This window comes from Achromobacter anxifer (assembly GCF_903652925.1).
Lineage (GTDB): Bacteria > Pseudomonadota > Gammaproteobacteria > Burkholderiales > Burkholderiaceae_B > Achromobacter > Achromobacter anxifer.
Window position 1 is genome coordinate 165132 of record NZ_CAHLAR010000001.1, and the last position, 56503, is coordinate 221634.

Sequence of the window (56503 nt, forward strand, 5' to 3'; positions counted from 1 at the left end):
ATGATTTCCAGGTCCGTCACGCCGCGTTGTTCCAGCAAGGCCTTGGCGCGGGCGCAATAAGGACAATAGTCCTTGCTGTACATGACGACTTTATTCATGGGCGCTCCTGTGGGTACAAGAATAGGTAGATGGGGGCGCGGCCCCTGGCTTCAACCCTTCTGGGTCACCGGCAGGCTGGCGGCCGACCAGGCGCGCATGCCGCCATCCAGCGGCACCACGTCGGCAAAGCCCTGGGTGCGCAGCTTGGCGGCGGCGCGGGCCGAATCGCGGCCATTGTCGCAAACCACGATCAGCGGCTTGTTCTTGGGCAGCGAGGCGGCCTTCTGTTCGAGGTCGGCGGCCGGCACGTTGCGGGCCTGGGCGATGTGGCCGGCCTGGAACTGCTCGGCGGCACGCACGTCGACCCATACGGCCTGGCGCTGGTTGACCATCTGGATGGCCTCGGTCGTGCTCACGGCCGAGCCGGTGCGGCCTTTGCGCAGGGCGGGGATGGCCAGCATGACGCCGGAGATGACGGCAACGGCGACGATGAAGACGTTGTTTTTATCGATCAAGAATTGCAAAAGGTCCACGGGGCATCCTGAAGTGCGGCGACTAGCCTGGTATAGGCGAACCCTGAAGCGCCGCGCCACGGAAATGGGCGGGTGCGCCGGGGCAAAATCAAGGGCAAAATCGCTCAATTATAAAATGAGCGCATTCCTTCACTTTAACCCGCGTTACAAGCGTCCCAAATCATGCACAAACTCGTTCTGATGCGCCACGGCGAAAGCCAGTGGAACCTGGAAAACCGCTTCACCGGTTGGACCGACGTCGACCTCACCGACACCGGCCGCGAACAGGCCCGCAAGGCCGGCGAGCTGCTCAAGAAAGAAGGCTTTACCTTCGACCTGGCCTACTCCTCGCTGCTCAAGCGCGCCATCCGCACCCTGTGGATCGCCCTGGACGCCATGGACGCCATGTATACGCCGGTGGGCGTGACCTGGCGCCTGAACGAACGCCACTACGGCGCGCTGCAAGGCCTGAACAAGGCCGAAACCGCCGCCAAGTACGGCGACGAGCAGGTGCTGATCTGGCGTCGCGCCTACGCCATTGCCCCGGAGCCGCTGGCCCTGGACGACGAACGCCATCCCCGTTTCGACAAGCGCTACGCCAAGGTGCCTGCCGACCAGCTGCCCGCCACCGAATGCCTGAAGGACACCGTGGCCCGCGTGCTGCCGTTCTGGAACGAATCCATCGCCCCGGCCATCCGCTCGGGTCGCAATGTGCTGATCGCCGCCCACGGCAACAGCCTGCGCGCCCTGATCAAGCACCTGGACAACGTCTCGGACGAAGACATCGTCAACCTGAACATTCCTACCGGCCAGCCCCTGGTCTACGAATTGGATGATGACCTGCGCCCGATCCGCCACTATTATCTGGGCGATGCCGCCGAGATCGAGGCGGCCATGGCTGCGGTGGCAGCCCAGGGCAAGGCTAAGAAGGACTGATATTCCTATGCGTCGCGCGGCAGGGTTGTTGTTGGCGGTCATGTTGACCGGTGGGGCGCTGTCGGCTCGCGCCGCGCCCAACGACCTCGCCGGCCGCCAGTCCGACGCGGAAAAGCAGCAGGCCGCCTTGCGGGACCGCATCGAGAACCTGCAAAAGGACATCGATGACCGCGAGGCCGCCCGCAAGGAAGCGGCCGACGCCCTCAAGCAGTCGGAATCGGCCATTTCCAAGATCAACCTGCGCCTGCGGGAGTTGGCCGAGGCCAACCGCCAGGCGCAGACCGACCTGACCAGCCTGGAAAAGCAGATCGGCGCCCAACAGCTGGTGCTGGCCAAGCGCCGCACGGAATTGGCCGAACAGCTGCGCACCCAGTACACCAGCGGCCTGTCACCCTGGACGGCCTTGCTGTCTGGGGACGACCCCCAGGTGCTGGGCCGCAACCTGGGCTATCTGGATTACGTCTCGCAGGCCCGCGCCAAGGCCGTGCAGGCCCTGCGCGAGGACATCGACCGCCTGGCCGCCCTGCAGGGGCGCGCCGACGCCCGCCGCGCCGAGATCGAAAAGGTCGTGGCCGAAACCTCCGAACAGAAGACCGCGCTGGTCGGTCAGCAGAAGGAGCGTTCCACGCTGCTGGCGCAGCTGGAAGGGCAGATCGCCGCCCAGCGCGCAGAAGCCAACAAGCTGGGACGCGACGATCAGCGCCTGTCGCGGCTGATCACCGATCTGGACGCGGCCATCGCCAAGCAGATCGAGGACGCCCGCCGCGCCGAGGAAGCGCGCAAGCGGGCCGAGGAAGTCCGCCGAGCGGAAGAGGCGCGCCGCGCCGCCGAGGAAGCCAAGAAGCGCGCCGACGCCGAGCGCCGCGCCACGGAGGACGCCCGCAAGAAGGCCGAGGCCGACCGCAAGCAGGCCGATGCCGATCGCAAACTGGCCGCCGACAACGCCAAGCGCGACCGCGACGCCCGTGAAGCGCGCGAGGCGGCCCAGGCGCGCGAGCAGGTCGAAGCCGCTTCGCGCCAGGGGCGCGGTCCCGTCGCGGTGGCCGATCCGGACGCCGCCGGATTGCGCCCGGTCGACCAGAAACCGTCCCGGGTGGCCACGGCCGAGCCGCCGCCTCAGGTTAAACCCCCGGAACCGCCCAAAAAGGCGGAACCTGTCCAGGAAAATCCCGCTCCAACACGTATCGAGCCTGCCCAGCAGACGCAGACCCAGACCGCGCGCGCCGCGCCGGTCGGCGGCGGCAACGGCCTGCGCCACGGACTGACCATGCCGGTGCGCGGCCAGGTGCAGGGTCGTTTCGGGGTCGACCGCCCGGACGGCGGCGTCTGGCGCGGCGTGGTGCTGCGCGCGCCCGAAGGCACGCCGGTCAAGGTGGTGGCCCCCGGTACGGTGGTCTACGCCGATTGGCTGCGTGGTTTTGGCAACCTCATCATTGTGGATCATGGGCAGCAATACCTGACCGTCTATGCTTACAACCAAAGTCTGCTCAAACGGGTGGGAGATTCGGTGACGGGTGGCGATACTATTGCCACCGTAGGGGCAACCGGCGGCCAAGTGGAATCCGGCCTATACTTTGAAATTCGCCATCGTGGCGCTCCTGTGGATCCGGCACAATGGCTGGCGCAGTAGATTGATGTCGTTGGTAATTACCAAACCCATCGGCGAAAACAAAATTCGGGAAGTGTGCATGGGCACTCGTAAGTTTCGCGGTTTCGGTCTGATTGCCATCGGTGCGGTGGCTGGTGTGTTGCTCAGCGTAGGCGTGACCGCGGTCGCGCAGCGCGGCAGTCCCTTGCCACTGGACGAGCTCAGGCAGCTGAGCAACGTGTTCGCCGCCATCAAGAACAACTACGTCGAAGCCGTCGACGACAAGACCCTGATCGACAATGCCATCTCCGGCATGGTGTCGAACCTGGATCCCCACTCCGCCTACCTGGACGCCGACGCCTTCCGCGAAATGCAGACGGCCACGCAGGGCGAGTTCGGCGGCCTGGGCATCGAGGTCGGCGCGGAAGACGGCTTCGTGAAGGTGATCTCGCCGATCGAAGACACGCCCGCCGCGCGCGCTGGGGTGATGGCCGGCGACCTCATCATCAAGATCGACGACACGCCCACCAAGGGCATGACGCTCAACGACGCGGTCAAGCTCATGCGCGGCGCGCCCAAGTCGCCGATCACGCTGACCATCATGCGCGCTGATCGCCCGCAGCCCATCGTGCTGAAGATCGTGCGCGACATCATCAAGGTGCGCAGTGTGCGCAGCAAGATGCTGGACAACGGCATCGGCTACGTGCGCGTCGCCCAGTTCCAGGAAAAGACCGGTTCGGACCTGGCCAAGCAACTGAAGGACCTGGGCGCCAAGGAAGCTCCCAAGGGCCTGGTGCTGGACCTGCGCAATGACCCGGGCGGCCTGCTGACCAGCGCCATCGGCGTGTCCGGCGCGTTCCTGCCTGCCGACTCCGTGGTGGTGACCACCGACGGCCGCACGCCCGACGCCCGCCACAAGTACCTGGCCACGCCGTCGGAATACGCCCGCGGCGAAAGCAACTACCTGGCCGGCCTGCCTGCCTGGACCAAGACGGTGCCGATGGTCGTGCTGGTGAACGTCGGTTCCGCTTCGGCTTCCGAGATCGTGGCCGGCGCGCTGCAGGACCACAAGCGCGCCAAGGTCCTGGGTAACCGCACCTTCGGCAAGGGCTCGGTGCAGGTGATCCTGCCGCTGTCCGAAACCACCGCGGTCAAGCTCACCACGTCGCGCTACTTCACGCCCAGCGGCCGCTCCATCCAGGCCACCGGCATCGAACCTGACTACGTCGTTGCCGACACGGCCGACGGCGACCTGTTCCGCCTGCCGCGCGAAGCCGATCTGCAGCGTCACCTGTCCAACCAGCAGACCGCCAACGAAGTGAAGTCCAGCGCCGGCGACGATAACGCCGAGCTGCCGGCCAAGGTCTTCGAGTTCGGCGGCAAGGACGACTTCCAGCTGCAACAGGCCCTGAACGTGCTGGCCGGCAAGCCGGTGCAGAAGGGCTCGGCCCGCGCCCAGGCCAAGGCTGACTCCAAGGCCGGCGGCGGCACGCCCCAGCGCATGAAGATCACGCCGACCGGAGTCGAGCCCAGCAAGGACAAATGAACGACGAGCAACTGCTGCGCTACGCCCGCCACATCCTGCTCGACGAGCTTGGAATAGAAGGGCAGGAAAAACTGCTGGCGGCGCGTGTGCTCATCGTGGGGGCGGGCGGACTGGGTTCCCCCGCCGCGCTCTACCTGGCCACCGCCGGCGTGGGCGACATCACCCTGGCCGACGACGACGTCGTCGAGCTGAGTAACCTCCAACGCCAGATCTTGCACACCACCGCCAGCGTCGGCCGCCACAAGGCCGAGTCTGGACGCGACATGCTGGCGGCCTTCAATCCGCAGACCCGGGTCCATGCCCGCGTCGAACGGCTGGAAGGCCAGGCCCTGTCCGACGCGGTCGTGCAGGCGGACCTGGTGCTGGACTGCACCGACAACTTTGCCACCCGCCATGCCATCAACCGCGCTTGCGTGCAGCACCGCAAGCCGCTGGTGTCGGGCGCCGCGATCCGCTTCGATGGCCAGGTCAGCGTCTACGACCTGCGCGACGACAACGCGCCCTGCTACCACTGCCTGTTTCCGGAAGCCGACGACGTGGAGCAAGCCAATTGCGCCACGATGGGCGTGTTCGCGCCGGTCGTCGGCATCATCGGCAGCATGCAGGCCGCCGAAGCGCTCAAGCTGCTTTCCGGCGTGGGCGAAAGCCTGTCAGGTCGCCTGTTGTGGCTGGACGTGCGCACCATGCAATGGCGCAGCGTCAACGTCCAGCGCGACCCCGAATGCGCGGTTTGCGGCCACCGCGGCCACTGATCCGGCCCGTCCGATTGGCCCCGCGGCCAATATATAAGGCCTGAAATACCTGCTATAACGCCAGCCAGCCTACCTGAAATCAGGTAGATGGCCTGGGACGTGACCGCGTGGATACAGCACTAAAGTTCAGCTTACCCAAATGGCGCCTCACGCGCTGGCTGACGCATTCCGGGCACGATACACCGGCGGACATCCGTTCGGCCCTGATCGCCAGCCTGTTCGGCACGCTCCCCATTTTTGCCGGCGGGGTCATCAATACCCTCATGATCGCCGGCGTGGTGGCCTGGCGCCGGCCGGAACCGCTGTATCTGTCGTGGCTGGCGATGGAAGTGCTGCTGGCGGTCGTGCGCGTCCTGATCCTGCGGTCCGCGTTGCGCGCCGCGCCCAAGGGCGGCAACACCCATACCGACATCTATATCCTGCTGGCGCTGCTGTGGGCGTTCAGCGTGGGCTACGGTGTCTTCGTCACCTTCATCAACGGCGACTGGCTGGCGGCGACGCTGGCCGGCGTGTCCTGCGGCGCCATGGCGGGCGGCATCTGCTTCCGCAACTACGGCGCGCCGCGGCTGGTTGGCGCCATGATCTTCCTGAGCCTGGGGCCCATGTGCCTGGGCGCGGCCTTCACCGGCGAATACGTCACGGCCATCGTATTCATCCAGATCCCGTTCTACCTGGTCAGCATGAGCATCGCCTCGCACCGGCTCAACCGCATCCTGGTGTCCACCATGCTGGCGGAGCGCGACAGCGAACGCCGTGCCAGCGAAGACGCGCTGACTGGCCTGGCCAATCGGGCCGGCCTGCAAGCCGCGCTGGAGCGCGTGTGCGCCAGCGCGCGCGGCCAGGACAGTTCCGCCGCGCTGCTATACATGGACATGGATGGCTTCAAGCTCATCAACGACACCTACGGCCACGCTGCGGGCGACAAAGTGCTCATCACCACCGCCCAGCGCATGCGCTCCATGCTGCGGGTGGACGACGTGGCGGCGCGCATCGGCGGCGACGAATTCATCGTCCTGGTTACGGGTATCGACGCCACGGCCGCCTTGCGGCTGGGTGAGCATCTGCTGCACGACGCCTCGCAACCGATCACGCTGGCCGACGGCACGCGCGTCAGCGTCGGCCTGTCCATCGGCATCTCCATCGTGTCGGGCGCCAATCGCAGCCCGGATGCGGCGCTGCATTCCGCCGACGCCGCCCTGTACCGCGCCAAGGCGCAAGGCGGCCGCTGCTGCGCCGTGGCGGGGATGGAGAGCATCGAGAAAGAAGTGCCTGACGGCGAGCCCGCGGTGGCTTGAGGCGGGCAGGTGGCTGGCGCGCGGGTGGAGTGAAATCCGCTGCGCTTAACTGAAGCTGATTGAAGCGGATCAGGGCAGACCGAGGCCACCTGAGCAGGTAGACCGATTTTGAGGATTCCCTCCTAAAAAGTTATCAGATAACCTGAGAAGTCTGTCTATAATCGCGCCATGCTGACCAAGAGCCTCACCCTGACCGAACAGGTCGCCCGCCAGATCGCCGCCGACATCGCTGGCGGCGCCTATCCCGTGGGCGCCAAACTGCCCGCAGGCCGCGTCCTGGCCGAGCAGTACGGCGTCAGCGCCGCGGTCATCCGCGAAGCCACCGAGCGCCTGCGGGCCCAGGGCCTGATTCAGAGCCGCCAGGGTTCCGGCAGCACCGTGCTGTCGCGCACGGGCGCGCAGGGCTTCCAGCTGTCGGCCGGCATCGCCGTGGACCGCAAGCAGTTGGCCGGCGTGTATGAATTGCGCATGGAACTGGAAGGCGGCGCGGCGGCGCTGGCCGCGCAACGGCGCGACGAGGCTGACCTGGCCGCCATGGCCCGCGCGCTGGCCGAACTGGAATCGCACCTGGAAGACCCGGAGCAGGGCGTCGAGCACGACATCGCGTTCCATCGCGCCATTGCCGCAGCCACGCACAACAGCTGCTACCAGGACCTGCTGCAGTACCTGAACCTGCAACTCAGGCTGGCCGTCAGCACCGCGCGCAGCAACAGCCGCCTCCAGGAAGGCCTGACGGCAGTCGTGCACCAGGAACACGTAGCCGTGTTCGAGGCCATCCGCGCGCGCGATCCCGCCGCGGCCAGGCTGGCCGCCACCCGCCATTTGCAGCAGGCGGCCAGCCGCCTGCAACTCGATCTACTCTCCACCGCCGCAAGGCAGACATCATGAGCGCATCCGACTTCACGCAACGCCTGGTCCAGGCCCTGGGCCCCGACACCGTCATCACCGCCGAGGCGGACATCGCGCCCTGGCTCTCCGACTGGCGCGGCCTGTACAAGGGCAACGCGCAAGCCGTGGTGCGCCCGCGCACGACCGCCGAGGTCGCCACCTGCCTGGCGCTATGCCAGGAGGCTGGCGTGCCGGTGGTGCCGCGAGGCGGCAATACCGGCCTGTGCGGCGGCGCCACGCCTGACGGCGCCGCTGGCAACGTGGTGCTGAGCCTGGACCGCATGAACGCCGTGCGCTCCATCGACACCATCGCCAACACCATGGTGGCCGAAGCGGGCGCGATCCTGGGCAATCTGCGCCGCGCCGCGCAGGACGCCGGCCGTCTGCTGCCGCTGAGCCTGGCGGCGGAAGATTCCAGCCAGATCGGCGGCAACGTCGCCACCAACGCCGGCGGCGTGAACGTGGTGCGCTACGGCATGGCGCGCGAGCTGGTGCTGGGCCTGGAGGCGGTGCTGCCCACGGGCGAGATCTTCCACGGCCTGCGCACCCTGCGCAAAGACAACACCGGCTACGACCTCAAGCAATTGCTGATTGGCTCCGAAGGCACGCTCGGCGTCATCACCGCTGTCGCGCTGCGCCTGTTCCCCCGCACCGACGTGCGTTCGGTGGTGCTGGCCGCGGTCGAGTCGCCGGCGCAGGCCCTGCAACTGTTCGAGATCCTGTTCGAACAGTGCGGCGCGCGCCTGCAGGCCTTCGAATACTTCTCGGGCGATTGCCTGGACCTGGTGCTGGCGCACGCCGCGGGCGTGCAGGAACCCTTCGACCAGCGCTATCCGGCCTATGTGCTGGTGGAACTGGCGGACACCGCAGACGAGGCCGCGCTGAACGGCCTGGTGGAAAACGTGATCGGCGCGGCGCTGGAACGCGGCCTGTGCCTGGACGCGGCAGTGTCGGCGTCGCTGGCGCAGTTGCAGGCGCTGTGGAAACTGCGCGAGGAAATCTCCGAAGCGCAGCGCGCCGACGGCCCGCACCTGAAGCACGACGTGTCGCTGCCGATCGAACGCATCCCCGACTTCATGGAATCGGCCGAGGCCCGCGTGCGCGCGCTGTACCCGGACATCCGCCCCTTCATCTTCGGCCACTTCGGCGACGGCAACCTGCACTACAACCTGTCCCGCCCGGCCGGCGCGGACCGCGACTGGGTGGCGGTGCATGGGGCGGCGATCACGGATGCGGTGCTGGACGAGGTGAACCGTTATGGCGGAAGCATTTCTGCCGAGCATGGGATCGGGCAGCTGAAGCGGGATCATTTCCTGCATAGCAAGGATGCGCTGGAGTTGCGGTTGATGCGGGAAATCAAGGGTGTGTTGGATCCGGCGGGGATTATGAATCCTGGGAAGTTGCTGTAGTTTCTTTTGGGCGGCTTTGAGCGGAGCGTCGTGGTTTGCTCTTCGGTGTATGAGCGAAGCTTCGTAGGCCGCACGTCGGCGCAGGCGGCATGGCGGCGAGCGCCCACGATTGCGGTCCGGAGCCTTCGCTCCGGACTCCCCCGTCGTCATCTTCGTCACCGCCTTCGGCGGTTCCTTCAGATTCCCTCGGGCGCATCGAGGTTGCTCGCCGCCATGCCGCCTGCGCCGACGTGCTACTTGCGTCTTGGTCTGTTGCGTTGCTAGGACCGTGTTCAGTGGCGAGTCTTGCGGGGCCCGCTCATTGCGGCCGCCCGGGCGGCCGTAATGAGCATACGTCGTTGCGTGCGTCGTGACGCGTGCGCTTGCGCGAATGCGGCGGGTGGTTTGCTAGTGGTTGTCGCCTCGTTTTTTGGGGGGCGGTGATGGGCGGCGCGCGATGGACAGACGCTTGCGCGTGCTGATCCTCTCGCGCGCGCCGCCCATCCGGCAGCGGAGTTGAAATGACAAATTTTCAGCTTCCCATCATGGTGCGAACGCTTTGATGGTGGGTCGCGTGCGATATGCGCCGTAGCTTAGGGGCAGCACTGTACGCACTTAACCCATCCGACGCGTTCGTCACCAGCGCGCAGCGGCATCGGTCGACGCCAGACACCGCGTAAGCCCCCAAAGGCCGCCCGCGCGGCCGGCCGGGGGCGGGCCCCGCAAGATCCTCGCCCACCCCCACCGGTGGCAAGAACGCCAAGCACACAGTTCGTCCCGGCATCCGCGAAGATTCAATCAACCGAGTCCGTCGCGTCGGGGGCCCGCGAGGCGCGGGGAGTCGATAAGCCCGAGGGAATCCGAAGGAACCGCCGAAGGCGGTGACGAGGATGACGAAGGGGAAGCCCGGAGCGAAGGCTCCGGGCCGCAATCGTTGACCCGCGCCTCGCGGGCCCCCGACGTGACGGGCGTCTTAAGAACTCAAACCCGTCACAAGCAAGAAAAAAAATCACTGCCGATGATAAACCTCGGCCCCTTTCTTAACGAACTCCACAGACTTCTCCTCCATCCCCTTCTGCAACGCATCCTTCTCGCTAACCCCCTGCGCCGCCGCATAATCCCGCACGTCCTGCGTGATCTTCATCGAGCAGAAATGCGGCCCGCACATCGAGCAGAAGTGCGCCACCTTCATCGAATCCTTCGGCAGCGTCTCGTCGTGGAATTCCTTGGCGGTATCGGGATCCAGCCCCAGGTTGAACTGATCATCCCAGCGGAACTCGAAGCGTGCCTTCGACAGCGCGTTGTCGCGGATCGCCGCGCCCGGGTGGCCCTTGGCCAGGTCCGCCGCGTGGGCCGCGATCTTGTACGTGATGATGCCGTCCTTCACGTCCTTCTTGTTCGGCAGTCCCAGGTGTTCCTTGGGCGTCACATAACAGAGCATCGCCGTGCCGTACCAGCCGATCAGCGCGGCGCCGATGCCCGAGGTGATGTGGTCGTAGCCGGGGGCGATGTCGGTGGTCAGGGGGCCCAGCGTGTAGAACGGCGCCTCGTGGCAGTGTTCCAGCTGCAGCTCCATGTTTTCCTTGATCATCTGCATCGGCACATGGCCCGGGCCTTCGATCATCACCTGCACGTCATGCTTCCACGCCACTTGCGTCAGTTCGCCCAGCGTCTTCAGTTCGGCGAATTGCGCCTCGTCGTTGGCGTCATAGCCCGAACCCGGGCGCAGGCCGTCGCCCAGCGAGAAGCTGACGTCGTAGGCCTTCATGATTTCGCAGATTTCCTCGAAGCGCTCGTACAGGAAGCTCTCCTTGTGATGCGCCAGACACCACTTCGCCATGATCGAGCCGCCGCGCGAGACGATGCCGGTCATGCGGTCGGCCGTCATCGGGATGAACGGCAGGCGCACGCCCGCGTGGATCGTGAAGTAGTCCACGCCTTGTTCGGCCTGCTCGATCAGCGTGTCGCGGAAGATCTCCCAGGTCAGTTCCTCGGCCTTGCCGTCTACCTTCTCCAGGGCCTGGTAGATCGGCACGGTGCCGATGGGCACGGGCGAATTGCGGATGATCCATTCGCGCGTTTCGTGGATGTGCTTGCCGGTGGACAGGTCCATGACCGTGTCGCCGCCCCAGCGGATCGCCCAGGTCATCTTTTCCACTTCCTCGCCGATGCCGGAGCTGACCGCCGAGTTGCCGATATTGGCGTTGATCTTCACCAGGAAATTGCGGCCGATGGCCATCGGTTCCACTTCCGGGTGGTTGATGTTGGCGGGGATGATGGCGCGGCCGCGGGCGATCTCGTCGCGCACGAATTCCGGCGTGATGGAAGAGGGGATGGCGGCGCCGAAGGACTGGCCCGGATGCTGGCGCAGCAGGCGCTTGACCATTTTTTCGCCGTCGGGTCCGCTGGCGCGCAGCGTCTCCAGGTACTGCTCGCGGCGCAGGTTTTCGCGGATCGCCACGAATTCCATTTCCGGCGTGATGATGCCGCGGCGGGCGTAGTGCATCTGGGACACGTTGGCGCCCGACTTGGCGCGGCGCGGCGGCCGCTGCAGGTCGAAGCGCATGGCCGTCAGCTTGGGATCAGTCAGGCGTTCCTTGCCGTAGTCGCTGGTCGGGCCGGCCAGCAGTTCGGTGTCGCCGCGCTCTTCGATCCAGGCGCGGCGCAGTTCGGGCAGGCCGCGGCGGATGTCGATCCTGGCGTCGGGATCGGTGTAGGGGCCGCTGCAGTCGTAGACCGTGAGCGGCGGGTTCTTCTCGCCGCCGAACATGGTGGGCGTGTCGGCCTGCTCGATTTCGCGGAACGGCACGCGGATGTCGGGCCGCGAGCCGGTCTGGTACACCTTGCGCGATTTGGGCAACGGCGCGACGGCGGCCGAGTCCACTTCTGCGGTGGCGGCCAGGAATTTGGGATTTGCGTTCATGGAAAGCTCCAAGCGAGTGGTTGGAGCCGATCGGGAAGGAATCTCCGCCGCGCGCGCGAACGCACCTGGCGGAAATACGGCTCCCAGCATCGGCATTATCCGTACTGGTACGAAGGGACTCTCTCAACACGTCCGGCCGGAAAGGCGGGACGAGTACCCCTGCGCGAAAGCGAAGTATAGAGGCTGGCGCGCGTTCCGACGAATCGCCCGGCTGCTGCGCCGCGTCAGCCGGTGCAGACGCAAGCTGGTATTACTGGATTACATTTGGATTCAGACTGGGGCGACACCGTCATTCAGCTTCGGTACACTTTTCCCAGTGCCGGGCATGGAGACACATGGCCTGGTCTTAGTCCACTTGAGAAGGAATCGAGCATGCAACTGACCATACGCAAATTGGCGCCCGCCCTGGTTGTTGTGACGTTGGCGCTAGCGGGTTGCAAGACCGCCCCGACCAAGACGTCCGGCGACACCACCACGCCGCAGACCGGCCAGCCGGCCGCCACGACGCCCGCCGCTGCCGCGTCGGTGGACTTCTACCTGGCGCAAAAGCAGCCCGCTCCTGGCCTGCGCGAAATCGGCCTGCCTGACGGCAAGCTCTACATGCAGACCATGCCGGTCCTGACCCGCGCCGACCTGACCGACGCCGCCGCGCTGGTGGACCGCCAGGGCAAAAACTTCGTGGGCCTGCGTTTCTCGGAAGCCGGCGCCCGCAAGCTGAATGACGTCAGCACCAAGAACGTCGGCAACATGCTGGCGCTGGTGATCGACCAGGAACTGGTTGCCGCTCCGCTCATCGCCGAACCGCTGAACCGCGGCGTGCTGGCCTTCGGCGTGCAGTCGGCCCAGGCCGCCTCGGAGATCGCCGCCAAGATCCGCGGCGACGCCGGCGTGCCGCCCGCGGGCGGAGCTGCTCCGGCTCCTGCTGCCAAGCCCTGATCCGCTCAGGCAATCAAAAAGCCCGGCGATGCCGGGCTTTTTTTCTTGGGCGAGCGGACCGTAACCTCGACTCGCAACAGGCCTAGCGATGCAGTGCACGCAGCGCCATTTCAGGCGCATTGGCGACGACTTTCAGCAAAGCGGCAGCGGGCCCCGTAGGTACCCGTCGTTTCTGTTCCCAGTTTTGCAGCGTGCGGACGCTGACGTGCAAGGCAGCTGCGAACTCCGCCTGGGACAGCTTGGTCTGCTCTCGCACCCGCTTCACGTCCAAGGGATCAAGCGTCGTCACTCGTGATGGAGACGCCCGGCCTTTGCGAATTGCCGCTGCCTCCTTGAGGCTCGTCTTCAGATCGGCAAACAATTGCTCGTCCATGTCATAGATCCTTTACCAACGCCCGCAACTGCGCAAGTTCTGCCTGAGTCAAATCGTCTCGCACGCTCTTGGCATAGGCCAACAGCATCAAGAGCTGGTCGTCATCCGTGATCTAGTAGTAGATCACCCGCAGCCCGCCACTTTTGCCTGTTCCTGGACGTGCGTAGCGCACCTTCCGTATTCCTCCGCCACCAGGGATCACATTGCCGCACGCTGGATCTTCCAGCAGCATTTGCTGCAAGTCTCGATAGCCGTCATCCGTCAGCAGGGAAGTGATTTGCCTGGTAAAGACGCTGGTTTCTACGAAAACCATGATCGGATTATACGCCAGTGGCGTAGTCATAATTAACATGAAGCAGCCGCTGAGAGTAGCGCTGCGAGGGCGTTGATGAATGTACGCGCCCTGCTGGGGGCGATGTGGCCCACCGTGCGGTTTTCGTCACAGACTGGCGCGTCGGGACAGGGTTGCGAGGGAGGCGCGCGGATTGCAGCCACGACGACTTGGCGTCGCGAAATGCCGGAAGTGTCGGGCCAGGACAGGTAGAAGCGCAGGCCTGTGGCTGCGCTTCTTCAGCGAGACGTTGCGCCTACGCGAAAAGTGCCACGCTCAGCCCGGCTTGCGGCCGCGCGTCTTGGCGCCGCGGCGGACCTGGACGGTTTTTTCGATGTAGGCCAGGGTGATCGATTCGAGTACCAGGCGGTCGTCGGCCGTGAGCGATTCGAACTGCGAAGGCGAGATATTGGGGAAGGGCCAGGGCGCCAGCGGGCGCGGCCGGGCGCCGGGGCGCGGCACGGGTTCCGCCACGCCGGGGGTAGGCAAGGTGTTGCTGAGGTCGTAGCCTTCCACGGGCAGTTCCATGGGGCCTTTGCCGGTCTCCAGCCATTCGACCTCGACCTTCAGGACCTGCGCCAGCTTGCGGGCCGAGCGGCTGGAGTGCCGCAGCCCGCTTTCATAGCTGCCGATGGCGCTTTGCGAGATGCGCCCCAGACGGGCGAGCGCTTTCTGCGTGTGGCCACGCAAGAGGCGCGCATGCTTCAGTCGGTCTGAGAATGTTTTCACACGGCGATTGAAGCTTGCTGATCATGCTCTTTGGTAGTTATAAATATTACTTAAGTGATATTTATCAAGGATGACAATATGGAGCAACGGGGCAGCGTCTTCGTCGTACAGCTTGCCGAAGCGGCGGGCGAGGATTTCGCCGGCGCCTTGCGCCTGTTGCGTTGGCAAGTCCGTCTATTCGATTCGTCCGCGCAGTTGCTGGAACACCTGCAGACCGAGCGCGCGGATGTCCTGGCGCTGTGTGGCGCCAGCCGGGGCGTGCCGGACCTCATCGCCATGCTGCGCCGCTTGGCGCCGGCCGCGACGGTGGTCTGGCAGTCGCCTGGCGTCGGCGCGTCCGAACGCATAGCCGCGCTGGACGCTGGCGCGGATGTCTGCATGCCTGACGGCATGGAGGCGCTGGAATGGGATGCCTTGCTGCGCAATCTGTGCCGGCGCGCGCCCGCCGCCGCCTTGCCCTGGCGAGTCGATCCGCATGCCGGCGCGTTGGCGGGGCCGGCGGGGGAATATTTGCCACTGACGGCGACGGAGCGCGCTTTTTTTGTCCGCTTATTGAACGCGCCGGGCTACTGCCTGCGGCGCGAGAGCTTTTTCCCTGCCGGCGGGCACGACTCGCGCGAGGGAGCGCGGCGCGTGGATGTGCTGTTGTCGCGGCTGCGCAGCAAGGCGCGCCGCCTCAACATCGAATTGCCCGTGCTCGCGGTGCGCGGCTGGGGCTACATCCTGATGACCGAGGGCGGGCAGGGGTTCAGAGAACGACCAGATTATCCCGATGCATGAGCTCGGGTTCGGTCATGCTGCCCAGGATGCGCGCGATCTGCGACGAAGGTTGGCGCAGGATGCGGCGGGTGTCGGCCGATGAGTAGTTGATCAGGCCGCGGGCGCACTCGCGCCCTTGGCCGTCGACGCAAGCGACCACGTCGCCGCGGCCGAACTCGCCCTCGACCTCGGTCACCCCGATGGGCAGCAGGCTCTTGCCTTCGCGCAGCAGCGCCTGCACGGCGCCGTCGTCCAGCATTACGCGTCCGCGCAGCCGCAGGTGATCGGCCAGCCACTGCTTGCGCGCGGACCAGACCGGCAGCACGGCGCGCAATTCGCTGCCTATGCATTCGCCCTGGGCCAGGCGCGTGAGCACGTTGCGTTCGCGGCCAGAGGCGATGACGGTGTGCGCGCCGCTATGCGCCGCGCGCTTGGCCGCCAGCACTTTGGTCAGCATGCCGCCGGTGCCGATGCCGCTGCCGGCGCCGCCAGCCATGGCTTCCAGCGCGGGGTCGCCGGCCTGGGCGTGCGACATGAACTTGGCGTCGGGATTCTTGCGGGGATCCGAGTCGTACAGGCCGCGCTGGTCCGTCAGGATGATCAGCGTGTCGGCTTCGATCAGGTTGGTGACCAGCGCACCCAGCGTGTCGTTGTCGCCCAGCCGGATTTCGTCGGTCACGACCGTGTCGTTTTCATTCACGATGGGCACCACGCCCAGGCGCAGCAGCGCGAACAGCGTGCTGCGCGCGTTCAGGTAGCGGTGCCGGTCCGCCAGGTCTTCGTGCGTCAGCAGGATCTGGGCGGTGCGCAGGCCGTACTCGGCGAACGCGGCTTCATAGGCCTGGCACAGGCCCATCTGGCCCACGGCCGCGGCGGCCTGCAATTCGTGCATCACGGACGGGCGCTTGCGCCAGCCCAGGCGCGCCATGCCTTCCGCGATGGCGCCGCTGGAAACCAGCACGACCTGCTTGCCCTGCTTGTGCAGGGCGGCGATCTGCGCGGCCCAGTGCGCCACGGCGGCGCGGTCCAGGCCTCGGCCTTCGTTGGTGACCAGCGACGAGCCGACTTTGGCGACGAGGCGCTGGGCGTTGGTGACGACGGAAACGGCGGGTGTTTCAGCGGACATGATGGCGGCCGGCTGCGGCGAGAAAAAAGACGTAATCGAGAGGACTGCGATTATGGCTTATTCGTCACCGCCGCGCGGCGCGGAGGGCTGGTCGGCGTCGGAGCGCTTGTCGTCGAAGCGCGGGTCCGGCGCGACGTAGGTATCGTTCGCCTTGTCTTGCGACAGGTATTCCTTGTCGCGTTCGGCGTCCAGGTAGTCCTGCAGCGCGTAGATCAGGTCCTGCGTGCCTTCGCCCGACAGGCCGGAGATGCCGAACACCGGACCCTTCCAGTCGTAGAGCTCAAGGAAGCGGCGCTGGGTGTCCTCGGGATCGGGCACCATGTCCAGCTTGTTCAGGACCAGCCAGCGCGGCTTGGCGGCCAGTTCCGGATCGTAGCGGCGCAGTTCCTCGACGATGGCGCGCGCGTCAGCCACGGCCTGCTCGACGGGATCGGCGTCCGGGTCGGGCGTGGACACGTCCACCAGGTGCAGCAGCACGCGGGTGCGCGCCAGGTGGCGCAGGAACAGGTGGCCCAGGCCGGCACCTTCGGAGGCGCCTTCGATCAGGCCGGGAATGTCGGCCACGACGAAGCTGCGCGACGGCGAGGTGCGCACCACGCCCAGGTTGGGGTGCAGCGTGGTGAAGGGGTAGTCCGCGATCTTCGGCTTGGCATTGGAAATGCGCGTGATCAGCGTGGACTTGCCGGCGTTGGGCAGGCCCAGCAGGCCCACGTCCGCCAGCACCTTCAGTTCCATGCGCAGGTAGCGGTGTTCGCCTTCCTTGCCGGGCGTCCACTGGCGGGGCGCGCGGTTGACGCTGGATTTGAAATGGATGTTGCCCATGCCGCCCTGGCCGCCGGCGGCCAGCACCACCTTCTGGTCGTGCTGGTTCAGGTCGAACAGGACTTCGCCGGTGTCGGCGTCATGGATGATGGTGCCGACCGGCACGCGCAGCGTGATGTCCGGCGCGGCCGCGCCGTACTGGTCCGAGCCGCGGCCGTTTTCGCCGTTCTTGGCGCGGTGCAGGCGCGCGTAGCGGTAGTCGATCAGCGTGTTGATGTTGCGGTCGGCCACCGCGAAGATGGTGCCGCCGCGGCCGCCGTCGCCGCCGTCCGGGCCGCCCTTGGGGATGAATTTTTCGCGGCGAAAGCTCGCCACGCCATTGCCGCCTTTGCCGGCGACGACTTCGATGGTGGCTTCGTCTACGAATTTCATGATGTCCGGGCGTGTAGTGGGTAGTGGGGCGGGGCCCGTCATCGGACGCCGCCGGGAGGCAGGGGCCGGAATCGTCCGGCGGCTGCGTGAAAACAGGAAAAGCTTAAAACAAAAAAGCCCTGCCGCATGCGACAGGGCTTTTGCCGTTCTGGAACGCGGCGAACCGCGTTGCTGACCGTGCTAGTCGATTACTCGGCAGCGACGATCGAAACGGTCTGCTTGTTCAACGCGCCCTTGAAGCCGAATTGAACCTTGCCGTCGATCAGCGCGAACAGGGTGTGGTCCTTGCCCATGCCGACGTTCACGCCAGCGTGGAAGCGAGTACCGCGCTGACGCACGATGATCGAACCAGCGGGAATCAATTCGCCGCCGAATGCCTTGACGCCCAGACGCTTCGATTCTGAGTCGCGTCCGTTCCGCGTAGAGCCGCCGCCCTTTTTCTGTGCCATGTTTAGCTCCTGCTAAGTGGTACCGAGTCGCTTCTTAAGCCGTGATGGCTTCGATGCGGATTTCGGTGTAGTTCTGACGGTGGCCCTGACGCTTCTGGTAGTGCTTGCGACGGCGCATCTTGAAGATCTTGACCTTGTCGTGGCGGCCTTGCGCAAGAACCGTTGCCTTGACCACGGCGCCGGAGACGAGGGGCGTGCCAACTTTCAGTTGGTCGCCTTCGCCCACGGACAGCACTTGGTCCAGGGTGATTTCTTGCCCAATGTCAGCCGGTATCTGTTCTATCTTGAGTTTTTCGCCAGCGGCAACGCGATACTGCTTGCCACCGGTTTTTACGACCGCGTACATGGGGTGTTCCTTAAATAGGTAAATGGGTTCATCCGCGCTGCCTGCCCTGCTGGGCGGGTTGCCGCTCTGGCGGGACGCTTTCTTTTCCTGGCGCCAGGGTCTGGCAAGAGGGGAAAGGCCTTGATGCCTGGAAGGTTCAAAACCGGATTTAGAACCGGGTCTAAGCCTGCTCCGGCACCCAGAGTGGGTGGCGCAAATGCAACCGACGTAATTCGGGCATTGCTGACCGAATCTGGAATATTAGCCCGGGACTTTCGGAAAGTCAAAAAGCGCTTGCAGGCTAAGGGCTTAGGTGTCGCGTGCAGGCTTCAGGCGCCGGGGATCACGCGCAGGGCCACGTCCCGGGCCACGATGCGTATTCCTTCCATGACGTCGCGGCGGTGCTCGGGGTCGAGGCGGTCGGTGGGGATGGAAGTGCTGACGGCCACCCGCTTGCCCAGCGGCGTCACGCCTACGTAGGCGGCATAGCAGACCAGGCCGGTGGCTACTTCCTCCAGATCCTGCGCCAGGCCGCTGCGGCGCACCTGTTCCAGCTCCTGGTCCAGCGCGGCGCGGGTCGCGAGGCTGCGCTCGGTGACGCGCGGCAGCGCGTCGGGCACGCGGGCGGCCAGGTCCTCTGGCGGCAGGCTCGCCAGCAAGGCCTTGCCCAGCGCGCAGGCGTGCGCGGGCAGGCGCAGGCCCAGGTCCGACACCAGCCGCACCGGGCGGCGGGCGTCCTCGCGGGCCAGGTAGACCACGTCGAAGCCGTCCAGCGTCGCCAGTTGCACCACTTCGTTGTGCCGCGCCACGAAGGCGCCGGCCGCCGCCTGGAAGGCCGTCTGCAGGCCATCTTGGCGCAGATAGGCATAGCCCAGCGCCATCAGCTCAATGCCGATGACGTAGCCGCCGTCGCGGCGCTCGATCCAGCGGCGCTGTTCCAGGCAATCCAGCAGCAGGTAGAGCGTGCTGCGGGCGAGCTGGCAGGCTTCGGCCAGTTCCGAAGCCTTGACGGGTGCGTTGCGGCTGGCGAGCAGACGCAGGATGTCGTGCGTGCGCCGGATGGCGGGGACGTCGTATTCGGAGGTCATACGCTATTGTCCAACATATTGGACAATAATTCAGGATATTGGACATGATAATGCAGCTCTCCTAGACTTTCCCGCACATCAAACAAAGAAAGCGAGGAGTCACATGAACGAGGCCAAGGCGCTGCCAGCCGATCTGGAACAAGCGCTGCTGGTGGGGCGGCTATGGCGGCCGGGGCCGGTGGACGGCCCCAGCGTGGTGGCGGTCCGCAAGGGCGAGGTGATCGACATCACCGCGGTTGCGCCCACCATGGCGGACCTGCTGGACCGGCCTGACCGCGTGGCGTTGGCCGCCAGCGCCGCAGGGGAATCGCTGGGCGACGTGCGCGCCCTGATGGCCGCGAACCTGGCGGGAGAGGACGGCCCCAGGCTGCTGGCGCCCTGCGACCTGCAGCCGGTCAAGGCGGCGGGCGTCACTTTCGCCATCAGTCTGCTGGAGCGGATGATCGAGGAAGAGGCGGGCGGCGATGCCAGCCGCGCCGAGGAAATCCGCGTCCGCATGCAGGCGTTGATCGGCTCCGACCTGTCGCGCCTGCGTCCGGGGTCGCCCGAGGCCGCCAGGCTGAAGGCCGAACTGACCGAGCGCGGCCAGTGGTCGCAATACCTGGAGGTGGGCATAGGCCCGGACGCCGAGGTCTTTTCCAAGGCGCCGCCCATGGCCTCGGTGGGGACGGGCGCGCAGATCGGCGTGCTGCCCGAATCCCGCTGGAACAACCCCGAACCCGAGATCGTGCTGGCGGTGGACAGCCGCGGCGAGGTCGTGGGCGCCGCCCTGGGCAACGACGTCAACCTGCGCGACATCGAAGGCCGCAGCGCCTTGCTGCTGACCAAGGCCAAGGACAACAACGGGTCCTGCGCCATCGGCCCCTTCATTCGTCTGTTCGACGGCAATTTCTCCATGAACAGCGTGCGCCAGGCCGACGTGTCCCTGCGCATCGAGGGCCTGGACGGCTTCGAGCTGGACGGCGTGAGCCACATGCGCGAGATCAGCCGCGACCCGCTGGACCTGGTGCGCCAGGCCTGCGGCAGGCACCACCAGTATCCGGACGGCTTCATGCTGTTCCTGGGCACCATGTTCTCGCCCACCCAGGACCGCATGGGGCCTGGCACCGGTTTCACCCACAAGATGGGCGACCGCGTCGTGATCGCGTCCGAGCGCCTGGGCGCGCTGATCAACGAAGTGCGGCTGGCCACCGAGATCGAACCCTGGACCTTCGGCGTGCGCGCGCTCTACGCCAATCTGGCCGGGCGCGGCCTGTTGCGGCAAGGGGCCTGACCCGCTGCTGGATGACGCCGGGCAAGGAAGGCGCGCCGGGCGCCGCCCCTGCCCGGCGATTCTGCCAGGATGACGGCTCAGGTTCGTCACTCCCCGTATAATCCTTGGTCGAATCCTCCCGCCGCCTCCGGCGGGCCCAGCGGTAAGAGCCGGTCCGCGTCCGCGCCACGGCTCGTTTCACTCTCCCGGATACGTCTTGAATCTCCCCGAGCTTGTTGCCCCCATTGCTGACGATATGAAAGCCGTCGACGCGGTCATCCGCGAGCGGCTGAATTCCGACGTGGTCCTGATCCGCACGATCGGCGACTACATCATTGGCGCGGGCGGCAAGCGCATGCGCCCGGCCATGGTGCTGATGGTGGCGCGCGCCCTGGGCTATGAAGGCACGCATCATCAGCTGCTGGCCGCCGTGGTGGAATTCATCCACACGGCCACGCTGCTGCACGACGACGTGGTGGACGAGTCCGACCTGCGCCGCGGCCGCGAAACCGCCAACGCGGTCTTCGGCAACGCCGCCAGCGTGCTGGTGGGCGACTACCTGTATTCGCGCTCGTTCGAGATGATGGTCGAAGCCGATTCGATGCGCGTCATGAGCATCCTGTCCGAGGCCACCACGGTGATCGCCGAAGGCGAGGTGCTGCAGCTGCTGAACGTGCACGACCCCGACGTCTCGCAGGAACGCTACCTGCAGGTCGTGCGCTACAAGACCGCCAAGCTGTTCGAGGCCGCCGCCCAGGTGGGCGCCGTGCTGGCGGGCGCCACGCCCGAGCAGGAAGCCGCCGCGGCCGCCTACGGCCGCCACGTGGGCACCGCCTTCCAGCTGGTGGACGACGTGCTGGACTACAGCGGCGACGCCGCCGCCCTGGGCAAGAACGTGGGTGACGACCTGCGCGAGGGCAAGCCCACGCTGCCGCTGATCCGCGTGATGGAAGTGGGCACCCCGGAACAGCAGCAACTGATCCGCGATGCCATCAAGACGGGCGACGCAGACTTCGCCGCCGTGGCCGCCGCCATTCAGGCTACGGATGCCCTGGAGCATGCCCGCCAGGCCGCCGTGGCCGAAGCCGATCTGGCCCGAAAAGCACTTTCTGCTTATCCCATTTCCCCTTTTCAAAAATCTCTGTTAGAATTCTGCGCTTTCGCGGTGAACAGAGATCGCTAAGCGAATTAGGCGAAAAAGCTGGGGTAACCCAGCAGCCTGAAACGTGGCGGTTGATAGTGGAAGCGAAAGACGATTTGGTTGCACTGAGCGCAGCGAAGTCAGTAGTAGTGTAGTAAGACTCGGGGCGTAGCTCAGCCTGGTAGAGTACTGCGTTCGGGACGCAGGAGTCGGAGGTTCGAATCCTCTCGCCCCGACCACTCATGTGGTCGAATTCATGAAGGTGTTTCCCGACACCTTTGGCTGAAAGCCGGTATCGCGCAAGCGTTGCCGGCTTTTTTGCATTTGCGTGTCTGACATCGTCATTCCACCGTCATTCCGCGTCTCTAGACTCCCGCCTTTTTCGAACAGGCAGCAGAGATGACGAAGGACAGCAAGTACGGCCAGGGTGATACGCAGATCGTGGAGCAGGCGGCGGACGGATTGCCGCTGGCGCCGGACAGCCGGCGGCGCAGCCTGTTGCGCGCCGGCTTGGGCGTGACGTTGTTGCCCATGGGCGGCAGTTTCCTGCTCAGCGGCTGCAACGGCGGCGGCGGTGATGACGACGAGGACGATGGCGGCACGGGCAAGCCCCAGCCGGCCCTGGTGTCGAGCTTTGCGCTCGCGGTGTTGCCGGATACGCAGTTCTATTCGCGCTATGCCACCGACGCCGAGAACCAGCAGTTCATGCGCAAGTACGGCAGCGAGCCCTATCAGGCGCAGACGCGCTGGGTGGCCGAGCACGCGAAGGCGCTCAACATTCCGTTCCTGATGCACCTGGGCGACGTGGTCGACCAGCAAGGCAAGCCCGACCAATGGAAGGTGGCCAGCGCCGCGATGAAGGTGCTGGAGGACGCCAAGGTGCCGTATTCGATCCTGGCGGGCAACCACGACGTGATCGTCGACCGCGACTATGTGGACGAGAGCAGCCAGTCGGCCAACACGGACGCGCAGCGCGACCTGGCCAAGGAACCCTATCTGCAGCACTTCGGCGTCACGCGCGCGAAGCAGCAGGCCACCTTCGGCGGCCGCGACGCCAGCGGCTTCCACGAGTACCACGTGTTCGAGGCCGAAGGGCAGAAGTTCCTGGTGCTGTCGCTGTCCTGGCGCGCGTCGAACGACGCGCTGGCCTGGGCCAACCAGGTCCTGCGCGCCAATCCCACGCTGCCCGCCATCCTCGTCAACCACCAGTTGCTGAACATCGACAAGGACGGCGTCAGCCCGCTGGAAGTGCCCTACGGCAAGATGCTGTGGGAGAAGCTGATCCGCGACAACGATCAGATCTTCATGACGCTCAACGGCCACTATCACGGCGCCACCCGCCTGACCAAGACCAATGCCTACGGCCACGCGGTCGAGGAAATGGTGGTGGATTATCAAATGGCCTACCAGGGCGGCAACGGCCTGATGCGCCTGTACGAATTCGATCTCGGCAACAACGAGATCCGGGTGATCTCGTTCTCGCCGTGGGTGCCGCAGAAGCCCAAGGACACGCTCAATGCGTTCGACCAGGCCGTGCTGACCGCGCCCAACGAGCAGTTCACGATCAAGATGGATTTCGCGAGCCGGTTCTCGGGCTTCAACAAGACCTTCAAGGCCGCGACGCCCTCGCATACCTCGCTGGTGGAGCAGGCCACGGCGCTGATCCTGGCCAACTATACGGATCCCGCGACCGTGGAGCAGAAGCCGGCGGCCAATGCCGACGACTATCCGCTGGTGGCCGGGACGCTGGCGCACTGGCGCTTCTTCGGCGGCAAGGCCGGGCAGCCCGTCAAGGTGGGCGAGACCGTCGCGGACCTGGCCGGCCTGAACCCGATCCGCCGCGCGGCGCTCAACATCGACGGCGTGGCCGGCGCCCAGGAAGGCGATCTGCTCTGGTCGGACGATCACCACTACCTGTCCGCCGCGCCCGGCTCGGTGCGCTTCCTGAACACGGACAAGAACACGGCGCGCATGAGCTACTTCACCACCGATGCCGCCGCGGCGATCAATGGCGCCACCGTGCCCAAGGGCTATACGGTCGAGGCGTTCCTCAAGATCGACAAGGACTGGAGCGCGCAGAAGCACGCCTGGATGAACGTAATGACGCGCGACGGCAAGCGCGGCGACCTGGCGGGATTCAAGGGCGGCGATCCCGAATCCCCGCCCCTGATCTTCGCGGTGTCCAGCCTGCGCGAGATCCAGTGGGAAATCGTGCCGGCCGTGACGGGCGAGCGCGGCGGCAAGACCAACTGGTCGGGCGAGATCATCGCGGACAAATGGTTCCACGTCGCGGTGGTCAACGACCCGGACACGCACGAGACCATTTTGTACATCGAGGGCGCGCCGGTCTTGCGCAACGTCAGCAACGCGCCGGGCCTGGCGACGCTGGCCGCCGACATGCCCTGGGTCATCGGTGCGGGCTCGTGGGACGGTGAACGGGCCGACGGCTTCTTCGGCAGCATCGGTGAGATCCGCATCGTCGACAAGGCGCTCAAGCCTGCGCAGTGGCTGACCGCGCGCCGCGGCGCATAAACGGGCATGCGGGACGCGCGCGGCGCGTCCCGCGTCAGTCCAGCGCCGCTGCTTCGGCAGCCTCGGCGCGCAGGCATTCGATCAGCCGCTGCATGCGCGGCGACAGGTCCAGGCTATGGTGCCGTACGATGCCCAGCGGGCCGAACACGGGCGGCAATTCGATATCCAGGATGGCAATCTCGCGGCCGCTGGCGGGATTGCGGGCGACGCAGCGGGGCAGCAGCGACAGCAGGTCGCTGCTGGCCATCAGCATCATGTTGTTCAGGGCCGAGGCCGATTCGATGCGCGAGGCCGGATACAGGCCATGACGTTGCAGCAGCATGTCCAGGCCGATGCGCGCCGGACTGCCGCGCGGCGGCATGATCCAGGGGTAGGCGGCCAGCTGCTGCCAGGAAACCCGGGCCTGGCCCGCCAGCGGATGTTCGCTGCGCGCGCAGATGCACATCGGCTCCTCGTACAGCACTTGCGCCACGGTATCGGGCGCGCGCACGGCTTCGCCCATTCTGGCGACCAGCAGATCCAGCTTGCGGGTGTGCAGGTCCGGCACCAGCGCTTCGAGCGAACCCTCGCGCACCAGCACATTGACGTTCGCGGCCTGCTGCTCGAAGCGCAGCAGCGCGCGCGGCACCAGGTAGGCGGCCGCCGCGGAGTTGACGCCGAGATGGATGGTTTCCACGTCCAGGTCGGGCGCGCCGGACCATTCGCCGCTCATGCGTTCCAGATCGCCCAGCACCCAGCGCGCATGGCGGATCAGGGAGTCGCCGTGCGGCGTTGGAAAGGTGCCCTTGGCGGTGCGCTCGAACAGCCGCGCGCCCAGCATGTCCTCCAGCTCCGCAAGCATGCGCGACACGGCGGGCTGGGTGGTGGCCATGCGTTGCGCCGCCACGCCGACGTTGTGGACTTCGTCCAGCAGCAGCATGAGCTGGAGGTGGCGCAGGCGCAGCCGGCCGCGCAGGTACTAGCCGGGCTGCAGGGGCGGGACGGAAGCGGTCATGCTACATATCAACTCTGATATGGAAAGTGAAAAATATATCATTGGACTGGAATGTGGCGGTGTCCGATGATCCTTCCATAGCGAGCAGCCCACCGACGAGGCGAGCCGCAGGAAGGAGACAATCATGCTGAAACTGATATGCGGCGCGCTGGCCGCATGGAGTCTGGCCGTTCCCCTGGCGGCCGCCGCGGCCTATCCGGACCATCCCGTCACGCTCGTCGTGCCCTCGGTCCCGGGCGGCGCGGCCGACGTGGTGGGCCGCCTGGTCGCCACGGAACTGGCCAAGCGCTGGAATGTGCCCGTCATCGTGGAGAACCGCGCTGGCGGCGCCAGCATCATCGGCACCCAGGCGGTGGCCCGGGCCAAGCCCGACGGCTATACCTTGCTGCTGGGGCCGGATGCTTCCTTTACTGCGGTGCCCTACCTGCTGCCGGACGTCCAGTACCAGTCCAAGGACTTCGCGCCCATCGCCACCTTGGCCACCTTGCAATATGTGCTGGTGGGGGCGCCCGGCGCGCCATTCAAATCGCTGCGGGAATTGCTGGACCAGGCGCGCGCCCGGCCGGACGCCTTTACCTACGCCAGCGGCGGCCCCGGCTCGACCCATCATCTGGCGATGGCGCTGTTCGAGCGCGCCGCCGGCATTTCGCTCAAGCACGTGCCCTACAAGGCCGCGCCCCAGGGCTTCGTCGGCGTCATGGGTGATCAGGTCGATCTGATGTTCATCGTCGCCAGCACCGCCGTGCCGCAGATCAAGGCGGGCAAGGTGCAAGGCCTGGCCAACGCCGGCGCCGCGCCCATCGCCGGCGCGCCCGAGCTGCCCATGGTGAAGGACACGGTGAAGGACTTCACCTTCTACAGCTGGTTCGGCCTGTTCGCGCCGGCGCGGACGCCGGCGCCGGTGCTGGCCGAATTGCAGAACTCCGTGGCCGCGGTCCTGCAAAGCCCGGAGGTCCGCGACAAGATGCAGGCCCAGGGCATGATCGTGGGCGACCAGGACGGACTGGGCTTGAGCGAGCGCATCGCCCGCGACGTCCAGGTCCTGGCGCCCGTCATCGCCGACATCAAGACCGCCACCAGCAAGCAGCAATGAAACGTCCCAACATCCTCCTCATCACGACCGACCAGCATCGCGGCGATTGCCTGGGCTTTGCCGGGCGGCGCGTCAAGACGCCGCACATCGACCACCTGGCGCGCACCGGCACGCACTTCACGGCCTGCATCACGCCCAACGTCGTCTGCCAGCCCTCGCGCGCGTCCATGCTCACCGGCCTGCTGCCTTTGACGCACGGCGTCCGCGACAACGGCATAGACCTGGACCTGCGCGCGGGCGAGGCGGGCTTCGCCGGCAGCCTGGCCGCCGCGGGCTACGACACGGGCTTTATCGGCAAGGCGCACTTCTCCACGCACCATACGTTCCAGGCCACCGGCCGGCCCGAATGCCAATACAGCGAGGCCGGCATGGGGCCGGCCTGGGCCGGGCCCTACATGGGTTTCGAGCACGTGGAGCTGGTGGTGGAGGGTCACAACTACTGGCTGCCCACGCCCTTGCCCGGCGGCCTGAACCATTCGCGCTGGCACTACGGCGACGGGCTGGGAGAGCTGCGCAACCAGCTGTACCAGACCGACCTGGGCCCGGCCAGCAGCGCGCCGCAGACCTTCAATTCGGCCTTGCCGGCGGCCTGGCACAACTCGGCCTGGATCGGCGACCGCAGCGTCGATTACCTGCGTGAGCATCGCGACCGGCCGTTCTGCCTGTGGGCCTCATTCCCCGATCCGCACCATCCCTTCGACTGCCCCGAGCCCTGGTCGCGCCTGCATCATCCCGACGAGGTCGACCTGCCGCGCCACCGCGTCACCGACTACGAGCGCCGGCCCTGGTGGCACCGGGCCAGCATGGAAAGCAAGCCCATGGGCAACGCCGAGGTGCAGGCGGTGCGCCAGAACTTCTCGCGCATGCCGACCCAGTCCGACGAGGCGCTGCGCCGGATCATCGCCAACTACTACGGCATGATCTCGCTGGTGGACCATCAGGTGGGGCGCATCATGAAGGCGCTGAGCGAGTACGGCCTGGATCAGGACACCATCGTGATCTTCACGTCCGACCATGGGGAATGGCTGGGCGACCATGGACTGATGCTGAAAGGCCCCATGCCGTACGAGGGCCTGCTGCGCGTGGCCATGGTGGCCAGCGGTCCCGGCATCGTCGCGGGACAGCGGGTGGAAGACCCGGTTTCGACGCTGGATCTGGCCGCGACCTTTTACGATTACGGCGGCGCCTCGGGCCTCGCGCCCGTGCACGGCCGCAGCCTGCGTCCGCTGCTCGAAGGCCGCGACGCCAGCCGCGAGTTCGCGCTCAGCGAATGGGACGTGGCGGCATCGCGTTGCGGTGTGGAGCTGAAGCTGCGCACGGTGCGCACGCGCGACTGGAAGCTGACCCTGGAACTGGGCAGCGGCGCGGGCGAGATGTATTGCCTGGCCGACGATCCAGACGAGATGGACAATCTTTTCGACGACCCCGGCCATGCCGCCAAACGGCGGGAGCTGACCGACATGCTTGCAAGCCGGCCGGCCGATCAGTTGTCGGCGCGCGTCGCGGCATCCGGCATAGCTTGAACGCAGACTGAGCCAGGGCCCTGCTCGCCAGAGGAAACTGCTAGTTGGCGTTGCTGATGGGATGAACGAAGGTATAGCCCTGGCCGTAGCTCGTGCGCAGCGGAAGCTCGATTCCGGCCATCCGCGCGCGGCGCCGCAGGCGGCCGACGACGCTGGAAACTATGGCGCGCTGCAAGTGCACGGGGCGGCTGGCGGCATCCGGCCAGACTTCCTTGTGCAGGTCGGCGATGCTGCAGTACTGGAAGTCATGGCCGCTCAAGCACGATAGCAGCGCGTACTCCTTGTTGCTCAACACCAGCTTGCCGGCGCTGTCGGGCGCGCGCAGCGTCTTCTCGGCCTCGATCAGCGCCCACTCGCGGACCGGCGTGACGCGGACGGTCGCGACGGTCGCCGTCAGGGCTCGCCGCTGCCGCGCCAGCGCTTGCCTGGCAGGCGTCGCTTCGCGCTGCAGGCGGCTGAGCAACGCCGAGGAAAGGCGTTCCAGGCTGCCCAGAGCCGCCAGCAATTCGTCGATACCCGCGTCCGAGGACAGGCAGGCATCCGCGCCGGCGCATATCAGTTCGGCCCTGGCATGGGAGGAGTCGTTGGCGGTGATCATCAGCACCAGTCCCGCGACATAGGGGCCGCGCCGCGCCGACATGGCGGCGGTCAGCCAATCCGCGCTGCCCTGCATGACGACGTAGTGCAGGCCTGGCTCGGAAAGCTGGTCCTGCAATCTGGCGGCAGAGTGGGTCAGGCATATCATCTGGGTACGATCGCCCAGCCCTTGCACCAGCGCTGCCGCCGGTTCTATGGCTTCGACGCAGACATGGACGGTGTGATTGAACGCGGTCTTTTTCATGGTCGGTGGTCGGTGGGTCGTGGAATCAAAAGGGCTCATTTGTATTCAAGCGTGAATGTGGCCGTGCCGTTCGCCACGCCAGCAGTCACCTGGTTCGCCGTCTGGTAGTAGCGGGCGTGGAACGGCACGGTGTAGACGCCGTCCCTGGACATGCCCACCAGGGCGCCCTGGCCATAGACGACCGGCTGACGGTCCTTGTCCAGGATCTGGATGCCGACGCCCGTTGCGGCGTTGGCGTCCGGGCTCAAGGCGATCACGCCCGGGGTGCCCGACGTGTCGGGCTTGGCGTCCATCCGCAGGTACACGGCGTTCAGCTCCGGCTTGGCCTCGCGGCAGTTCAGCTTGATGTCGAAGCGTTGTTCGGCGGCAGTGCTGCCGACTGAGCTGAACAGGTTCTTCCAGACCTTGCCAAGTTGCACGGGCGGCGTGGGGGCGGCGGTGCAGGAAGGGGTGACGATGGTCGTGGCGCGTCCGCTGATCTGTACTTGCAGGGCTTTTTGTGGTTCGTTCGACGCATACATGGTGGCGTACAGCCCGTCCTGCAGGGAGCCATTACCCGTGTCTCTGTCGATCTTGAAGAGTTCGACTGTGATGTTCCAGTTTTTGCTGGTGCTGGTCCTGGAAGTGGTGGTCGGTAGTGAAAACGGAAAATGAACGGGTGGAACGCTATCCCAGTCCCGGAAGCCGATTCGAATTCCGATGCCGGGAATGTTGGTCCGGTAGATCCGGTTGGTGTTGCCCGAGAGTTCTCCCATGTGGATGGAGCCGACCCACGAGCCGCCGCCGTTCTTATCGCACTGAATAATCACGATGCCCTTATGGGAGATGGGGAATCTTCGTTCAACGAGCAGGGTGTTGACGGGAGCATTCGTTGGCACGAGTACGGAGCCGAGCGCGATATTGATCACGTTCTTGTCCAGCCCCTCTCCCAGCGCGCATGCTGCAAGACTTTGCGGCGCATACCCGCACAGCATCAGCGCCAGGCATGCCCATGCCAGCATGCCGCCCGTTCGTTTTCCCTTGATGCCGTGATGTACTTTCATCTCATGTCCGTTCATATGTCTTGCGATCTTCAATATGCGCATCACTGGCACACGTAGCTGACTTCGCGTATGGGCGCTGGGCGGTCCTCTTGCGGCAGGCTGTAGGACACGCCGCAGCTGTCGCCGGCGCCGCGGCCCCAGACGATGCGCATCGTTCCGGATTGCTGAGCCCCCGTCACGAAGGCCTGGCCGTCCGGCCCCACGATGCCGATCTCCTGGCCCGCCTCGTTGTCGATGCGTGCGCCGAACGGCACCACGCTGTGATCCTCGCGGGTCAGCGTCATCATCAGGCGGTAGCCCACCACCGTCTCGAATCCCGCCTGTATCACCGCGCCGCGGGTGGGCACCAGGTTCAGCGCCGCGTTCCTGACTTCGACGGTGTCGCCCAGGTCGGCGGTGCGCATGGCCAGGCGATTGGAGCGGTATGGGCTCAGGCTGGGGACGATGGCGTAGCCGGCGCCGTCCGTGCTGATGCCGGGATGCGATTCGAACCTGACGTCCTCGGCCGCCGGCGCTTGCACCAGGGCCACGGTTTCACCCAGCGGCTGGCCCAGCGTCACGCCGCCGGCATGGACCACGATGCCGCCCGACAGCCCCGCGCTGACCTGGTTGTAGCCGCGCCCCTGGGACGCGCCCAGGTCGACGCGCCCGATCCGGGACAGGTAGCTGGCGTTGCCCGTGCTGCTGACGCCGTTCTGATTGGAGGTTGCGGCGGTCAGGTTGTAGGTCAGCCGGTCATCTTCGAGCGCGGAGCCGAAGACGCTGGCCTGGTGGCTGGTCTGGCCGTTGTTGCCGGTGACCATGGAGTACTGGGCGCTGCTGCGCGAGGCGCCCAGCGGAATCGACAGCGACAGCATGACCTGGCGGTCGGTCGGACCAGTGCGGCCGGTGTTCATGTTGACGAAGACGTTGTAGCTGACCTGCCGGTAGAAGCCTGAATAGCCGACCTGGATCAGCCGCTCCTTCCCGTTCGTCTGCCAGTACGTCTGTTGGCGCGCAGACGCGTAGACCGATCCCCAGGCGCCAAGCGACTGGGCCACGTCGAGCCGCAGTTCGTTGCGGCGGTTGGGCATCCTGTAGCCCAGTTCGAAATCGTCGACGCCGGTCGCTTCCTGAAAGGTCCGGTAGCCGCTGGTGGAGTAGCGGTAGCCGGCGATGCGGAAGTTGGTGCCCGCGTCATCGAAGGACTTGGCATACAGGAAGCGCACGGATTGCCCCTGGGATTTCAAGCGCTCGGTGGAGGTGCGCGCATGCGACAGGTCCAGCGAGATCGCGCCGAAATTGCGCAGGTTCTTGCCCACGCCCACCAGGCCGGACTGATAGATGCTGGCGGCGGTGACGCCACCATATAGCGAGAATTCCTGGCCCAGGCCGCGCGCGACCGTCCCTTGCACAAAGGTGGGTTCGCGTTCGTTGGAACCATAGGCGCTGCGATAGCGGCCGGCGGTGGCGCTGTAGCGCCAGGTGCCTTCGCGCAGCAGCGTGGGCACGGAGGCATAGGCCTGCACGTAGCGGTTCTGCCGGCCATCCGATTCCATGATTGTGACTTCCAGGTCGCCGCCGGAGGAAGACGGGTACAGATCGTCCAACACGAAGGCGCCGGGCGCGACATAGGTGCTGTACACGATGTAGCCGTTCTGCCTGACGGTGACGAGCGCATTGGTCCGGGCGATGCCGCGTATGGTCGGCGCGTAGCCTTGCATGCTGTCCGGCAGCATGGAGTCGTCCGAGGAGACTTGCACGCCGCGGAACGGCACGCTGTCGAAGAAGTTGCCTGGCGTATTGCCGTCGCCGATCAGCAGTTGGCCATTGATGGAACGCAGGTCGCGCTGCAGATTGGTTTCCACCGCCTGCCAGCTGCCGCGTCCGTCGGAGCCGCGGTTGTAGTTGGAACTGTGGCGCACGCGCCAGTCGCCGAAGTTGAAGCCGCCGCGCAGGCCCGCGAACCCCATGTAGGGCGATTCCGCGCCGCGGCTGGAGGATTCTCCTCCGCCCTGGCGCGACATGTTCAGTTGATAGTCCAGCAGGGCCGCGGTGATGCCTTTGTCCCAGCGCGACGGGTCGACCGAATCCCGCGCGGCGCGCTTGATCGCGGCCTGCGGAATGCTCAGCAGCAGACGCTGCTTGCCGCCATCGAATGTGACGGAGGCGTCCTGCACCAGGGCCGCCAGGTCCACGCAAGCGCCGTCGGCGCCGGCCGATTCGGGCAGCGCGGCCATGTTGACGCCCCAGGCCTCCAGCTGGCCGCGGGTCAGGCAGACCGAGGGCTGCTTCTGGCCTTCCCGGGCCTCGATGATGATCCTGCTCTTGCCCGCCGACTGGTCGTTGACGATCACGTCGGCCAGGTACTCTCCTGGCAGGACGCTATTGCCGAAACTGAAGATGGACAGGTCGGCCTGCGGCTGGTCTCCGCCGGTGCCCAGGAAGTCCTGGTTGAAGACGGCTCCCTGCGGCTCGGCCGCCTGGGCCGCCAAGGAAACCAAGCCCAGCGCCAGCGACGCCAAGGCCGTGTATGCAGGAATGCGGACCTGCTGCGATACGCCATTCATTCGATGCACTCCGGGCGTCAGCGGCCTGCGGCGGGGACGACGGGCTCGGCCTTGACGTGAACCGGGGTGTTCGCGCTGGGCACCCTGACTTTCTCTTCGGGGGTCTCGGCGCCGTAGTCATTGATGGTGGTGAACACTACGTCCATGTCTTTGGGCGCGGACTGCCCGGACAGTGGGTACTCCAGTGCGCCGCCCGGAGGCACCATCCCGCCATTGATTTGCTGCTGGCCCTGGTTGATGTTCAGCGTCGCAAAGGTGACGTGATAGGCCGACGGATTGGCGATCTTCAGCACCGCGCCCTTGTCTCCGGCGGCAACGGCCCATTGCAGCTGCTGGCGCTGTTCGCCCGGCTTGCCTGCCAGGCCCGACGGCCGATAGAACAACTTGATGCGGGTACGCACCGCGATCTGCAGCACGTTCTCGTCCTGGCTCTTCTCCGGAATCTCTTTGACGTTCAGCCAGAACACCGATTCGCGGTCCTGCGGCAGGCTGCCGGACAGGCGCAGTATGCGCAGCACGTTTTCCTGGCCCGGATCCAACCGCGACAGCGGCGGGCTGGCCACGAACGGCGTCTTGGTATTGCCTTCGCCGGCATCGATCCAGGCTTGCACGACATAGGGGGCCGCACCCGTGTTCTTGACCGGGATGGAGGACTCGCGTTCCTTTTCGTTGAAAATGACGCGGGTGCCGCCGACCAGCACGCCTGCTTCGGCGTCGGCAGCGCAGGCGAGCGCGGCCGCCAGGGCGAAAATCATGAAGGGCCGTGCCTTGAGCACGAACCGTTGCGCGATGTCTTTCAGCATGAGGATCTCGATGTTCTGCCACGCAGGCCAGCGTGGAGGGCGATGGCGGCGATTCAGGCCGCGGTTCCGTTGGAACCGCCCGTGGCGTGGAGGCTTGCGGCCAGCCCCGCTGCTGCGGGACCGGCTGTCCGGCAAAGCGGCGTCAGTTGTAGTTCACCGTGAACTGCGCGGTGGCGTTGGCCGGGCCGGGGGTAACGGTGGCGCCGGTCGAAACGTAGGCGGCTTCGAACTTCAGGTTGTTGGTGCCGACGCCCAGGACGTATTTCGGGGAGGGCGAACCCAGCGCGATCTTGGCGCGCGTCGCATCGCGCAGTTCGACGGCTACGCCGGAGGCGCTGGCGGTCAGGCCGCCCGAGTTTGCAATGGCCAGCACATCGGAGCTGACGCTGTCCGGCGTGCCGCTGAACGTAATGCTTGCGCCCTTGGCCGAGGCGCTGCAATCGGTCAGCTGGATCTCGAACTGGGCGGGAGTCGAATGCTTGCCCGCGGCGCCGTCCATGCTGGCGCGCGACACTTTGCCGAGCGGGACGACCAGATTGGTCGCGCCAGGGGAGACGGAGCACGGCGCGTCGACGATTTCGCCGTTGAACTGGACACGCCCGTCTTCGGCCAGTGCGGCTTGGGAAACCGCGGCGGCCGTGGCGAGCAGGGCAAACTTGGCAAGAGTGTTCTTGTTCATGGAAATAAATATCCTGATAGTCGATTAATAATCAAAAACGCCGTCTGGGACTACTGAAAACTGATGGCGACCGACTTTGAAGTGCTTTCGATGGATTTTCAGGAATTAACTTCCACGCGACTCTGGTGTTATCGAAATTCAATCCGAATAATGCTGAAGAGGCACGGCAAGATAATCAATCCGTCTGCTTCCCAGAATCCCGAATCCTGCATTTCGTCGGTGGCTGAAAATTAAAGGAGCCGGGATTTCCACAATGTAGGAATCCTCTCTTCTTGTTGTATGAAATTTCGTATGAAAAAGATGATTGGCAATTCTTGCTAATAATTGCCAATGTTGTCGCAATAAAGCGATTTGTTTGATGGTTTTGGCGCTCCTTTTCTCCGTGATTTGAAAGCAACGTTTCGCTGAATTTGCCGGGGTGCAGGTGCGCATATCAGGCTGGCGCCATGCCTTCTGCGATAAAATCGACGCTGCGCAGCGCATACCGAATCCAGCCACAGGCACGACCACCATAATTTCCAGAATGAAGCCGGAAGCTCTTGCGAGCGCTATGCAGCGCAGCGGCGTCGGCCGCAGCCGGATGGCGGTTGGGGCGGCCGCGATTTTGATAGTCCTTTGCGCGCTGGCCGCGCCGATGGCTGCCGCGTTCGTGCAGCGGCAGGCTGCCTCGGCGGAAGCGCTGTCCTGGATATTGAACGGCGTTTTGTTCATGGCCCTGTTGCCGACGGCGCTGGTATTGCGAAACGCCACAATTAAAGATCGCGATCCGTTGCGTCGCCTGAAGCAGGTCGCCCGCTTGATCGCTGCGGCGCCTGTGGACATGGGAGTGCGGGAAAAGTCGCTGCGCCTGGTCGGGCCCAGCGTGGGCTTGCAGCGTTTTGCCGACATCGTCATAAGAAATGGGTGGATCGAGCAGGGCCACTACGATATGGCGTCCCTGCCCGGTAACGAGAAAGACCGGAGATCGCTGATACCGGAAATTGCCGCCACGATCCGCGAGTTCGAGGCCGCAATGGCCAGCGGCGAACCGCGAGTCTATGACTTCAGCCATGAACTGACGACCGTCGGCATCAAGGTGCAACATCAGGCATCGGCTTTCCCCTTGCGAGGCGCAGGCGATCAAGTCATCGGCATGTTGTCCGTCGGCATGTATTTCACGGGCCATGGCCAGACGCTGGACGATTCGGCCAGCGCGCATAGCAAGGCGGAACGCATCAACAACATGAAGACCCGATTCCTCGCTGCGGTCAGCCGCGACGTGCGCAATCCCTTGAACGCCATGGCCGGGTTGCTGGAGATGGCTGCGTTCGATTCCACGATGCCCCGCCATTCGAAGGAATTGCTGCAGACCCTGCGATCTTCCGCAAGGTCGCTGCTTCAGTTGCTGCCCGCCATCGTCGATACCCGCCGGATGGAGACGGGCGATCTCCTGTGCGCGCGCGCATCGGTTTCGTTGCGTGACGTCGCGGGGGACGTGGTCGCGCTGTTCGCACCCAGCGCTTACGAGAAGGGTATAAGCTTGACGCTGGAGGTTGCACCAGGGGTTGCCGTCAACCACTTGATTGACGCCCAGGGGGTGAACCAGCTGCTCAACAATTTCCTGTCCAACGCCATACGCCATACGGAGCGCGGCGGGGTTCGCATACATCTGGATGGCGCCCCGGTGGCGGATGGCCGGCAATGGGTCACGCTATCCATCGTCGATACCGGCAGCGGCATCGAACCCTACATACAGCAGAAGCTGTCGGAATCCCGCTACGAAGCGGGGCTGAGCGCCTCTCCCGATGGCGCCGGCCTGGGTTTGCACTATTGCCAGCAAATGGTGCTGCGCATGGGGGGAACCATCCACATCTCCAGCACTGTCGGCCAGGGCACGCATGTCCATGTCCGCGTGCCATTGACGCTAGGCCCCGCCGAATTGCGCGACGCGGCGCAGCAGGCAGCGCCCGATGCCGCGCCCCGGCCCGCCACCGGATTCCAGACGCTCGTCGTCGAAGGCCAGCCAGACAACCGCCTGCTGTTGAAGAGCCAGTTGCAGTTCCTCGGCCACGAGGTCCAGATGGCGGAAGACGGCGCGCAGGGCTTGGAGCTGGCCAGGGCACGCCGGTTCGACCTGATCGTCTGCGACGACGCCTTGCCGGACATGGATGGGGCCGGATTTGTGCGCGCGCTGCGCGAGGATGCGGGAGGGCATGGCGCCGTTCCCGTGCTGGGGTACACGCCCGAAGCGCGGGCGGAAGATCGCGAGGCGGGCCTGCCGGCCGGCATGAATGGAGTATTGGTGAAACCCGCCAGCCTGCGGGAACTGGAATTGGCGGTTGCCTCCTGTATTCCGGCCGCAAGCGGGCTCGCGCGGGACGGAGCGGCATAGTGGTGCATCGCGATGCTGGCGCCATGTTTACGTTTTCCGTGTTCCTGAACATGGCGCTGGCGGCGGCCTTGGTCGTCGCGTTGACCTGGATCGCGCTGCGTGTCCGCGCCGCCCGGTCGCCGCGCGCCGAGCTGGCCGAGCTGGCTCGCCTGGCGGATACCTTGCCCGCCGGGCTATTCATTCGGGATCTGGATTTGAACCTGGTGACGCGCAACGATTCGCTCAAGGAGTATGCCGCCACGTGCCGCCGCGAGGGCTGGAACCGTCCCTTGCATGTTGCGCTGCCGTCCCTTTCCGCGCCTGCCGCGGGCAGCGAGCAGCAGGCCGATCTGGACGAAATCATCCGCAATTACCGCCAGGTGCTGGCCAGCGGCGAAACGCTGGTCCGCGAGCATCCTTTCGAACATGATTCCAACTCCGGCGTGGCGGCATGGGCCGCGCCGTTGCGGGGGGCGGATGGCGCCCTTATCGGCTTGATCGGCGGCAGCGCGCGCTTTCGCGGATTTCCCGCCATGCTGCGGGAAGTGTCCGACACCCGGCTGGCCAAGGAACGGGCCAATCTGATGAAGTCGACGTATCTTGCGTTCATCAGCCATGAAATCCGTACCCCTCTCAATGCGATCATCGGCATGCTTGAACTGATGCTGGAGCGTGGCGGCCTGTCCGGCGATACGCGCGAAAAACTCTCCGTGTCGCGCCAGTCGGCTCAATCGCTGCTGTCCCTGATCAGCGGCCTGATCGACATCTCCAAGCTGGAAGTCGGCCATTTCCAGCTGCGGCGCAAGAGCGTCGACCTGCGCGCGCTGGCGGCCGAGACGCTGGCGCCGTTCCGGGCGGCTGCGCAGGCGAAGGGATTGCAGCTGTCGCTGGACGTCGCGAACGGCCTCGCGGAACGCCACTTTTCGGATCCCATCCGGCTCAAGCAACTGCTGGACAACCTGGTCTCCAATGCGGTCCGCTACACGGACCATGGCCGCATCGAGGTCGCATTGAGCGCCTCGCGCGCCACGGAAGAGATGCAGTGGATCACGCTATGCGTGGCGGACACCGGCCCGGGGATTGCAGGGGATGTTCAGGCCCGGCTGGCTGCGCGGTATTTCGAACCTGAGCTCACGGCGCAGGGCGCGGGCATCGGATTAGGATTGTCCATTTGCAGTGAGCTGACACGCCTGATGGGCGGTTCCCTGGAGATTTCCAGCAAGCCGGGGCAGGGCGCCAGGATCTCGGTGCAATTGCCGCTGGCGCTGCCGCCCTCGGAACAAGCGGCCGTGGCGGCGCCAGCGCCCGCGGCGGCGGATGCCGGCGGCCTGCGCATCCTGGTGATCGACGACCATGAGGCCAACCGCCTGCTGCTCAAGCATCAATTGCGGATGTTGAAGCATTCCGCCCAATTTGCGCAGAATGGCGCGGCGGGCCTGGCGTTGGCGGACAGGCTCGAGTTCGATCTGATCATCTGCGATTGCGTCATGCCCGTCATGGACGGAGCCGCGTTTACCGCCGCCCTGAGAACTGGCGGCGGGGTGAATGCGGCGACGCCGGTATTGGGCTATACCGCGAGCGAACTCGAACTCGATCTGGCCTCCGGCGCGCGAGCCAGCATGAACGCCGTGCTGATCAAGCCTGTGGATTTGCAGACGCTGCAATCCTTCATCCTCGCGCATGGCAGGCGGCCGCCTGCTGGCGGGACTACCTTCCATTGAAGGAGGACGACATGCCAACTGTCCTGATTGTTGATGATCATCCGGCGTTTCGTCTGGTACTGAGGACGCAGATTGCCTTGTTGCCCAGCGCAAGCCGGATACTCGAGGCGGACAATGGGGTCGACACGCTGGCGCTGGCAAAGAGCGAGCGCCCGGATTTGATCGTGCTGGATCTGGACATGCCCAAAATGGGCGGCCTGGAGGCCATTTCCAGGATTCTTGCCGTTAACCCGGGCTTGCGCATCTTGGTGGTGTCGGCGCATGATCCTTCGGTTTTCGCCGCGCGGGTGGCCGAACTGGGCGCCTGCGGCTATGCCAGCAAGCGCCTGGAAATCAAGGAGCTGGTCCGCTGTATCGAGTCGGTGCTGGCGGGCTATAGCGTGTTTCCGAATGCAGCCAAGACGGCCAGCCACACGGATGTGGCGGACGCTTATCAGAAGAAGCTGGACCTGCTTTCCAACAAGGAGATGGTCGTGACCCAGATGCTGGCACAAGGCTTGAGCAACAAGGAAATCGGCGAGGCCCTGTTCATCAGCAATAAAACGGTCAGTACGCACAAGACCAGGATCATGAACAAGTTGCAGATTGGTTCGCTGGTTGAATTGGTCGACTTCGCCAGAAAATCAAAAATATCGATGTGACGGACTTGATGCGGCATATCTCCGCCAGAGGAACCCTGTGACTTTGTCCCTTCATTCCGAACAGGAAAGCCCGCAGGAGCAGGTGGTGGCGGCACTGCGCGGCGAACTGCTTTTCAAGGTCGGCAACGACCTGGATATCGCGGCGGAGCTTGCCCATAGTCTGCATACCCATCACAAGGAAGACGTCGATGCCTTGAGGCTGGCGATGCAGCAGGAATGTTGGCCGGGGGTCGGGCGCTATGCGCACAGGATCCTGAACACCGCGCAATTGCTGGGCTGCGGCGCATTGGTCGAGCTTAGCCTGCGCGTTGAGGAGAAACTTGTCAGGGACGGTGGTCCGGCGTGCGCGGAACTGTTGGCCGGCTATGTCCCGGTCGTCGAAAACTTGAGCGCAGTTCTGGCGCGAGTGAGCCGCACATTCTGAATCGTCCTACATTTTGCTTTCCCAAAGCGCCATAGAGTGGCGGATCGAGAATTTCGTCCCCAGCCTATCAGGAATGAAGTATGAAACGCGCGACAGCGCAATACCCGCCGCTAGGCGACGATGAAGTCATGTCGATGGCGCGGCAAGGCGAAGGCCTGAGCGTCGCGCTGCAGCCGCAGTTCAATCTGCAGAGTGGCGAGATGGTCGCGGCGGAATGCCTGGCCCGCTGGAGACATCCCATGCTGGGCGAGATCGGCCCGGCCGATTTCATACCCGCCGTTCATCGCCTGGGCATGGATCTTCCCTTTTTTGAGCAGATCTGCCGCCTGGCGGTCGCCGCCGCAGAAGCGTCGGCCCAAAAGGGTATCTACGTGCCCTTGGCGATCAACGCGTCGGCCTCGACCCTCTCCAGCCATGATGCGATCGGCATCCTGGCGCGCCACGCCGGCGCGGCGAATATCCCGCTTACGCGATTCCGGATCGAACTGACCGAAGACCAGCCCGTCACACGCCTGGAATCACTGCGCAGGTCGCTGAAGAAATTCGCCAACGCGGGCTGCCAGGTCAGCATGGACGATTTCGGCACCGGCTACGCGTCCTTGCAGCTGCTGAACGCGTTGCCCATTTCCGAACTGAAAATAGACGGACGCTTCGTGCGCCGCATTCGCCGCGACCGGAAAGCCCGGGAAATCACGCGCCTGTCGGTGCTGTTGGGGGAACGGCTGGGCTTGCGCGTGATCGCCGAGGGCATTGAAAGCGCGCCGGACATCGCACTGCTTCAATCCCTGGGCTGCAACCATGGGCAGGGCTATGTGCTGTCCCCGCCCATCATGCTGTCCGAGTTCATCACAAGCCGGATGGGTCGGCCGGGCATGGGCGTCATTGGCCTGGCCGGCATCTAGCGGCTGGGCAGGCCCAGCACGGCCTTGGCCACGATATTGCGCTGGATCTCGTTGGAGCCGCCATAAATGGTAGTGACCAGCGATTGCAGGAAGGGCGCGCAGGGCACTAGCGCGGTGCCGTCCGTCATGGGAATCCCGCTCCAGGTGCCGCCCGCCTCATCGGCCCAGCGCACGATTTCGCGCGCGATGCGCACATACGTTTCCGTCGCCAGGATCTTCAGACCGGACACCGAGGGCGGCAGCAGGTCTCCGCGCCGTACGATGTCGGCGTACAGCCCGTAGAAGGCTTCCAGTTCACGCACCGCGCCCAGCAGCTGCGCGTAGGTCTGGCAGAACTCCGGCTGTTCGAACAGCGACTGGCTTTCAGCCAGTTGCTCCAGATGGTGCAGCGCCTGGCGCGATTGCTGCGGACTGCCGGCGAAGATGCGTTCGTAGCCCAGCAGGTCCTTGGCGATGGTCCAGCCCATGTTCAGCTCGCCGACCAGGTTGCCGGCCGGCACGCTGACATCCTCGAAGAAGACTTCGCAGAACTCCTGTTCGTCGACGATATTGGTTATGGGGCGGATGGTCACGCCCGGGGTCTTCAGGTCGATTAGCAGGAAACTGATGCCAGCTTGCGGCTTGACGGTTTTGTCGGTGCGCACCAGCGCGAAGATGTGGTTGGCGTCATGCGCCAGCGTGGTCCATATCTTCTGGCCGTTGACGATGTAGCGGTCGCCTTCCAGGCGGGCCTCGGTGCGCAGCGAGGCGAGGTCCGAACCGGCGTTGGGTTCGGAGTAGCCCTGGCACCAGATGTCCTCGCCCGAGAGGATGCGCGGCAGGTAGAGCGCCTTCTGTTGTGGCGTGCCGTGCTGGATCAGCACGGGACCCAGGTTGATGATGCCCTGGTCGGGCAGGCGGGCCGCGCCCCAGCCTTCCATCTCCTCGAAGAACACCAGCAGCTTGGAAGGAGACAGGGCCATTCCGCCATGCTCGCGCGGCCAGGCGGGCGCGAGCCAGCCTTTGCGTGACAGGATCTGGTACCACTCGCGCACTTCATGCAACCGTAGCCGCCGCGGCACGTGGCGCAGGTGTTGCGGGTAGTGGGCGCGCAGGAAGCCGCGCACCATCATGCGGAAGCCTTCGTCGCTCATGGCGTTGTAGTCATCGCCCGTGGCGGCCTGGCCGTCGGCCTGGGCTGCCAGGCTGCTCTGCTGGCGCAGGGTCAGGTAGCGGGCCTGCAGATTGCGGGGGCTGCCCAGCCAGGCGGCCAGATGCAGGGCGCGCTTCAGGTACAGGCCGACGTCGTACTCGTCGGTATAGCCGATGGCGCCGTGCAGCTGCACGGCCTCGCGGCATAGCGCGATGACGCGTTCCGCGATCCTGGCCTTGGCCAGCGCGGCCACGCGAGCCAGCGAGCGGGGTTCGTCGCGCACTTCGCGGTAGCTGTCGGCCAGCAACGCGCCGCAGACCATGACGCCAACGTAGGCGTCCACCATGCGGTGCTGCAGGGCCTGGTTTGCGCCTATGGGGCGGCCGAATTGCACGCGGGTCTTGAGGTAATCGAGTGTCAGGCTGTAGACGCGCCGGGCGATGCCATAAAGTTCGCTGCATTGAAGCAGCCGCGTGAGTTCCAGGGCCTGCTGGCAGACCTCGTCCACTTCATTGCCTTGCGCGATCATGCGCGAGACCGGCAGGAGCGCGTCAAGCTGCAGGGAGCACAGCATGCTGCCGTCGACTCGCGCTTCCGTTTCCACGGCGACGCCGGGATCACCGGGCTGCACCCAGACCAGGGTGGGCGATTCGCCCAGGCGCGCATGCACCAGCCAGCCGGTGGCGCCGGCGGGCGACACCCAGCGCTTGACGCCCACCAAGCGGATGCGGTCGCCTTCCAGGTCGACCGACGTGGAGACCGACGTCGGAATCAGTTCACCGGGGTTTTCCTGCCACGCCAGGCCCAGCGCTGTCGTTCCGGCGATGGCGCCGCGCAGCAGTTCGGCCGCCAGCGGATGCGCGGAGAAGGCGGGCAATACTAGTGCGGCCATGGCGCCCGCGCCCAGATAGGGTTCCGGCAACGGCGATTCGCCGGCCGCGGTGGCGATGGCGCCCAGCACCTCGATATCCAGGCCGAGGCCGCCCTGGGCTTCAGGGATCGTCACCGAAGTCCAGCCGGCTTCGGCCAGCGTGCGCCAGACTGCATCTTCCCAGCCGGGGCTGGCACCGCGCAGCGCGCGCAAACGCGCCAAAGGCGAAACCTGGGCCAGGATGCCGGAGGCCGCCTCCATGAATTCGGCGTGCCGGGGCAAGGGGCCGAAGAGCGAAAAAGAATCGAGTGCCGTCATCATGGTCCTTCTGTATGGCGTCGTGGCCCGGAATGGGAATGCCAGATTCTAGGTTCGGGATACGGACTGATTCATAAGGCAGCGTTGAGAGCAGCTATTACAAAAGCCGTGTGATGGTGCAGCGCGATCCTTCCTAGAATTCCGTATCAAAGCAGACAAGCCTGAACGGCGAGGAGACAGGAAATGCGTGCAGTAATAGCCCAGGTGGCGCTGTGCATGGCAGCCGCAAGCGCGGCCGCCACGGCTGTGGCGGCAGGTGCAGTGGTGGAGCGCATCGTCGTGCCCTATGCGGTGGGCGGCGTGACGGATCTGTATGGACGCGTGCTGGCCGAGAGACTGGCGGGGACACAGGCCGCGCCCATCCTCGTCGACAACCGTCCGGGCGGCGGCGCCGCCATCGGCACTTCCTATGTGGCCAAGAGTCCGCCCGACGGCCGCACGCTGCTTCTGGGCAGCGTGGGCACGGCCACCAATCCCGCGATGATCAAGTCCTTGCCCTATGATCCGCGCGACATCGTGCCGGTGGCACAGGTGGCGGTCAGTCCGCTCATTCTTTACGTGCGCGCCGACCTGGCGACGGACGTGCGGCAATTGATCGACTACGCGCGAAAATCACCGCGCGGGCTGTCCTTCGCGAACTCGGGGGTAGGGTCCAGTCCCAATCTGGCCGCGGCGCTGTTTGCGCGCGAGTTGGGCCTGCAGGTGACCCACGTCAGCTATCGCGGCACCTCGGCCGCGATCAACGATCTGCTGGGCGGGCAGGTCGATGCCTACTTCGACACGCTGCAGGCGATGACGCACGTCAAGGCGGGCCGCATCCGCGCGCTGGCGGTGGCCGCGCCGGAGCGCCTGGAGCTGGCGCCCGATCTTCCCACGCTGGACGAGCTGGGCGTGCGTGACGTGTACGCGTCGAGCTGGTGGGGCATTTTCGTGCCGTCCGGCACGCCGCCGGAGAGCGTGCAGGCGCTGCAGGCGCGGCTGCGCACGGTAGTCGAGGAGCCGATCGTGCAGCAGCGCGCGCGGGAAATGGGCGCCATCGCCGTGTTCCGCGACCAGCCGGCTTTCCAGCGCTTCTTCGACAGCGAAGTGACGCGCTGGAGCGCCATCATCGCGGCCGAAAAACTCTCTGCGCAGTAGACCCATGGCAAAACCGAACGACGTCCCGGACTGGGACCTGCGCGCCCTGAGGATCTTCTCCCTGGTGGCGCGCAGCGGCAGCATTACGAAGGTGGCCATCGATCTGGGCGTGAGCCAGCCGGCCATAAGCCGCTACCTGTCGATGCTGGAAAAGCAGTGCGGCGGTTATCTCTTCACGCGCAACGGCCGCGGCGTCGGCCTGACCGAGCTGGGCAAGCAGGTGCAGCCTGTGGCCGAACAGGTGCTGGCCAGCGCCAATGACCTGAACGATGTCATCGCGGCCGCCCATGGCCGGGTGACGGGCACCGTGCGCATCGGCACGCTGCCTTCGTTGAGCAATGCGCTGATCGTGCCTTTGCTGCTGCGGCTGCAGCGCGAGTATCCGGGCATCCATGTGCAGATCGTCGAAAGCGCGGCCGGCCAGATAGAAAGCTGGCTCCAGCGCCGCGAGATCGATATCGGCCTGCCTTACCGCAGCCACGATGCGTTGGGCAGCGATGAGGATGTGCTGCTGCGGCTGCCGTCTTACCTGATCGGACCGCCCGGCGACCGTATCACCGCGGCGCGCCAGGTGCCCTTCGCCAAGCTGGACGGACTGCCGCTGGTGCTGTCGCGCAAGCCTTCTTCGGTACGCATGATGCTGGACGAAATGGGCCGGCGCAACGGTGTCGACATCCGCGTGACGGTCGAGGCCGATTCCGGCTTCATCCAGAAGCAGATGGTGGTCAAGCGCTCCGGCTACACCTTGCTGCCTTGGCATTTCGTGGCCGCGGAAGTGGAACGCGGCGAACTGCAGGCGGCCGAGATCGTCGAGCCGTCCGTCGTGCGCATTGTGTCGCTGATGCTGACCGACCGGCCTACGCAGGCGGTGAAGGTGGTGACCGCGCTGCTGCGGGAGATCGTCAGCGAATCGCTGGCACAGCTGGACGCGTTGCCCCCCGAGGCGACGTGACAACAACAGACGCGCCCACCGCCATCGGCGGGCCACTAGGAGACCAACCATGATCCGATTCCTCAAACGCGCTTGCGCGCTCGCGCTGCTGGCCTGCTCGGCGCAGGCGGCATATCCCGACAAGCCTATCCGCATGGTCGTGCCTTTTGCGCCGGGCGGAGGGGCGGACCTGACCGCGCGCGTGATCGCCGACAGCCTGTCCAAGCGCCTGAAGCAGCAGGTCATCGTCGAGAACAAGGCCGGCGCGGGCGGCCTCATTGGCGCGGCAATGGTGGCCCGCGCAGATCCGGACGGCTATACGCTGCTATACACCACGCCGGGCCAGCAGATGACGCTGCCGTATCTGGTCAAGAACATGCCTTACGATCCCGATGAATTGCGTCCTGTGTCGCAGGTGTCGCTGGCACCCAGCGTGCTGGTGGTCAATACCAAGCTCGGCGTGAAGACCATGGAGGAGCTCATCGCGCTGGCCAAGAAGCGGCCGGGCGAACTGAATTACGTCAGCGCCGGCATCGGGGCCAGCAGCCATCTGAATGGCGAGCTGTTGCAGATCCTGGCCGGCATCCGCCTGCAGCACGTGCCCTACAAGGGCACCGGCGAGGCGGTCAGGGACCTGGTCGGCGGCAATGGCGACTTGGCCATCGACACCGTGGGCATCTATACCGGCTTCATCAAGGACAAGCGCTTGATACCGCTGGGCGTTACCACACCCGAGGAGGTTTCGATCCTGCCTGGCGTGCCGCCGCTGTCCCGGACGCTGCCCGGCTACGACGCGTCGCCGGTGAACTACATCTCGGTGCCCAAGGCGACGCCCGAGGCCATCGTGCAGCAGCTGGCCGTGGCGCTGCGCGACACCATCGCCGAACCCGGGGTCAAGGAAAAGATGCTGGAGCAGGGCATCCTGGCGATCTCCAACACACCCGAGGAAATGGCGGAGCTGCTGCGCAAGGAGCAGGCGCGGTGGCGTGAGGTCATCAACAAAGCCGGCATCGCAGAAAAATAGTCTCTGGAGTCTTCAGCATCATGGCATCGCAGCAGTCTCATCCGCTTTCCCACATCCGCGTGCTCGATTTGAGCCGTGTACTGGCTGGTCCGTGGGCCAGCCAGACCCTGGCCGACCTGGGGGCATCCGTCGTCAAGATCGAGCAGCCCGGCATCGGTGACGATACCCGCGCCTGGGGACCACCGTTCCTCGAGCGCGAGGACGGTTCGCGTTCCGGCGAGTCTGGCTATTACCTGATCTGCAACCGCGGCAAGCGCTCGGTCACGGTCAATCTGAAATCGGCGCGCGGGCAGGCATTGATCCGAAGGATGGCGCGCGACGCCGATGTGGTGCTGGAGAACTTCAAGGTCGGTACGCTGGACCGGCTGGGCCTGGGCTATGAGCAGTTGCGCGCGGAGAATCCGCGGCTGGTCTATTGCTCCGTTACAGGATTCGGCCAGACCGGGCCGCGCGCGCAGCAGCCGGCCTACGACTTCATGATTCAGGCCATGAGCGGCCTGATGAGCATCACCGGAGAGTCGGACGACCGCCCTGGCGGCGGTCCGATGAAAATCGGCGTGCCCATGGTCGATCTCATTACCGGCCTGTACGCCAGCAACGCCATTCTGGCGGCGCTGGCGCGCCGCGAAGTGAGCGGCGAGGGTGAACATATCGACATGGCCATGCTCGATGTCGGCGTGACCCTGCTGGCCAATCAGGCCATGAATTATCTGTTGACCAACAAGGTGCCGCCGCGCCGCGGCAATCGCCATCCCAACATCCAGCCGCAGCGCGTCTATGAGTGCCGCGACGGGCGCATCATCATGGCGGTCGGTTCGGATTCGCAGTTCGCCAAGCTCTGCCGCGTGCTTGGACACCCGGACATGGCTGTCGACGAGCGCTTCCGCACCAATGCGGCGCGCGTGGTCAACCTGCCGGTGCTGGATCCCTGGCTGGACGAGCAGTTGATCCGGCATGACAAGGCGACGCTGCTGGCCGCGCTGGAACGCGAGGGTGTGCCGTCCGCACCGATCAATACGATTGGAGAGGCGCTGGAGGACCCGCAAGTCGTGCATCGCGGCATGTGTTTCTCGGTGCCTCACCCGGACGGCATGGAGATGCCGCAGGTGCGCAGTCCGTTCCGATTCCGCAATACCGCGCTGCGCCTGCAGGACGGGCCGCCGACCCTGGGCCAGCACACGGAAGAGGTCCTGGCCGAGCTGGGGTTCACGCCTGCGGACATCGCCGAACTCCGTAATGAGCAAGCCATCTGAAATCAACCGAGGAACATCATGTCCCGCTACCAATTCGAAAGCCTGCGCGTCGAGCTTGAAGACCACGTCGCCACCGTTTGGCTTGATCATCCCCCGGTCAATGCCGTCCATACCCAGTTGCTGCAAGAACTGACGCTGGCCATGGACATGCTTGGCGAGGATCCGGAAGTGCGCTGCGTCATCCTGACCGGCCAGGGGCGGGTCTTCTGCGCTGGCGCCGACCTGAAGGGCCGCGCGGAAATGCTGGGCCACCCCGCCGGCCTGCCGCAGCACTCGCGCCGCACTCGCGAGCTGTTCCACGCGATCCGCGAGTGTCCCAAACCGGTCATCGGCGCGCTGAACGGGCCCGCGCTGGGCGCGGGCCTGGGCATTGCGGCTTCCTGCGATATCCTGCTGGCGGCCGAAGGAGCGTGCCTGGGCCTGCCGGAGGTGGATGTCGGCCTGTTGGGCGGGGTCAAGCATGCGCAGCGCCTGTTTGGCCATTCGCGTCTGCGGCGCATGATGCTGACAGGCTTGAGGGTGCCCGCCGAAGAACTCTACCGCCTGGGCGTGGTGGAAGCCTGCGTGCCAGGGGACCAGTTGCTGGGCGAGGCTGGCGCGATCGCGCGCCAGATCGCCGCCAAGAGCCCGACCTCGGTGCAATTGATGATCCAGACCGCCAATGCGATCGAGGATATGAGTCTGCGCGACGGCTACCGCTACGAGCAGGACATGACGGCGCAGGTGGCCAAGAGCGAGGATGCGAAGGAAGCGCGGCAGGCCTTTCTGGAAAAACGGGCGCCGGTGTTCAAGGGCTGCTAGGCGGTTTTCCGGCAGCGCCGGGGGATTCTGGTCGAAATCCTCCAATTCCTGTGAAAATACCAACTTCCAGGGATATGCGGTTTTGCCCGGCTGAGACACAGTGCAGCCTGGGCAATTCCGCCCGCTCTCTTCCGATGACCGCCAACATGCTTGCTCCCGAGTCGACCCTGCCAGCCCCGGTACTGCTGGTGGAGGACGAGCCCCTGATCTGCCGCCGGCTGGAAAGCCTGCTGCTGCAGCTCGGGTATGCGCCCGAGGCGCTGGTATTCGCCGCCACGCTGGCGCAGGCGCGGGAGCGGCTGGCCAGCCACCCGTTCGCGCTGGCGCTGGTCGACCTGGGCCTGCCCGACGGCAACGGCACGGACCTGATCGCCGAGATGCATGCCGAGGATCCCGGCCTGGCGATCCTGGTGATTTCGGCCTGGAGCACCGAGGACGCGATTCTCGCCGCGTTGCGCGCTGGCGCCACGGGCTATGTGCTGAAGGAGCGCGACGACCTGGAAGTGTCCCTGTCCATCCGCAGCGTGCTGCGGGGCGGGGCGCCCATCGATCCCTTCGTGGCGCGGCGCATCATCGAAGAGCTGCGTCCCAGGCGGACCGAAGCGGCCGGAGCCGCTGCTGCCGGCGAGACCGCCGATCCCGGCGAATCCCTGAGCCCGCGTGAAAGCCAGATCCTGCGCCTGGTCTCCGAGGGGCTGGGCAATCGCGAGATCGCCGAGGAGCTGCACCTGTCGCGCTACACCGTCGAATGCCACGTCAAGCACATCTACCGCAAGCTCGCCGTTTCCTCGCGGACGCGGGCGATACACGCGGCGCGCACGCGCGGCTTGCTCGATTGAGGTGGCTGGCCTTCCTGTGGTTGGCGCTGTGGCTGGCGCCGACATGGGCCCAGGAGCCCGCCGCCGCGTGCACGGCGCAGGTGTTGTCCATACAGGTGGCCAAGGGCGGCGAGGACGGCCGGCGGCCTGAGTCGGCGCAATGGCAAACGGTCGAACTGCCCGACGACTGGAGCGCCCGCTGGTCCGGGTACAGCGGCACGGCCTGGTACCGGATCGGCTGGAAGCGCGATTGCGCCGATGGGGCGGCCGGGCAGGTGGCGCTGGCGCTCGAGTCGGTCATCATGGCGGGCGAGGTGTATCTCAACGATCAGCGCATCTGGCGCGACCCGCAACTGACCGAACCGCTGTCGCGCAGCTGGAACATGCCGCGCTACTGGCTGATTCCCGAGGCTCTGGTGCGTCCGGGCGAGAACACGCTGTGGATCCGAGTAGTTGGCGTGGCGGGGCAGTCGCCCGGCCTGGGGCCGGTCCACCTTGGCGCACAGGCCGCGGTATTGGAGCAGTATGAAGACCTGTGGTGGCGCCACCGCACCCTGTTCACGCTCAACCTGATCGTCTCGGCGGTCCTGGGCGGGTTGTGCTTCTTCATCTGGCTGATGCGCCGTGAGCAGCGCGCCTTCGGCTGGTATGCGCTGACGGCGCTGTTCTGGGTGCTGTTCATCGCCAACGTGCTGATGACCAGTCCCTGGCCGTTTCCGGACAGCCTGACGGCGGCCCGCGCCAACATCATGGCGCTGGTGCTGTACGTGGCCTGCTTCTGCATGTTCACGTGGCGTTTCGGCGGGCAATCCCTGCCGCGCACCGAAAAGGCGCTGTGGCTGCTTGCGGCCGCGCTGCTGGCGGCGATGGCGCTCGTGCCGCCGATCCATCTGGCGCAGGTGCAGCTGGGCGTGGTGCTGATCGTGTCCGCGATCTTCTTCGTCAATTGCCTGCAGTTTCCGCTGCATGCGCTGCGCACCCGCCAGCCCGAACACGGCATGCTGGCGGTTTGCCTGCTGGTCTTTGTTGCCGCCTGCGCCCACGACCTGCTGCGGGTGCTGAAGCTCATCCCCGGCGAGACCACCTACACGCCCTTCACCAGCGTCGTGGTCACGCTATGCATGTCTGCCGTGCTGGGGCTGCGCCATGCGCGCAATGTGCGCCGCATCGAGCGCTTCAACCAGGAATTGGCCGATGGCATCGAGCAGGCGCGCACCGAACTGGCCACGACCCTGGAACGCGAACATGCGCTGGCGCTGACGAACGCGCGGCTGCAGGACCGGTTGCAGATTTCGCATGACCTGCACGATGGGCTGGGCGGTTCGCTGGTGCGCATGATGGCCATGGTTGAGCAGGCCAGCGCGCCGCTGCAAAGCCAGCAGTTTCTGTCCATGCTCAAGCTGTTGCGCGACGACCTGCGCCAGACCATAGACAGCGGCTCCAGCGCCGGCATCACGGTGCCGGCCACGCCGCGCGAATGGATCGCGCCCTTGCGCCACCGCTTCATGCAGCTGTTCGACGAGCTGGACATCAGCGCCAGCTGGCGGGTTCCCGAGCAGTGGCGCACGCCGCCCAGCGCCCTGCAGTGCATGGCGTTGACGCGGCTGGTGGAGGAGTCGCTGGTCAACGTGCTCAAGCACAGCCGCGCCCGGCGCGTGGAGCTGGAGCTGCGCCAACCCGAGGCCGACAGCCTGGAACTGCGCATCGAGGACGATGGCGTCGGCTTCGACGTGGCGGCGGTGCTGCGGGCGGGGATCAGCGTGGGCATGCGCAGCATGCATACGCGCATTGCCCGGGTTGGCGGGGCGCTGGAGGTGGCGTCGCGGCCCGGGCAGACCGTGCTGACGGCCACGCTGGTATTGCGTCAGCCGCAGCAGGCCTGAGGTCCGGCTACTTCGCCTTGTTCTCGTCGTCCACGGTCAAGCCGCCATTCTTCATGATGCTCTGGGCGATTTCTTCGGCGGACTTGCCGCCGAAGCCGTGTTCGCCCGCGGTGATGGTGAAGCTGTCGCCTTCCAGCGGGCTTCTGAGCGTGGCGGAAGACAGCAGCACGCCGCCCGAACGCAGCTGGATGCGCTTGCCGACCCGGTCGCGGGTGAAGTCGGCCAGGGCCTGGCGGCTTTCCGGCTTCAGCACCACGTCCACCGTTCTTGCGGCGGTCTGGGGGTCGGCGCCAGCGGTGGCGCTCTGCGCGTGCAGCACGACGGTTTCGGCGTAGGCCGCGCAAGGCAGCAGGGCGGCGAGGACGGCCGCGCGGGCGAGTTGTCTCATGGACGGCATGGCAAGCTCCTTCTGATGGACAGCCCCTCCATCCTAGCCCATGTCGCGTCAGCGCCCGGCCGCGCGGTCCTCGGTCTACTATTGCGCCTTGGCTCCAGAGGGGAGCCCACCAAGGAGAGCTTCATGGCAGTGCGCGGAACCTGGTTGTTATCTGGCTTGTTGCTGACTGGCGTCGCCCATGCGGGATCGGCGCCGGCGGAACTGCGCTGCGTGTCGGACAGCGGCAAGGTCGCGGTGGAAGGCGCGATTCCGTCGCCGTCCTCGGAGGAGCTGGAGCTGAAGCTGCGGTACGCCGACGGCAGCCTGTCGTTCAATTCGAACAAGAACGACAGCTACGTGGTGGAGGACTTCCCGAAGTCGGTGTTCACCCTGGTGGTGGCGGTCCGGGATGCGGTGCCGCTGACGATGTATGCCCTGCCGTCCAGTATCACCGTGCAAAAGCGCGAGAACGGCGACGTCGCCGGCAAGTTCCAGGCCAAACTGACCTCCGCGCGGCCGCGCTCGGCAACCGGCGTGCAGGCGGACACCCCGCTGAAGGCCACGCTTAACTGCGAATATCGGTACTCGCTGTAGCCAGACTTCCCGTCTGGCCGCCCGGCCCCTTGTTCCGATGGGCAGCCATCGGAACAAGGGGCTTTTTGCCGTCTGAAGCCAGCGGATGCGCGGCGATGACTGCGCACTGAAAGCAGTTTGTGGGAGCGGAGTGTTGTTATTACGCTGCTTCGGCGGCTGTCTCGGCTGGCAAATTCTCTGAAATTGACAGAATTCTGAATAAAAGCTGACTATTTGTTGAATGTAAAAATAGGAATGAATATCATTGGCACTCTTATAAAACCAAGAGCGCGCGCATAGCGCACCCGCCGCGGGGCGGTTCCTGAAAGAGTCCAATGAGAAAAGCAGATAGATCGACGGCCGACGCCAAGGCCGGTGGCAACACTTCGGCCTCCATTTACGCAGCGGTATGCGGAGCGCTGGTATCGCCGGGCCTGGCCCTGGCGCAAGGCAGCCTGGCGCCAGGCGCCGTGCACGAACTGTCGCCTGTACACGTACAGGGGCAGGCGGTAAGCGATGGCTACGAGGCCAACATCGCCTCCTTGCCCAAGATGACGGCGCCCCTGCTGGACACGCCGCGCTCGGTCACGGTGATCACCGAGCAGCTGATGCGCGACCGCGCGGCCACCTCGCTGATGGACGTCCTGCGCACCGCGCCGGGCATTACCTTCGGCGCGGGCGAAGGCGGCACGCCCACCGGCGACCGGCCCTTCGTGCGCGGCTACGAGGCCAGCACCGACATGATGGTCGACGGCATGCGCGACCTGGGCCGCTTTTCGCACGAGACCTTCAACCTGGAATCGGTCGAAATCCTGAAGGGGCCGAGCTCGGCCTATTCCGGCCGCGGTTCGACCGGCGGCAGCATCAACCTGGTCAGCAAGAGCCCCAAGCTGGAGAACTTCGCCGAAGGCACGGTAGGCGTGGGCACGGACGACAACTGGCGTCTGACGGGCGACGGCAACTGGGCCCTGGGCGAAAGCTCGGCGTTCCGCCTGAATTTCATGAAGCAGGGCGGCGACATTCCGGGCCGCGACCACGTCGAGACCGATCGCTGGGGCGTTGCGCCTTCGTTCGCCTGGGGCCTGGGCACGCCGACGCAGGTGACGCTCAGCTATTACCACCTGCAGAACGACGACACGCCTGACCTGGGCATCCCGTTCAAGAACGAGTCGCGCCCGGGGCGCGTCACGCCGCCCAAGGTGGACCGCAACAACTACTACGGCCTGATCGGACGCGACTACCGCAAGAACCAGGCCGACATGACCACCCTGATGGTCGAGCACAAGTTCAGCGACAAGCTGAAGCTGCGCAACGGCACGCGCTACAGCGAGTCCACCAACGAATACGTGATGACGCGCCCGTCCTTCGATAATTGCGCGGCGCGCGTGAGCAACCGGCCCAACCCCGCCTATGGCGTGGCGCCGTGCTCGACCGAGGCGCCGGGCGTGCAGATGAGCAAGGCGCTGCGCACCCTGAACCAGACCAACCGGTCCTTCATCAACCAGACCGACATGTTCGGCGAGTTCACCGCCGGCGGGCTGCGCCACAGCTATGTGGCCGGCCTGGAGTTCAGCACCGAGACCATCAGCAAGCGCGACGGCGTGCCGTCCGGCGGCTTCGACAAGACCCTGATGGACGACCTGTACAACCCGAATCCGCGCCAGCCCTATACCGGCAGCCTGCGCTGGGGCCCGCGCTACGACGCCGCCAAGACCCTCACGCGCGCGGCCTACGTGTTCGACACGGTCAAGTTCAGCGAGCAGTGGGAAGCCAACGCAGGCCTGCGCTACGACAACTACCGCGTGACCAGCGGCAACGTCGAGCGCACCGACAACATGTGGAACTACCAGCTGGGCCTGGTCTACAAGCCCGCGCCCAACGGCAGCATCTACGTGTCCTACGGCACCTCGTCCAATCCTTCCGGCGAAACGGCGGGCCAATCCGGCGGCGCCGACGGCGCGGCGGGCGGCCGCCTGACCGCGGGCACCGCGGCGCTGGCGCCCGAAAAGAGCCGCAGCATCGAGCTGGGCACCAAGTGGGACGTGTTCGACGAGCGCCTGTCGCTGACGGCGGCGGTCTTCGAAACCCGCAAGACCGACGCCCGCAGCGCCGATCCGATCACTGGCGACGTGACGCTGTCCGGCAGCAACCGTGTGCGCGGCATCGAACTGGGCGTGGCGGGTTCCATTACGCCCAAGTGGCAGGTCTGGGGCGGCTACAGCTACATGGATCCGAAGGTCACCAGCTACCAGAGCGGCGGCACCGACTTCAGCGGCAATCAGATGAAGTTCATTGCCCGCCAGAGCGCGAGCCTGTGGACCACCTACAAGTTCCTGCCCGAGCTGACGGTGGGCGCCGGCGCCACCTACACGGGCAAGCGCTACGTGGACGATGCCAACGTCTACCAGCTGCCGTCCTACTGGCGCTACGACGCGATGGCCGCCTACCAGTTCAACAAGAACTTCGGCCTGCAGCTGAACCTGAACAATCTGACCAACGAGACCATCTACGAAGCCTCGCACGTGGGTCTGTTCAGCTACGTGGCGCCGGGCCGTTCGGCGATGCTGACCGCCACGTTCCGCTACAACTGACGCGCAGTGCGCAACGCGCCAGCCCCGCATCCGCGGCGCTGGCGCGTTGCTTTCCGGCTTAGTCGATGCGCGCGCCCGAGATCTTCACGGCCTCGGCCCACTTCGCGATTTCCTTCTGCACGAAGGCCTGGAACTGCTCAGGCGTGGACGGCGTGAATTCGCTGCCGGACGCGGCCAGCTTTTCCTTGGTCTTGGGATCGGACATGACTTCGCGCATGTCCGCCGAGATCTTCTCCACCAGCGGCTTGGGCGTGCCCTTGGGGGCGAAGAAGCCCGACCAGGGCGGGGCGGCGTAGCCGGGGAAGCCCTGCTCGGCCACCGTGGGGTACTCAGGCGCGCTGGCGAAGCGTTCCGCCGTGGTCAACGCCACGATCTTCAGCTTGCCGCTCTTGGCATAGGCCTGCACGGCGGGCAGGCCGGTGATGCCCACCTGGATCTGGCCGCCCAGCAGGTCGGTCACCATCGGCGCGCTGCCGCGGTAGGGAATGTGCGAGATCTCGAACTTGCCCTGGTTCTTGATCAGCTCCATGCCCAGGTGCGACGCGGTGCCGTTGCCGTCCGAGCCATACGAATAGTGCGCGTCGGGCTTTTTCAGCAGGGCGATGAGTTCCTGCAGATTGCTGGCGGGCACATTGTTGTTGACGACGATGGCGTTGGGATACAGCGTGGCCTGCGTGATGGCCTCGAAATCCTTGACCGGGTCATAGCGCATGTTCTTGTAGAGCGACGTGTTGATGCCGTGCGAACCCGTCACGCCCAGCACCAGGGTGTAGCCGTCGGGCGCGGCGCGCGCCACGTATTCCGAGCCCACGTTGCCGCCCGCGCCGGGCTTGTTTTCCACCACTACCGGTTGTCCCCACTTCTTGGACAGGCCTTCGGCGACCAGGCGCGCCGTGATGTCCGTGGCGCCGCCGGCCGGGAAGGGCACGACGATGGTGACCGCGCGGTTCGGGTAGTTGTCCGCGCCCTGGGCGAAGACGGGAGCGGCGGCCAGGCCGATGGCGCCGGCAAGCAGCGCCAGCATGCTGCGGCGGAGGGCCGGGCGCGCCGGGCGTCCGTGCGTTGCGGAGGTAGTGGTGTACTTCATGGTTCAAGCCCCTTGCTGTGTGATGTAAGCCTTGCGTGAAGTCGATGGCGGCGGGCCGCGCTATAGCGCGGTGTAGCCCCCGTCCGCGCGTATATCCGTGCCCGTGATGAACGAGGCGGAATCGCTGATGAGGAAAACCGTGGTCTGCGCGATCTCCTCGGCCGTGCCGAGGCGTCCGGCCGGATACTTGCCCGCCAATGCGGCGCTGGCGGCTTGCGCGCTGCCGTAGCGCGCGACGAGCCTGCTGGTCAGGACAGCGCCGGGCGACAGGCTCAAGGCGCGGATGCCGTCGGCCGCGTGGTCCACGGCGATGGCGCGCGCCAGCGCGATCAGGCCGGCCTTGCTGGCGCCATAGGCGCCTCGGCCTGGCGCGGCCACGCTGCCCAGCTGCGACGCGATGTTCAAGACCACGCCGCCGCCTGCCCGCGTCATGTGGGGGATGGCGTGCCTGCTCATCAGCCACGCGCCCGTCAGGTTCACGTCCAGCGCCTGACGCCATTGCTCCAGCGTCAGGTCCGCGACCTTGCTGCCGGGCGTGACGACGGCGGCGTTGTTCACCAGGGCGTGGATCGCGCCCCAATGTCCGGCGGTTCGTTCGACGGCCTCGCGCGTGGCGTCCGGGTCGCTCACGTCGCAGGCCAGCGCCAGCACCTGGGCGTCCGCGGCGGGCAGGGACTGGCGGCATTGCGCCAGCAGCGCCGGGTCGCGGTCCAGCAAGGCCACGCGGGCGCCGGCCAGCAGGCACTGCGCAGCGATGGCCTGACCCAGCCCGCCGGCCGCGCCGGTCAGGATCACGACCTTGCCTTCCAGCGCGGGCGCGTTCGTCTGCGTCATAGCGGCATCGCTCCCAGCGAGGCGCCGCCGCAAACATAGAGCGTCTGTCCGGTGATGGCGCCTGCCTGCGCGCCCAGGAAGAAAGCGACGGCGGCGGCGACTTCGGGCGCTTCGATCAGCCGGCCCAGCGGCAACTCCACCTGCGGCGGCGCGCCGCGCTTGGGATCGCGCAGCATGGGCGTATCGACCGCGCCGGGCGCGACGACATTGACGGTGATGCCGCGCGGGATGAGTTCGGCGGCCAGGCTGCGCGCCAGACCGATCTGAGCGGATTTGGTTGCGGCATAGGCCAGGCGCTGCGCACGGCCCAGCACGGCGCGGCTGGACACCAGCACGATGCGGCCGCGGCCGTCCGGCAGTTGCGGCGCCAGGGCGCGGACCAGCGCCATCGGCGCGGCGCCGTGCAGTTGCCAGAGCCAGTCCGCGTCTTCCGGGCGCGTGTCCAGCGCGCCGCCGGTGCGCACCGCGCCGGCGCAATGCGCCAGCGCCGTCGGAGCGCAGCCGTCCAGCAGGACGCACAGGCCGCGCAAGGCGGTGGCGTCGGCCAGGTCGCACACCAGATGGCGATACTGCCCATGGCCCTGGATGGACGCGGGCGCGATGTCCACGCCCGTCACCTGCCAGCCCGACGCCAGCAGCAGTTCGGCCAATGCCAGGCCGATGCCGGACGACGCGCCCGTCAGGACGCAATGCGCCTGCGGATTCCGCTCATTCATGGCGATGCGCTCAGTCGGCCAGGGTCGTCAGGCGTTTTTCCATGGCGCGCATCTCTTCGTAGCCCATCAATTGCATGATGTCTTCGATGCCCACCAGCAGGTCGGGACGGTCGGCGGGCTCGCCGCTGGCGATTACGCCCTGCATGACTTGCAGCGCCTGGCGCATGCCGTAAATGGCGGCGGCGGGCAGCATGCGCGGCAGGCTGATGCGCTTGACGCCGATTTCCTTCAGGCGCGGCAGCGGAATCAGCGGCGTGGTGGGGCGGTTGCGGATGCCGAATCCCATGTTGATGCTGACCGGAATGCCGGCGGCGTCCACCAGGCGCTTGATGTCGTCCTCGGTGCGCACGGCGTCGGGGAACAGCATGTCGGCGCCGGCCTTGGCGTAGGCGCGGGCGCGCTTGACCGCGCCTTCGATGCCTTCGATCGCGAGCGAGTCGGTGCGGGCGATGATGACGAAGTCATCGTCGCGCCGCGCCAGGCAGGCGGCCTC

At 65.9% G+C, this 56503-nt stretch carries 52 protein-coding genes and 1 tRNA gene (2 of these 53 only partly in view); 29 read left to right on the top strand and 24 right to left on the bottom strand.

The annotated features are described in order from the left end of the window. On the bottom strand, positions 1–98 hold the 5' end (the start) of the coding sequence (gene grxC, locus HWY37_RS00805) for a glutaredoxin 3 (protein WP_175206999.1). It extends 178 nt beyond the left edge of the window; the window shows 98 of its 276 coding nt (coding positions 1–98); the start codon lies at positions 96–98; the stop codon falls past the left edge of the window. A 51-nt stretch (positions 99–149) separates the two neighbouring features. Next, the gene (locus HWY37_RS00810; protein ID WP_175207000.1) at positions 150–572 is read right to left on the bottom strand and encodes a rhodanese-like domain-containing protein; all 423 of its coding nucleotides are present in this window, start codon (positions 570–572) and stop codon (positions 150–152) included. 162 nt (positions 573–734) lie between these two features. Here HWY37_RS00810 and gpmA point away from each other — a divergent pair, with 162 nt between their 5' ends. The 7 genes from gpmA to HWY37_RS00845 all read left to right on the top strand — a co-directional run bounded on the left by gpmA (position 735) and on the right by HWY37_RS00845 (position 8965). Further along, positions 735–1487 (top strand): 2,3-diphosphoglycerate-dependent phosphoglycerate mutase, encoded by a 753-nt coding sequence (gene gpmA, locus HWY37_RS00815; RefSeq protein WP_175207001.1) that lies wholly within the window; start codon positions 735–737, stop codon positions 1485–1487. Between the two features lie 7 nt (positions 1488–1494). Next, positions 1495–3117, top strand: coding sequence for a peptidoglycan DD-metalloendopeptidase family protein (locus tag HWY37_RS00820; RefSeq protein ID WP_176087612.1), 1623 nt, complete (start codon positions 1495–1497; stop codon positions 3115–3117). A gap of 58 nt (positions 3118–3175) precedes the next feature. Beyond that, positions 3176–4621 carry a S41 family peptidase gene (locus HWY37_RS00825; RefSeq protein WP_175207003.1) on the top strand — a complete coding sequence of 482 codons (1446 nt, stop codon included), beginning with the start codon at positions 3176–3178 and terminating at the stop codon, positions 4619–4621. After that, positions 4618–5373 (top strand): HesA/MoeB/ThiF family protein, encoded by a 756-nt coding sequence (locus tag HWY37_RS00830; protein ID WP_175207004.1) that lies wholly within the window; start codon positions 4618–4620, stop codon positions 5371–5373. Before HWY37_RS00825 ends, HWY37_RS00830 begins: the two co-directional genes overlap by 4 nt. 107 nt (positions 5374–5480) lie before the next feature. Continuing rightward, complete coding sequence (locus HWY37_RS00835) at positions 5481–6668, top strand: GGDEF domain-containing protein (RefSeq protein WP_176087613.1); 1188 nt, start codon at positions 5481–5483, stop codon at positions 6666–6668. Positions 6669–6836: 168 nt separating this feature from the next. Beyond that, complete coding sequence (locus HWY37_RS00840) at positions 6837–7556, top strand: FadR/GntR family transcriptional regulator (RefSeq protein WP_176087614.1); 720 nt, start codon at positions 6837–6839, stop codon at positions 7554–7556. Next, on the top strand, positions 7553–8965 hold the full coding sequence (locus HWY37_RS00845; RefSeq protein ID WP_175207007.1) for an FAD-binding oxidoreductase: 1413 nt from the start codon (positions 7553–7555) through the stop codon (positions 8963–8965). Before HWY37_RS00840 ends, HWY37_RS00845 begins: the two co-directional genes overlap by 4 nt. Positions 8966–9953: 988 nt before the next feature. Here HWY37_RS00845 and thiC read toward each other — a convergent pair. Beyond that, entirely contained in the window at positions 9954–11867 is a 1914-nt protein-coding gene (gene thiC, locus HWY37_RS00850; protein ID WP_176087615.1) for a phosphomethylpyrimidine synthase ThiC, read from the bottom strand. Between the two features lie 372 nt (positions 11868–12239). On the opposite strand from thiC, the gene HWY37_RS00855 reads away from it, so the two are divergent. Continuing rightward, a complete protein-coding gene (locus tag HWY37_RS00855; protein WP_176087616.1) occupies positions 12240–12803 on the top strand; it encodes a SecDF P1 head subdomain-containing protein in 564 nt (187 codons plus the stop codon). 82 nt (positions 12804–12885) lie between these two features. Here the strand turns inward: HWY37_RS00855 and nadS are convergent, their stop codons facing one another. The 3 genes from nadS to HWY37_RS00870 form a co-directional block, all read right to left on the bottom strand. Beyond that, the gene (gene nadS, locus HWY37_RS00860; protein WP_175207010.1) at positions 12886–13176 is read right to left on the bottom strand and encodes a NadS family protein; all 291 of its coding nucleotides are present in this window, start codon (positions 13174–13176) and stop codon (positions 12886–12888) included. Between the two features lie 112 nt (positions 13177–13288). After that, the gene (locus HWY37_RS34855; protein WP_246302153.1) at positions 13289–13489 is read right to left on the bottom strand and encodes a type II toxin-antitoxin system RelE/ParE family toxin; all 201 of its coding nucleotides are present in this window, start codon (positions 13487–13489) and stop codon (positions 13289–13291) included. A 294-nt stretch (positions 13490–13783) separates the two neighbouring features. Next, the gene (locus tag HWY37_RS00870) at positions 13784–14236 is read right to left on the bottom strand and encodes a helix-turn-helix domain-containing protein (protein WP_175207011.1); all 453 of its coding nucleotides are present in this window, start codon (positions 14234–14236) and stop codon (positions 13784–13786) included. 147 nt (positions 14237–14383) lie between these two features. Between HWY37_RS00870 and HWY37_RS00875 the strand changes: the two genes are divergently transcribed. Beyond that, a complete protein-coding gene (locus HWY37_RS00875; RefSeq protein ID WP_246302154.1) occupies positions 14384–15016 on the top strand; it encodes a response regulator transcription factor in 633 nt (210 codons plus the stop codon). Here HWY37_RS00875 and proB read toward each other — a convergent pair. The 5 genes from proB to HWY37_RS00900 all read right to left on the bottom strand — a co-directional run bounded on the left by proB (position 14985) and on the right by HWY37_RS00900 (position 19177). Next, a complete protein-coding gene (proB, locus tag HWY37_RS00880; protein WP_175207013.1) occupies positions 14985–16121 on the bottom strand; it encodes a glutamate 5-kinase in 1137 nt (378 codons plus the stop codon). The two genes, HWY37_RS00875 and proB, sit on opposite strands and share 32 nt — an antisense overlap. A gap of 57 nt (positions 16122–16178) precedes the next feature. Beyond that, complete coding sequence (gene obgE / locus HWY37_RS00885) at positions 16179–17315, bottom strand: GTPase ObgE (protein WP_175207014.1); 1137 nt, start codon at positions 17313–17315, stop codon at positions 16179–16181. A 188-nt stretch (positions 17316–17503) separates the two neighbouring features. Further along, entirely contained in the window at positions 17504–17764 is a 261-nt protein-coding gene (gene rpmA, locus HWY37_RS00890; protein WP_006216229.1) for a 50S ribosomal protein L27, read from the bottom strand. Between the two features lie 34 nt (positions 17765–17798). Continuing rightward, positions 17799–18110 carry a 50S ribosomal protein L21 gene (rplU, locus tag HWY37_RS00895; RefSeq protein WP_006216228.1) on the bottom strand — a complete coding sequence of 104 codons (312 nt, stop codon included), beginning with the start codon at positions 18108–18110 and terminating at the stop codon, positions 17799–17801. Positions 18111–18418: 308 nt separating this feature from the next. Further along, the gene (locus HWY37_RS00900) at positions 18419–19177 is read right to left on the bottom strand and encodes an IclR family transcriptional regulator (RefSeq protein ID WP_176087617.1); all 759 of its coding nucleotides are present in this window, start codon (positions 19175–19177) and stop codon (positions 18419–18421) included. Between the two features lie 103 nt (positions 19178–19280). On the opposite strand from HWY37_RS00900, the gene HWY37_RS00905 reads away from it, so the two are divergent. The 4 genes from HWY37_RS00905 to HWY37_RS00920 all read left to right on the top strand — a co-directional run bounded on the left by HWY37_RS00905 (position 19281) and on the right by HWY37_RS00920 (position 24102). Beyond that, positions 19281–20450, top strand: coding sequence for a fumarylacetoacetate hydrolase family protein (locus HWY37_RS00905; RefSeq protein ID WP_176087618.1), 1170 nt, complete (start codon positions 19281–19283; stop codon positions 20448–20450). Positions 20451–20646: 196 nt separating this feature from the next. Next, entirely contained in the window at positions 20647–21612 is a 966-nt protein-coding gene (ispB, locus tag HWY37_RS00910) for an octaprenyl diphosphate synthase (protein ID WP_175207017.1), read from the top strand. A gap of 120 nt (positions 21613–21732) precedes the next feature. Continuing rightward, positions 21733–21809 (top strand) — tRNA-Pro (locus HWY37_RS00915). Between the two features lie 160 nt (positions 21810–21969). Further along, the gene (locus tag HWY37_RS00920) at positions 21970–24102 is read left to right on the top strand and encodes a LamG-like jellyroll fold domain-containing protein (protein WP_176087619.1); all 2133 of its coding nucleotides are present in this window, start codon (positions 21970–21972) and stop codon (positions 24100–24102) included. Positions 24103–24136: 34 nt separating this feature from the next. Here HWY37_RS00920 and HWY37_RS00925 read toward each other — a convergent pair whose 3' ends face one another. Beyond that, on the bottom strand, positions 24137–25057 hold the full coding sequence (locus tag HWY37_RS00925) for a LysR family transcriptional regulator (RefSeq protein WP_281371982.1): 921 nt from the start codon (positions 25055–25057) through the stop codon (positions 24137–24139). Between the two features lie 163 nt (positions 25058–25220). On the opposite strand from HWY37_RS00925, the gene HWY37_RS00930 reads away from it, so the two are divergent. Both HWY37_RS00930 and HWY37_RS00935 read left to right on the top strand, forming a co-directional pair. After that, positions 25221–26189 carry a Bug family tripartite tricarboxylate transporter substrate binding protein gene (locus HWY37_RS00930; RefSeq protein ID WP_176087621.1) on the top strand — a complete coding sequence of 323 codons (969 nt, stop codon included), beginning with the start codon at positions 25221–25223 and terminating at the stop codon, positions 26187–26189. Next, positions 26186–27712: a sulfatase-like hydrolase/transferase gene (locus HWY37_RS00935; RefSeq protein ID WP_176087622.1), complete on the top strand. Its 1527-nt coding sequence runs from the start codon at positions 26186–26188 to the stop codon at positions 27710–27712. The genes HWY37_RS00930 and HWY37_RS00935 overlap by 4 nt, the downstream gene beginning before the upstream one ends. Positions 27713–27752: 40 nt before the next feature. On the opposite strand, the gene HWY37_RS00940 is transcribed toward HWY37_RS00935, so the two are convergent. The 6 genes from HWY37_RS00940 to HWY37_RS00965 all read right to left on the bottom strand — a co-directional run bounded on the left by HWY37_RS00940 (position 27753) and on the right by HWY37_RS00965 (position 34338). Further along, complete coding sequence (locus tag HWY37_RS00940; RefSeq protein WP_176087623.1) at positions 27753–28553, bottom strand: winged helix-turn-helix domain-containing protein; 801 nt, start codon at positions 28551–28553, stop codon at positions 27753–27755. Positions 28554–28588: 35 nt separating this feature from the next. Then, positions 28589–29596 (bottom strand): fimbrial protein, encoded by a 1008-nt coding sequence (locus HWY37_RS00945; RefSeq protein ID WP_175207023.1) that lies wholly within the window; start codon positions 29594–29596, stop codon positions 28589–28591. 41 nt (positions 29597–29637) lie between these two features. Continuing rightward, on the bottom strand, positions 29638–32145 hold the full coding sequence (locus HWY37_RS00950; RefSeq protein WP_176087624.1) for a fimbria/pilus outer membrane usher protein: 2508 nt from the start codon (positions 32143–32145) through the stop codon (positions 29638–29640). A gap of 17 nt (positions 32146–32162) precedes the next feature. Then, positions 32163–32948, bottom strand: coding sequence for a fimbrial biogenesis chaperone (locus HWY37_RS00955; RefSeq protein WP_176087625.1), 786 nt, complete (start codon positions 32946–32948; stop codon positions 32163–32165). A gap of 142 nt (positions 32949–33090) precedes the next feature. Then, positions 33091–33627, bottom strand: coding sequence for a fimbrial protein (locus HWY37_RS00960; protein ID WP_176087626.1), 537 nt, complete (start codon positions 33625–33627; stop codon positions 33091–33093). 138 nt (positions 33628–33765) lie between these two features. After that, positions 33766–34338 carry a hypothetical protein gene (locus HWY37_RS00965; protein ID WP_175207027.1) on the bottom strand — a complete coding sequence of 191 codons (573 nt, stop codon included), beginning with the start codon at positions 34336–34338 and terminating at the stop codon, positions 33766–33768. Here HWY37_RS00965 and HWY37_RS00970 point away from each other — a divergent pair. From HWY37_RS00970 to HWY37_RS00990, 5 genes are all read left to right on the top strand, one after another. Beyond that, a complete protein-coding gene (locus HWY37_RS00970) occupies positions 34337–35998 on the top strand; it encodes an ATP-binding response regulator (RefSeq protein ID WP_176087627.1) in 1662 nt (553 codons plus the stop codon). The genes HWY37_RS00965 and HWY37_RS00970 overlap by 2 nt on opposite strands. Before the next feature lie 23 nt (positions 35999–36021). Further along, on the top strand, positions 36022–37698 hold the full coding sequence (locus tag HWY37_RS00975) for an ATP-binding response regulator (protein ID WP_176087628.1): 1677 nt from the start codon (positions 36022–36024) through the stop codon (positions 37696–37698). Positions 37699–37709: 11 nt separating this feature from the next. Further along, positions 37710–38339 (top strand): response regulator transcription factor, encoded by a 630-nt coding sequence (locus tag HWY37_RS00980; RefSeq protein ID WP_175207030.1) that lies wholly within the window; start codon positions 37710–37712, stop codon positions 38337–38339. A gap of 37 nt (positions 38340–38376) precedes the next feature. Further along, a complete protein-coding gene (locus HWY37_RS00985; protein ID WP_176087629.1) occupies positions 38377–38763 on the top strand; it encodes an Hpt domain-containing protein in 387 nt (128 codons plus the stop codon). Between the two features lie 80 nt (positions 38764–38843). Then, positions 38844–39665: an EAL domain-containing protein gene (locus HWY37_RS00990; RefSeq protein WP_175207032.1), complete on the top strand. Its 822-nt coding sequence runs from the start codon at positions 38844–38846 to the stop codon at positions 39663–39665. On the opposite strand, the gene HWY37_RS00995 is transcribed toward HWY37_RS00990, so the two are convergent. Further along, the gene (locus HWY37_RS00995; protein WP_246302155.1) at positions 39662–41989 is read right to left on the bottom strand and encodes an acyl-CoA dehydrogenase family protein; all 2328 of its coding nucleotides are present in this window, start codon (positions 41987–41989) and stop codon (positions 39662–39664) included. The two genes, HWY37_RS00990 and HWY37_RS00995, sit on opposite strands and share 4 nt — an antisense overlap. 180 nt (positions 41990–42169) lie before the next feature. Between HWY37_RS00995 and HWY37_RS01000 the strand changes: the two genes are divergently transcribed. The 7 genes from HWY37_RS01000 to HWY37_RS01030 all read left to right on the top strand — a co-directional run bounded on the left by HWY37_RS01000 (position 42170) and on the right by HWY37_RS01030 (position 49833). Continuing rightward, positions 42170–43123, top strand: coding sequence for a Bug family tripartite tricarboxylate transporter substrate binding protein (locus HWY37_RS01000; RefSeq protein WP_175207033.1), 954 nt, complete (start codon positions 42170–42172; stop codon positions 43121–43123). A 4-nt stretch (positions 43124–43127) separates the two neighbouring features. Further along, positions 43128–44075 carry a LysR family transcriptional regulator gene (locus tag HWY37_RS01005; protein ID WP_175207034.1) on the top strand — a complete coding sequence of 316 codons (948 nt, stop codon included), beginning with the start codon at positions 43128–43130 and terminating at the stop codon, positions 44073–44075. 49 nt (positions 44076–44124) lie between these two features. After that, positions 44125–45078 carry a Bug family tripartite tricarboxylate transporter substrate binding protein gene (locus HWY37_RS01010; RefSeq protein WP_175207035.1) on the top strand — a complete coding sequence of 318 codons (954 nt, stop codon included), beginning with the start codon at positions 44125–44127 and terminating at the stop codon, positions 45076–45078. A 20-nt stretch (positions 45079–45098) separates the two neighbouring features. Further along, on the top strand, positions 45099–46331 hold the full coding sequence (locus HWY37_RS01015; protein WP_176087630.1) for a CaiB/BaiF CoA transferase family protein: 1233 nt from the start codon (positions 45099–45101) through the stop codon (positions 46329–46331). Positions 46332–46349: 18 nt separating this feature from the next. After that, positions 46350–47132, top strand: a complete 783-nt coding sequence (locus tag HWY37_RS01020) for an enoyl-CoA hydratase/isomerase family protein (RefSeq protein ID WP_175207037.1) — start codon at positions 46350–46352, stop codon at positions 47130–47132. A 134-nt stretch (positions 47133–47266) separates the two neighbouring features. After that, positions 47267–47971: a LuxR C-terminal-related transcriptional regulator gene (locus HWY37_RS01025; RefSeq protein ID WP_176087631.1), complete on the top strand. Its 705-nt coding sequence runs from the start codon at positions 47267–47269 to the stop codon at positions 47969–47971. Further along, positions 47968–49833, top strand: coding sequence for a sensor histidine kinase (locus tag HWY37_RS01030; protein ID WP_176087632.1), 1866 nt, complete (start codon positions 47968–47970; stop codon positions 49831–49833). The genes HWY37_RS01025 and HWY37_RS01030 overlap by 4 nt, the downstream gene beginning before the upstream one ends. 7 nt (positions 49834–49840) lie before the next feature. Here the strand turns inward: HWY37_RS01030 and HWY37_RS01035 are convergent, their stop codons facing one another. After that, positions 49841–50230 carry a SecDF P1 head subdomain-containing protein gene (locus HWY37_RS01035; protein ID WP_176087633.1) on the bottom strand — a complete coding sequence of 130 codons (390 nt, stop codon included), beginning with the start codon at positions 50228–50230 and terminating at the stop codon, positions 49841–49843. Between the two features lie 123 nt (positions 50231–50353). Between HWY37_RS01035 and HWY37_RS01040 the strand changes: the two genes are divergently transcribed. Next, on the top strand, positions 50354–50803 hold the full coding sequence (locus tag HWY37_RS01040) for a hypothetical protein (RefSeq protein ID WP_176087634.1): 450 nt from the start codon (positions 50354–50356) through the stop codon (positions 50801–50803). A 314-nt stretch (positions 50804–51117) separates the two neighbouring features. Next, the gene (locus tag HWY37_RS01045) at positions 51118–53373 is read left to right on the top strand and encodes a TonB-dependent receptor (protein ID WP_176087635.1); all 2256 of its coding nucleotides are present in this window, start codon (positions 51118–51120) and stop codon (positions 53371–53373) included. A gap of 58 nt (positions 53374–53431) precedes the next feature. Here HWY37_RS01045 and HWY37_RS01050 read toward each other — a convergent pair whose 3' ends face one another. The 4 genes in view from HWY37_RS01050 to HWY37_RS01065 are tightly spaced (at most 60 nt apart) and all read right to left on the bottom strand, a layout consistent with a single transcriptional unit that may run on beyond the window. Then, the gene (locus HWY37_RS01050; protein ID WP_176087636.1) at positions 53432–54460 is read right to left on the bottom strand and encodes a Bug family tripartite tricarboxylate transporter substrate binding protein; all 1029 of its coding nucleotides are present in this window, start codon (positions 54458–54460) and stop codon (positions 53432–53434) included. Positions 54461–54520: 60 nt separating this feature from the next. Then, entirely contained in the window at positions 54521–55294 is a 774-nt protein-coding gene (locus HWY37_RS01055) for an SDR family NAD(P)-dependent oxidoreductase (protein WP_175207044.1), read from the bottom strand. Then, the gene (locus HWY37_RS01060; protein WP_175207045.1) at positions 55291–56010 is read right to left on the bottom strand and encodes an SDR family NAD(P)-dependent oxidoreductase; all 720 of its coding nucleotides are present in this window, start codon (positions 56008–56010) and stop codon (positions 55291–55293) included. The genes HWY37_RS01055 and HWY37_RS01060 overlap by 4 nt, the downstream gene beginning before the upstream one ends. Before the next feature lie 10 nt (positions 56011–56020). Beyond that, positions 56021–56503 carry the 3' portion of an isocitrate lyase/PEP mutase family protein gene (locus HWY37_RS01065; RefSeq protein WP_175207046.1) on the bottom strand. Its footprint extends 414 nt past the window's final position, so the window shows 483 of its 897 coding nt (coding positions 415–897); its start codon lies beyond the right edge, outside the window; the stop codon is at positions 56021–56023.

What these genes read in the sequence shown, in the direction of transcription:
- gpmA (WP_175207001.1), top strand. Translation starts at nt 735, where the DNA reads ATGCACAAACTCGTTCTGATGCGCCACGGCGAAAGCCAGTGGAACCTG.
- HWY37_RS00820 (WP_176087612.1), top strand. Translation starts at nt 1,495, where the DNA reads ATGCGTCGCGCGGCAGGGTTGTTGTTGGCGGTCATGTTGACCGGTGGG.
- HWY37_RS00825 (WP_175207003.1), top strand. Translation starts at nt 3,176, where the DNA reads ATGGGCACTCGTAAGTTTCGCGGTTTCGGTCTGATTGCCATCGGTGCG.
- HWY37_RS00830 (WP_175207004.1), top strand. Translation starts at nt 4,618, where the DNA reads ATGAACGACGAGCAACTGCTGCGCTACGCCCGCCACATCCTGCTCGAC.
- HWY37_RS00840 (WP_176087614.1), top strand. Translation starts at nt 6,837, where the DNA reads ATGCTGACCAAGAGCCTCACCCTGACCGAACAGGTCGCCCGCCAGATC.
- HWY37_RS00845 (WP_175207007.1), top strand. Translation starts at nt 7,553, where the DNA reads ATGAGCGCATCCGACTTCACGCAACGCCTGGTCCAGGCCCTGGGCCCC.
- thiC (WP_176087615.1), bottom strand. Translation starts at nt 11,867, where the DNA reads ATGAACGCAAATCCCAAATTCCTGGCCGCCACCGCAGAAGTGGACTCG.
- HWY37_RS00855 (WP_176087616.1), top strand. Translation starts at nt 12,240, where the DNA reads ATGCAACTGACCATACGCAAATTGGCGCCCGCCCTGGTTGTTGTGACG.
- nadS (WP_175207010.1), bottom strand. Translation starts at nt 13,176, where the DNA reads ATGGACGAGCAATTGTTTGCCGATCTGAAGACGAGCCTCAAGGAGGCA.
- HWY37_RS34855 (WP_246302153.1), bottom strand. Translation starts at nt 13,489, where the DNA reads ATGGTTTTCGTAGAAACCAGCGTCTTTACCAGGCAAATCACTTCCCTG.
- proB (WP_175207013.1), bottom strand. Translation starts at nt 16,121, where the DNA reads ATGTCCGCTGAAACACCCGCCGTTTCCGTCGTCACCAACGCCCAGCGC.
- obgE (WP_175207014.1), bottom strand. Translation starts at nt 17,315, where the DNA reads ATGAAATTCGTAGACGAAGCCACCATCGAAGTCGTCGCCGGCAAAGGC.
- rpmA (WP_006216229.1), bottom strand. Translation starts at nt 17,764, where the DNA reads ATGGCACAGAAAAAGGGCGGCGGCTCTACGCGGAACGGACGCGACTCA.
- rplU (WP_006216228.1), bottom strand. Translation starts at nt 18,110, where the DNA reads ATGTACGCGGTCGTAAAAACCGGTGGCAAGCAGTATCGCGTTGCCGCT.
- HWY37_RS00900 (WP_176087617.1), bottom strand. Translation starts at nt 19,177, where the DNA reads ATGACCTCCGAATACGACGTCCCCGCCATCCGGCGCACGCACGACATC.
- HWY37_RS00905 (WP_176087618.1), top strand. Translation starts at nt 19,281, where the DNA reads ATGAACGAGGCCAAGGCGCTGCCAGCCGATCTGGAACAAGCGCTGCTG.
- HWY37_RS00920 (WP_176087619.1), top strand. Translation starts at nt 21,970, where the DNA reads ATGACGAAGGACAGCAAGTACGGCCAGGGTGATACGCAGATCGTGGAG.
- HWY37_RS00930 (WP_176087621.1), top strand. Translation starts at nt 25,221, where the DNA reads ATGCTGAAACTGATATGCGGCGCGCTGGCCGCATGGAGTCTGGCCGTT.
- HWY37_RS00935 (WP_176087622.1), top strand. Translation starts at nt 26,186, where the DNA reads ATGAAACGTCCCAACATCCTCCTCATCACGACCGACCAGCATCGCGGC.
- HWY37_RS00940 (WP_176087623.1), bottom strand. Translation starts at nt 28,553, where the DNA reads ATGAAAAAGACCGCGTTCAATCACACCGTCCATGTCTGCGTCGAAGCC.
- HWY37_RS00945 (WP_175207023.1), bottom strand. Translation starts at nt 29,596, where the DNA reads ATGAAAGTACATCACGGCATCAAGGGAAAACGAACGGGCGGCATGCTG.
- HWY37_RS00950 (WP_176087624.1), bottom strand. Translation starts at nt 32,145, where the DNA reads ATGAATGGCGTATCGCAGCAGGTCCGCATTCCTGCATACACGGCCTTG.
- HWY37_RS00955 (WP_176087625.1), bottom strand. Translation starts at nt 32,948, where the DNA reads ATGCTGAAAGACATCGCGCAACGGTTCGTGCTCAAGGCACGGCCCTTC.
- HWY37_RS00960 (WP_176087626.1), bottom strand. Translation starts at nt 33,627, where the DNA reads ATGAACAAGAACACTCTTGCCAAGTTTGCCCTGCTCGCCACGGCCGCC.
- HWY37_RS00970 (WP_176087627.1), top strand. Translation starts at nt 34,337, where the DNA reads ATGGCCCTGTTGCCGACGGCGCTGGTATTGCGAAACGCCACAATTAAA.
- HWY37_RS00965 (WP_175207027.1), bottom strand. Translation starts at nt 34,338, where the DNA reads ATGAACAAAACGCCGTTCAATATCCAGGACAGCGCTTCCGCCGAGGCA.
- HWY37_RS00975 (WP_176087628.1), top strand. Translation starts at nt 36,022, where the DNA reads ATGTTTACGTTTTCCGTGTTCCTGAACATGGCGCTGGCGGCGGCCTTG.
- HWY37_RS00980 (WP_175207030.1), top strand. Translation starts at nt 37,710, where the DNA reads ATGCCAACTGTCCTGATTGTTGATGATCATCCGGCGTTTCGTCTGGTA.
- HWY37_RS00990 (WP_175207032.1), top strand. Translation starts at nt 38,844, where the DNA reads ATGAAACGCGCGACAGCGCAATACCCGCCGCTAGGCGACGATGAAGTC.
- HWY37_RS00995 (WP_246302155.1), bottom strand. Translation starts at nt 41,989, where the DNA reads ATGATGACGGCACTCGATTCTTTTTCGCTCTTCGGCCCCTTGCCCCGG.
- HWY37_RS01000 (WP_175207033.1), top strand. Translation starts at nt 42,170, where the DNA reads ATGCGTGCAGTAATAGCCCAGGTGGCGCTGTGCATGGCAGCCGCAAGC.
- HWY37_RS01005 (WP_175207034.1), top strand. Translation starts at nt 43,128, where the DNA reads ATGGCAAAACCGAACGACGTCCCGGACTGGGACCTGCGCGCCCTGAGG.
- HWY37_RS01010 (WP_175207035.1), top strand. Translation starts at nt 44,125, where the DNA reads ATGATCCGATTCCTCAAACGCGCTTGCGCGCTCGCGCTGCTGGCCTGC.
- HWY37_RS01015 (WP_176087630.1), top strand. Translation starts at nt 45,099, where the DNA reads ATGGCATCGCAGCAGTCTCATCCGCTTTCCCACATCCGCGTGCTCGAT.
- HWY37_RS01020 (WP_175207037.1), top strand. Translation starts at nt 46,350, where the DNA reads ATGTCCCGCTACCAATTCGAAAGCCTGCGCGTCGAGCTTGAAGACCAC.
- HWY37_RS01025 (WP_176087631.1), top strand. Translation starts at nt 47,267, where the DNA reads ATGACCGCCAACATGCTTGCTCCCGAGTCGACCCTGCCAGCCCCGGTA.
- HWY37_RS01035 (WP_176087633.1), bottom strand. Translation starts at nt 50,230, where the DNA reads ATGCCGTCCATGAGACAACTCGCCCGCGCGGCCGTCCTCGCCGCCCTG.
- HWY37_RS01040 (WP_176087634.1), top strand. Translation starts at nt 50,354, where the DNA reads ATGGCAGTGCGCGGAACCTGGTTGTTATCTGGCTTGTTGCTGACTGGC.
- HWY37_RS01045 (WP_176087635.1), top strand. Translation starts at nt 51,118, where the DNA reads ATGAGAAAAGCAGATAGATCGACGGCCGACGCCAAGGCCGGTGGCAAC.
- HWY37_RS01050 (WP_176087636.1), bottom strand. Translation starts at nt 54,460, where the DNA reads ATGAAGTACACCACTACCTCCGCAACGCACGGACGCCCGGCGCGCCCG.
- HWY37_RS01055 (WP_175207044.1), bottom strand. Translation starts at nt 55,294, where the DNA reads ATGACGCAGACGAACGCGCCCGCGCTGGAAGGCAAGGTCGTGATCCTG.
- HWY37_RS01060 (WP_175207045.1), bottom strand. Translation starts at nt 56,010, where the DNA reads ATGAATGAGCGGAATCCGCAGGCGCATTGCGTCCTGACGGGCGCGTCG.